Here is a 51,298-nt window from a genome sequence, read left to right on the forward strand (position 1 = left end):
CCGGGTCGCGGCCCGACCGTTCGTCGCTCAGGTACTCGCCGCAGCCGAAGACCGCGCCGAGCGTGGCCATCAACGCGGCCACCACGGCCGATTCCCGGGAGCCGAGGCCGAACGCGAGGGACCCGACGATCCCCGCCGCGAACAAGCGGTTCATCACGTGGGTGGCGCCGAAGTCCTCGCTCCAGCCGTCGGGCACGGGCAGGAACACGGCCACGACGGCGAGCGCCACCACGGCGCCGAGCAGGGCGGCGAACGGCAGCGGGGCGAGCGGCCTCGCGGCGGACCTTCCCGGAGTGTCCGGCTTCGTGCCGCGCGGCGGATCGCGCCGTAACCAGTGCCTCATGTGCCGCCTCCCCGTAGCGCCCCATGTCCCGTTCCGGGGACGCCCGTTGGTGGCCGAAGGGTTCCTTCCGCGGCGGTGCGATCTCCGGCTTGAACATGTTCAAAACCAGCGCTACAGTCATGTCCACAAGGTTTTGAACACGTTCAAGGGAACGGGGAACCATGGACCTCACAGTCGTCGCCTACGTCGTGTACCTGGCCATCAGCATCGGGCTGACCGTCTGGGTCGCCCGCACGCTCGGCCGCAACGGACGGATCTTCCTCAGCGACGTACTGCGGGGGAACGAGAAGCTCGCGGACGCCGTGAACCATCTGCTCGTCGTGGGCTTCTATCTCGTCAATCTCGGGTTCGTCGCGCTCTATCTGAACGCGGACAACCTGATCACCGACGCGCGGGGGATCTTCGAGGCGCTGTCGGTGAAGCTCGGGGTGGTGCTGCTCGTGCTGGGGGTCATGCACCTCGGCAATGTCTGGATCCTGAACAAGATCCGGCGCCGGGGAATCATGGAGCGCGAGCAGGTTCCGCCCGTACCGCCGCAGGGGTTCAGCGGCGACCAGGGTGCGTGGGCGGCACCCACGGGGGCCTGAACGATGGGGACCGTTCAGGGAACGGGGGGCCGGGGCGTTGCTCCGGAGCAGGGGGGCCGGGGCGTTGCCCCGGAGCAGGGGGGCCGGGGCGTTGCCCCGGAGCAGGGGGGCCGGGGCGTGGCGTACGCCCCGGTCCGCCGGCTGACCGTCCTGTACGACGCGGAGTGCCCGCTGTGCAGGCATCTGCGGAACTGGCTGGTGAAGCAGCGGCAGTTGGTGCCGCTCGATCTCGTACCGGCCGGGTCGCAGGAGGCGCGGCGGCGCTTCCCGGGGATCGATCACGGGCGGACGCTGGACGAGATCACCGTCGTGGGGGACGGCGGCCAGGTCTACCTGGGGCCCGCGGCCTGGGTGGTGTGTCTGTGGGCGCTGGCCGAGCACCGGCCGATGGCGCACCGGGTCGCCTCGCATTCGGGGGCCAGGTTCGCGCGTGCGGTGCTGCTCGCCGCGGCCAAGTACCGCGAGGGGCAGCGGCGGCCCGAGGGCTGGCAAGGCGGCGTGTACCGGCGGGCCGACGGGTGGACGTACCACCCTCAGCACGGCTGGTCGTATGCCGGGCCGGAGGCTTGTGACTCGGGACGCTGTCCGACTGGTTAGGCTCGGGGACCGTGCCAGCGTGCCAGCAGGGAAAGCGAGCGTGAACGTGTCGTCGGAGCCGGGGCCCGCGCCCAAGGAGTCGGGGTCAGCGAAGGAGTCGGGGTCCGCGCCCAAGGAGTCGGGGTCAGCGAAGGAGTCGGGGTCCGCGCCCAAGAGTGAGCAGACGCGGACGCTGATTCTGGAGACCGCCATGCGGCTCTTCCAGGAGCGTGGTTACGACAAGACCACGATGCGGGCGATCGCCAAGGAGGCCGGGGTCTCCGTAGGCAACGCGTACTACTACTTCGCCGGCAAGGAGCACCTGATCCAGGGCTTCTACGACCGGATCGCCGCCGAGCACCAGGCCGCCGTACGGCCGGTGCTCGACCGCGAGACGGATCTGGAGGCGCGGCTCTCCGGGGTGCTGCGGGCGTGGCTCGACATCGCGGAGCCGTACCACGAGTTCGCCGCGCAGTTCTTCAAGAACGCCGCCGATCCCGACTCCCCGCTCAGCCCCTTCTCCGCCGATTCGGCACATGCGCGCGAGGCCGCGATCGCCGTGCACCGCGAGCTGCTCGCCGGATCGAAAGCGAAGATCCCGGACGAACTCAAGGACATCCTCCCGGAGATGCTCTGGCTCTCCCAGATGGGCCTCGTCCTGTACTGGGTCTTCGACCGCTCCCCCGGACGCGAGCGCTGCTACCGGCTCGCCGACCGGGGCGCCAAGCTCACCACGCGCGGCGTGGCCCTGGCCCGCTTCCGGGTCCTGCGCCCGCTCGTGCGCGAGGTCCACGAACTGTTCGTCGACTTCCTGCCCGGGATGACGGACGAGGACTCCTCGGACACCGCGCCCGGACCCGGCAAGCCCGGCCTCAGCAAGAGCTGACCCGATCAGCGGGCCGGCTCCGGCCCGACTGAAAGGTCATCTCGACGATGCTCATAGCCGTACTTCTCTTCCTGTTCCTTGTCGCCCTCGCCCTGGTGGCGATCGGCGCGCTCTGTGCCACGCTCGTCCGGATGGCCGGTGCGGGCACCGGCTGGACCATCGCCGTGGCCCTCTTGAGCCCGCCGGTCGCCTTGTCCCTCCTCTTCCTGATCCTGGCTTCGCGATGAGGCGTCCACGAGAACGCTGTCCAGAGGTCAGAGCTGGCTGAGGATCGTCGGGTCGGTGATCTCCTTGTCCTTCGCGAGCAGCATCGCCTTGCTGAGGATCACCGACAGGACCCGGTCGCCCTCGAAGGGCAGATAGCCGGTGCCGGCCGGATCGCCCGCCGAGGCGCCCTTGGGCACGATGCACAGGTACTGGTCGTTCGGGGTCCGCAGGATGTTCCCGGACCCCAGATGGATCTTGTACGTGTGCAACTCGCCCTTGACGTGCAGGAACCGGCCCTCGAGCGTGCACCGGTCCGCGATCGCCAGCCTCGGTATCAGACGGGTCAGGAGCCGGCGGCGGGTCTCGGCGCTCGCGTTGAGCTCGCCGAAGCTGTACGTGCTCCAGTACTCCTGGAAGCGGCCTTCGGGGCCGCCGTCCTGCCAGGTCGGATCATTGCCGACGCTGGCCACGCCGACGAACAGGTCGACGTCGCGCAGGACTTCGCTGAGCGCGAGTGGCGGTATTCCGGTGAGGGGCAGCGGGTCGACGGGGTCACGGCCGTCGCGCAGCCACATGCGGTACTCGCCGCCGTAGCAGTGCGCCGAGTTCTCCGGTGCGTCCAGCGGATAGAAGCGGACCTGGTCGGTGCTCAGCCGGAGGTAGCTGCCCGAGTCGGTGGTGTCCACGCCGTAGTTGTCGCCCACGCCCTCGATCCAGTACTCGGCGCGCAGGCCCCACTGCGGCAGTTCGCGCATGGCCGGCGGGGCCTCGTCGTCGACGCACAGGCGCAGCTTGTTGCGCCAGCCCCGTACGGCCGCGAGCGCGTGGAACTGGTGCTGGCGCAGGATGTGGGCGGCGAAACGGTTGGAGTACGTGCCCGTGTTCCGCTCGGCGTCGGTCAGCAGGTACACCTCGCGGTGGGCCTGCTTGAACGGCTGGGTGATGCCGTGCCGCTCCAGCCAGTCGCGCCAGGCGACGATCTCGGCGGGCTCGTGGTGGATGGGGTGCCACAGCTCGACGTTTCCGCCTGTGGTGACCGGGTCGTCGGTGAGCGTGCGCAGCTCGCCGTCCGCGTACCCGACGGGCCGTCCGTCGACCGTCCACAGGAGGCGGCGGGCGAGGGTGCCGACGAGCGGGTGGTCGAGGTAGTGGGTGCGCCACTTCTCGTACGGCCAGACGCGGCGCGCCAAGAACTGCCGGTCGAGCCGCTCGGTCTGCGCGCCGAGCATCTTGTCGATGTCCTTGACGGCGGCCTTGAGCTCCTTGAGCTCGTCGGGGTGGTCGCGCTTGACCTGGGCGGGCGGGGCCTTGACCGTTTTGCCGGTGACGTTGCGCCACGTGAGGGTGGCTTTGGATCCGGTGACCGTCAACTCTGCGGTGCAGTCCCCCAGTCGGTGTTCGCTTCGGCCGACCTCCGTGAGTCCGTACGCCGGCACGGCGAGCTCCTCGATCTCCTCACGTGTGAGGCCGAGGGCCGTCGCCCGCTGGTCGAGGCCGCTGTTGAGGATCTTCAGGGTGCCCTTGTACGTGACGCGCGTGGCGAGCCGGGCCAGTTCGGCGAGGGCCGCCTCGCCGTCGGAGCGGGTGAGCGCGACGACGCAGGCGTTGGCGACCTTGGGGTTGCGGGGGCCGATGCCCGGGACCTTGCGCAGCGAGGTCTCGGCGACCCGGCCCAGCGCGCGGGCGGTGTCGCGGTCCCCCGGCAGCAGGGAGAGCGTCCAGGCGAGGCCGCGGAGGGCGTCGGCGTTGTACGGGTCGAACTCTTCGTTGTGGGGCCGGTACTGGTCGTCGGTGAAGAGCTGCGTGCGGGGCCGGCCCACGAGAGCGAGCCAGGCGGTGATGCGGGTGCGCACCTCGTCGAGCGGCAACCGCTCCAGCTTCTGCCGGGCGGCCTTCTCCCACTTGACGGAGGGCTGCGCACTGGTTGCACCAGCCGCGTGCCGCACGAGGGCGTGCCAGTGCCCGCCGGCCTCGGCGAGGTCCTCGAGCGCCTGGTCGGACCATGCCTCGCCGGGGTTGAGCACCGGGCCCGTCAACCCGGTGAGCAGCCGCTTCAGTTCCTTGTCGGCGTAGTAGCCCTGCGTGGCCGAGCGGCGCATCGTGGCCACCACGGCGTCGGGGACCGCGCGGCCCGCGTCCAGCTCGGCCCGCACCAGGCATACGAGCTCCGAGCTCGACCAGGTGGAGTGCATCCTGGCGTACTCCTGAAGGCGGTTGATCCGCGCAGGAGTCATCGCCAAGTTCTCGGGGAGGTCCCGGCTGACGACGGCAGCGAGTGTGGCGATGTGGCTCCGCACGATGGGCCCGTCTCCGCCCTGCTCGTAGCGGTGCGCCCAGGACTTGGCAAGGCGCCGTCTGCTCTCCTCGGGGAGCTCCCGCACCAGGTCGAGGAGCTCGGCCGCCTCGCCGTCCCAGCGGTTGTCGCGCGCGCCCGCGAGCCTGACGAGGTGCTCGGAGAGCCCGCCCATGTCGTCGTCGGCGATGAGCTGACGGACCTGCCGCACCTGCTCCCGTACGTACGGCATCATCAGCCGCCCACCAACGGCACAAGCTTCAGGAACGTGACCTCGACCCCGAGCCTGAGCTCGATCTCCTCGTCCAGCTCCTCCACCTGCCGGTCCCCGATCAGGACCAGGAACCCGTTCCGCCCGAACGCCTCCACCGCGCGCTCGAACTGCCGCTCCGGATCGATCCGTCGAGGCGTCTTCAGCGCGTACCCGTTCAGCGTGCGCTCCGTGTCCGTCGGCTGGACGAGGCCGCGGAACACTCCGGGCGACGCGGCGTGGTACTCCGCGACCTCCTGGAACACACGTCGCCGGATCACCTCGCGCAGCGTGAGCCGCTCCTCGGTGATCTCGATCCCCCACGCCTCGGCGCGCTCCCCTGCTGTCGTCTCATCGACGAACGTCAGTCTCCCCATGCCCACGGAGATTAGAGGGCGGCACTGACAACCCCTCCCACCAGGGAAGTTGAGGGCCCCTCACGCCTTCCAGTGCGCCCCGCCGTCCCGCTCCGCCTCCACCATGATCCGCCGCAGCATGTCCGAAAGCTGGGCCAGCTCCCGCTTGGACAGCACTCCGAGCAGCCGGGACTCCTCGTCGCCGAGCATGTCCATCGCGCCCAGCCACGTCGCCCGGCCATCCTCGGTGAGCTCGACGTCGACCCGGCGGCGGTCGCTCTTCGACTGCGTACGGCGGATGAGGCCGCGCTTCTCCAGGCCGTCGAGGCGGCCGGTCACCGAGGCGGGCCTGAGGTCGAGGTCCGCCGCAAGCTCCGAGGGCGTCGCGCGGCCCGAGCGGCCGGCCAGTTTGTGCAGGGTGTCGAACTCCTGCCGGTCCAGGGCGAAGTCGACCAGGGACTGCTCGCGCACCCGCATCAGATGTACGGAGAGCTTCTTCATCCGCGTCACCGCGCCCTCGACATCCGGGTCGAGCTCGGGCAGCACGGGCATCCACCGCGCCACGTGCCCGTCGGTCCAGTCCTGCTCACGCTCCATTTCGGCGCCCTGCTCACGCGTCCTGCCGGCGTCCCGCTCACGCTCCATGCCGCTCAGCGTACGCCGCAATCCTTCGCTGCCAAATATTTCGTTGACGAATAGTTTGGTACCGAAATACATTGCATGTCATGTCGCATCCCCTGCGCACCCTCAACTTCCGCCTGTTCTTCGCGGGTCGCTCCCTCTCCCTCATCGGCGACGCGGTGATCCCCACCGCGCTCGCCCTCGCCGTACTCGAGATCAGCGGCTCCCTCTCCGCGATGGCGATCGTGCTCGCCTGCGCGATGGTGCCCAAGCTGGCGCTGCTGCCGATCGGCGGTGTGGCGGGTGACTGGTTCCACGCCCGGACGGTCGCCCTGATCACCGACGCCGTCAGGGCCGCAAGCCAGCTCTTCGTCGGGTTCGAACTGCTCGCGGGCGATCCGCACTTGTGGCAGATCGCCCTCGCCGAGGCCATCGGCGGCGCGGCCTCCGCCTTCGCCATGCCGACGGTGTCCCCGCTGATCACCGGCACGGTCGAACGGGACCAACTGCACCGCGCCAACGCCCTGTTCGGCATCGTGCACAGCTCAGCCCGGTTCGGCGGTCCGGCGCTCGCCGCGCTGCTCGTGACGCTCGCCGGGCCGGGGCTCGCGTTCGTCCTGGACGGCGTCTCGTTCGCCGTCAGCGCCCTGCTCCTCACCGTCACCCGCGTACGCAACGTCCCGGTCGAGCGCCGCTCGCTGCGCGCCGACCTCGTCGAGGGCTGGCAGGAGGTGCGCCGCCGCGACTGGTACTGGACCAGCCTCATCGGCCACTCCGCCTGGAACGGCGCCGCCGCCGTCCTGATGACCATCGGACCCGGCCTCGCGGTCCGCGAGTTCGGGGGTCCGGCCGCCTGGGTGTGGCTGCTCCAGGTCGGCGCCGGCGGGCTGCTGCTCGGCTCGCTGCTCGCCGCGCGGGCCAGGCCGCGGCGGCCGATCCTCACCGCCAACCTGGGCCTGGCCACGTACGCCCTGCCGCTCATGCTCTTCGCCGCGGGCGCGCCCGCCCCGCTGGTCATCGGTGCGTACGGGATCGCGCAGGCCGGGCTCGGCTTCCTCAACCCGGTCTGGGAGACGGCGGTGCAGCAGGCCATCCCCGAGCAGACACTGGCCCGCGTGGTCTCGTACGACTGGCTGCTCTCACTCGGCGCCATGCCGCTCGGCTACGCGCTCGCCCCGCTCGCCGCCGGTCTGTGGGGACCCGAGGCGCCGCTGTGGATCGCGGGCGCGGTGGTGGCGGTGGCCTGCGCCGGGACGGCCCTGGTCCCCGGCGTACGGGATTTCCGTGCCCGTACACCGGAGGCCAAACCTGTTCCCCAGACGGTCAGTTGACCGCGTCCACCTGCTCCTCCCAGGCCAGCTCCACGTCGTACACCAGAGGATCCTCGCCGATCATGACGTGCCGCGCGCGGGGGGCGAACCCGGTCGCGGTCACGGCGAGGAGGTACGAGCCGGGGCCGGGGGCGGCCAGGATGTACGAGCCGTCGGCGAGCGAGTCGACGCGGTCGAGCTGGCGGCCGCCGCGTGAGACGAGGGTGAGGACCGCGTCCGCGACCGCCTCGCCGTCCGGGGTGCGCAGGAAGCCGTGGACGGCGGAGGCGCCCCCTGTGCGCTGGGCGGGAACCGCGGCGTCCACGGACTCCACGGGAGCCGGCACGTCCTCCTTGGGCTCCACCGCCAAGTGCGGCAGCCGCTTCTCCAGCCAGTCCGGCAGCCACCAGTTGGACCGACCGAGCAGATGCATCGCGGCCGGGACGAGCGCCGTACGCAGGATGAACGCGTCGAGCGCGACCGCCGCCGCGAGCCCGATACCCGCCATCGCTCCCTCCATGTCGCCGCTGAGGACGAACGCGGAGAACACACAGATCATGATCAGGGCGGCGGAGTTGATGACCCGGCTGGTCTCGGCCAGACCGACCCGTACCGCGCGCGCGTTGTCCTTCGTATGCACCCATTCCTCGTGCATCCGGCTGACCAGGAACACCTGGTAGTCCATGGAGAGGCCGAAGAGCAACGAGAGCATGATGACGGGCAGGAAGGCGGTGATGGGGCCTTCCTTGCCGAGGCCGAGCGCCTCCGCGCCCCAGCCCCACTGGAAGATCGCCACCAGGACGCCGAAGGACGCGGCCGCCGCGACGAGGTTCATCACCGCGGCCGTCAGCGGCACCACGAGCGAGCGGAACGCGATCAGTAGGAGCAGGAAGCCGAGGCCGATGATCGCGCCGACGAAGAGCGGGATTCGTTCGCCGGTGACCGCCGCGAAGTCCTTGAACACGGCCGTGACCCCGCCGACATGGGTCTCCGTGCCCGCCGCCGGGATCACGTCGTCGCGCAGCCGGTCGATCAGTTCGTCCGTCTCGACGGACTGCGGCGAGGTGGTCGGGACGACCTGGATCACCGAGACATCCGAGCCGGCCGGCACCGGCAGCTGTACGGCCGCGGCGACGCCCTCGGTGTCCTCGACCCGTTCCAGAAGCCCCGTGTCGCCGCCCTGACTGACCAGCTGAAGCGGCCCGTTGAAGCCCGGGCCGAAACCTTCCGCCAGCAGGTCGTACGCCTGGCGTGTGGTGGTCGACTCCTGATGGTTGCCCTGGTCGGTGGCGCCGAGACGCAGGGACAGGACCGGGATCGCCAGCGCCGCCATGACCACCACGGCCAGGAACGCGATGGACCGCGGCCGCTTCTGCACGAACCCGGACCAGCGCGCGGCCGCTCCGGTCACCTCGTCGGACTCCGGCCCGTTCGCGGCCAGTTTGCGCCGCTGCCGCCTGCTGAGCACCTTCGGACCGAGCACCCCGAGCATCGCGGGAAGCAGCGTGGTCGCGGCGAGGACGCTCATCACCACGGTCAGGGAGGTGCCGATGACCACGCCGTCGAGGAAGCGCATGTTCATCACGAGCATGCCGGCGAGCGCGATGCACACCGTGCCGCCCGCGAACAGCACCGCGCGCCCTGAGGTGTTGAGCGCGGTGACCGCCGACTCCTCGGGGTCGAGGCCGCGCTGGATACCGCGCCGGTGCCGGGTCACGATGAACAGCGCGTAGTCGATCCCGACGCCGAGCCCGATCAACGAGCCGAGCAGCGGCGCGACTTCCGGCACATCGGTGACATGGCTGAGCAGCGAGGTGCCCATCATCCCCATGCCCACGCCGAACACGGCCGTGACAATGGGAAGCAGCATCGCGAACAGCGAGCCGAACGCCAGGAAGAGCACGATCGCGGCCGCCGCGATGCCGACCATCTCCGCGAGCCCGGTCGGCGGTTCCTGGATCCGAGTGATCGCCTGCCCGCCCAGTTCCACCTGCAACCCGTCGCGCTCCGCGTCCTGAGCGGTCTCCACGACGTCCTCGACAAGCGCCTTCGGTACGGCGTTGGCCTGCTCGGCGAAGGTCACCTGCGCGTAGGCGGTGCGCCCGTCGCGGCTGATCTGCGTCGCGCCCTGCTCCGTGTACGGGGAGGAGACCTCCCCCACGCCCGCCATCGCGCCGATCTCCTTCAGCGCGGGCTCGAGCCGCTCCCGTACGGCGTCGTCGCGCACCGAACCCTCGTCGACCTTCCACACCACGGTGTCCGTGTCGCCGGCGGCCTGCGGGAAGGCCTCGGTCATCAGGTCGTACGCGCGCTTGGAGTCCGTGTCCGGGAGGCTGAAGACATTCGCGTAATCCGTGCCGGCCTGCGAACCCGCGGCCCCGACACCGAGCAGAGCTCCCACCCACAGTACGAGGACCACCAGGCGGTGCCGATAGCACCACCGTGCCAATGCAGCCACGATTCCTGCCCCTTCATCGGTCTGTATCGGTACTGGTAGGTCGTCCCCCTGGGCCACGCCTCAGAATTGCGGCCGCCACGCGTGTGTGGTGCGTCGCGGCCATGACTCTCAAGGAACTCCAAGGCTCGGCCCGGTCCCTCGTACAACGAGCCGACGGATACTTGGGTCATGAACGCCGGGGAGGAAGTGGGCAGGGGCGCGGTCGTACTGGTGGTCGAGGACGAACCCTCCATAGCCGACGTCCTCGCCATCGCGCTGCGCTATCACGGGTTCGAGGTGGTCTGGGCGAGCTGTCTGCTCCAGGCACGCGCCCGGATCGAGGAGCGGCGATTCGACGCCGCGCTGCTCGATGTGATGCTGCCGGACGGCGACGGGCGCGCCTTCGGGCGTGAACTGCGGGCCCGGCACCCGGAGACGGCCGTGGTGTTCGTGACGGCGCGCGACGCACCGGCCGAGATCGTGGGCGCGCTCGGCTTCGGCGACGACTACATCACCAAGCCGTTCCACATCGACGAGGTGGTCGCCCGGCTCACCGCCGTCCTGCGCCGCACCCGGCCGGCCGATGTCCTGCCGGCCCACCCTCCCCTGCGATACGGGAACCTCGAACTCGACGAGACCACGTACACCGTGCGCTGCGCCGACCCGACCCGCGGCGAGGTGCAGCTGACGCCCACCGAGTACGCGCTGCTGCGCTTCCTGGTGCGCAACGGCGGCCGGATCGTGCCCAAGGAACAGCTCCTGCGCCACGTATGGCAGTACGAGCATCAGGCCGAGTCGACCGTCGTCGAGACCTACATCAGCTATCTGCGGCGCAAACTCGCCCCGCTGGGCCCGCCGTTGATCACCACCCGGCGCGGCGTGGGCTACGGACTGGCGGACGCGTGAAGCCGGTGCGTCGCGAGCGCAGGCGCCATCACGGCACCAGGACGCTGCGGGCCAAGCTCACCGCGATGAACGTGGTGGTGCTCGCGCTCGGCATCGTGGTGGCCACCGCGGTGAGCATCATGGCGATGCGGCACTATCTGCTCGACCGTATCGACTCCGAACTGGTCTCCTCCCGTACGGCCTTGGAGAACACCGGCTTCACCCGCGAACAGATCGACGCGCTCAGCGCGATCGGCTCGCTGCGCGACGATCTGCTGCTCGCGGACGCGGCCGGGACACTGCCGCGCCCCGAGACGGTGTTCGTCGCGGTGGACGGCGAGTGCCGCCCGGTGACCTTCGCGGGGATCCCGCCGACCGCCAGACAGCGGGAGCTGGCGTCGGCGGTCGACGATCCCCACGGCCTCTCCGCCTCCGACGCCGTACGCGAGGTGCACTTCGGCGGGGACGAGTTCCGTGCGGTGGGCGCGCGGCTCGCGGACGGCACGGTGGTGCTCATGGCCACGTCCATCGAGGCGGTACGGGACGGGGTGACCAAGAGCCTCAAGGTCGATCTGGGCGTCGGTGCCGGGCTGTTGGTGCTGCTCGGGGTGCTCACGCTGATCGGGGCGCGGCACCGGCTGCGCCCCCTGGAGGACATGGTCGAGACGGCGTCCGCCATCGCGGAGGGCGACCTCACCCGGCGCGTACCGGCCCGCAAGGACCCGGTCCTGGAGATCGAACAGCTCCGTCTCGCCCTCAACTCCATGCTGCACCAGGTCGAATCGGCCTTCGAGACCCGTGAACGCAGCGCCTCCCAGCTGCGCCGCTTCGTCGCGGACGCCTCCCATGAACTGCGTACTCCCCTTTCGGCGATACGCGGCTACCTCCAGCTGTACGACAAGGGGATGCTCCGCGAGCCGGCCGAGCGGGAGCGGGCGGGGCAGCGGGTGCGCTCGGAGACCGACCGGATGAGCCGCCTCGTCGACGAACTCCTGACGCTCGCCCGCCTCGACCAGCAGGCCGAACTGGTCTTCCGCGAAGTGGACCTGAGCCGTCTGGTGCGCGAGGCGGCTCAGGACCTGCGGGTGCAGGAGCCGGAGCGTCCGATCGCGGTGTCGGCCGACGGCGCGGTGCTCGTGCACGCCGACGAGACGGGGCTGCGCCAGGTGGTGGGCAACCTGCTGGCCAATGTGCGGACGCATACGCCGGGTTCGGCCGCGGTGCGCGTCTCTGCGGGCCGGTCGAACGGCCGGGTCCACCTCACCGTCGCCGACGAAGGGCCCGGCCTCGCCACCGAGGACGCGGCCCGCATCTTCGACCGCTTCTTCCGAGCGGGAAGCGGCGCCGGAAGCGGACTCGGAATGGCCATCGTGCAGGGCGTGGTGCAGGCACACGGCGGGGAGGTGACGGTGCGTACGGGGCCGGGTGAAGGGCTGGAGGTGACGGTGCAGCTCCCTTCCAGGCAGTGCGCGAAGGAGGTGTGACGGTCGGGGTGGGAGCGCCCATGGCCGGCACACCAGTACCCGCCCGAGTGGTGGGCAGCCGCAGCCGCCCACCACTCCTGGCGTCAGACGCCCACCTCGGTGTCGATCTGTGCCGAGCTCGCCATCGCACCGGACCACAGCCGCAGCTCGGTGATCCTCGCGGGCAGGAAGTGCTTCCACTCGCCCCCGGCGAACGCCTTGCCGACGGCGAAGCCACCGCTGCCCGCCTCGGCCGTGAACGCCTTTGCAACGCCCTGCCGGCTGTAGCCGATGTAGAGACTGATCGTTCCGTCGACGGAGTCGTGCACACCCGTCAGGCGTGCCGCACCGTCCAGGCGTACGACCTGCTCGGATGTCACCGAGGAGAACGTGCCGTCCGTGGTGAGCCGGCCGAAGTGCCACAGGCCGACAGGCACCTGGATCTCCTCCATCGTCTCCTCGTCCAGGACCGTCTCCGTGCCGACGTACTCGAACCACAGCCCCCACGACGAACCGTCCGCGGAGCGCTGCCCCAGGACCTGTCCGATGAAGCCGACGTCCTTGGTCAGCAGTGCCTGCTCGTCGAGCTCCACCCGCGTGGTCACAGTGAAGGAACCGGTGTCGTCCACCAGCGGCCCGGCCGCCGTCGCGGCATCGTCCACGCCGTCCAGGACGATCCGCCCCTCGGCGACCGCGGCTCCGCCCTCCAAGGAGAGGGACTTGCCGTACCCGGAGGTGGTGTCCTCGATCGACGTGCCGTTCGCCCGGGCAGCGGAGAAGTCAGCCACCAGCTCCACGGCCGCATGGGTCCCGTTGACCATGGTGCGGGCCTCGTTCTGGACCTCAGTCGTCGTCAGAGCGCGCCCCCACACGACGGGCTCGTCGATCGAGCCCCGCAGATAGTCCGTGTACTCGCCGCCGTGCAGGGCGCGACCGATCTGCAGCGGACCGTTGGCGTCCCAGCCGGCTCCGGCGGCGGTCGTGCCCTGCAGCACGCCGTTCACGTACAGGCTCACCTGCTGGGTCGACACGTCGTGCACCCCGGCCACATGGGTCCAGACACCGCGCGGTGACGGCCGGGGGGACGTCACCTCGTGGGTGGCGCGATCGTCCGAGACCACCCGCATGCTCCAACGACCGTCGCCCGCCGCGTCGTACGACAGCGAGAACGGGCTGGACTTCTCGGCGGACCGGTTCCCGGTCGCGCTCTGGCTGAGTGCCGTCACCGTGCCGTCCGCCTCCGGATCGATGCGCACCCATGCGGCGACCGTGTACGACGACTGTGTGCTCAGCACCGGACCATCCGTCTGCGCGAAGCCCGAAGTCCCGTCCAGGGAAAGCCCCTTGTCGGTCACCGGCTCCTTGAGCGGCGCTCCGGCGGCATCGCGCGTGATGAGCCCGCGGCGGCCTCGTTCGTCGCGCACAGCACCGCCGTGCAGCGTGGCGTCATCCTGGCCGTCGGCCACGGCGGCGTCCACCGCCACACCACTGCCCTCACCAAAGTGCCAGCGCCCTACGGGGCCTTCACCGGCAGCGAGGCTGGATACACAGCCGCCGGCCACACACGAGGTGGAGGGGCTGCCCAGCTCGATCCGCGGAGGTTCCGCAGCGGCAACCGAACTGCCGGCGCGCTTGTCCATCTGAGTGGCCGCCAGCGCTGCCGGAGACTGGATCAGTGCGGTCGACAGCAAGGCCGCGCATGCGACGCCCGCCACTGCCGAAGCCCTTCGCCAGGACCCACTTCTTCGCTGTACGCGGGCATGACGATGCCCCCGGTTGAACTCCACAGTCCCCACCCCAGAGTTGTTGAACGCTCACAAGTGGCAAGAGTTAACGCCACGCCCGACCGGCCAGTCAACGGAAATGCGTCCCGCCCCGCTCTCGGTGGGAGCGATGCGGTGAAGGGCCGTTACGTCTCCTCGGGCCTCACCGCCGTGGCCACCAGCGCCCACACCGTCTTCCCGTACCGCCCCCGCTGCCACACGCCCCAGGTCTCCGCCACCGAGTCCACCAGGCGTATCCCTCGGCCGTGCTCCGCGAACGGGCCGTCCTGCGTGCGCAGGACCGGTTCTGCGGGGGATTCGTCCGAGACCTCGATCAGGCAGGAGCCGTCCGCGAGGACCGTCACCGCGACCTCGAACTCGCGCTCGAGGACCGGGCCGTGGCGCACCACGTTCGTGGCCAGTTCCGAGACGAGCAGGATCGTGTCGGCCACCGCCCCGTCCTCGCCGCTGTGCCCCCAGGCGGCCAGATGGTCGCGGACCCGCAGCCGGGCGAGGCCCACGGACGCCGGGTGCCGGGGCAACCGGAACGCATGGCGCCGTAACACTTCCTCCACCTCCGGCCACCCTGCACGCACGGGATCCGCACAAGATGCTGCGCTGTGCGGGGCGGGGTTGTCACTGGTCAGCCGCGGTGACGGCCCCTTTTGGCCATCAGGCCTATGCCAAGGAGCCGGGGCAGAGCGGGACGAGCGGCCCAAGTCACCCGTTCAACTCGTATGGTTCCGGCCAAGTGACGCGCAACGACGCCCGGCTTCCTGGCCGAAAACCGCCTGCGTGTTCCGGGCGGCTGCGCGGACGGCTGCGAAGCTCGGGTCCGCCGCGAGGCGGGCGTTGCGGCTCAGGCCTGCTTCGAGGCCAGGGTGACCACAGTGATGTCCGACGGCGCCCCCACACGCACCGGCGGCCCCCATGCCCCGGCACCGCGCGTGACGTACAGCTGGGTGTCGCCGTAGCTCTCCAGACCGGCGAGCGTGGGGTTGGCGAGATCGGCGATGAAGTTGCCGGGCCACATCTGGCCACCGTGCGTATGGCCGGAAAGCTGGAGGTCGACGCCGTGTTCGACGGCGTCATGGATGACCACCGGCTGATGCGCGAGCAGCACCGAGGCCCGTGAGCGGTCGCGGTCGCCGAGCGCCTTCACGAAGTCCGGGCCCTGGCCCTCGCTCTCGCCGGCCACGTCGTTGACGCCCGCGAGATCGAAGCCGTCGATCTCGACCCGGGCGTTCTCCAGCGGGTGCAGACCGAGTTCGCGTACGTGGTCGACCCACTGCTGCGCGCCGGAGAAGTACTCATGGTTGCCGGTGACGAAGAACGAACCGTGGCGCGAGCGCAGTTGGGCAAGGGGCTCGGCGGCCGGGCCGAGATCCTCCACGCTGCCGTCGACGAGATCGCCCACGACGGCGACCAGATCGGCCTGCGTGGAGTTGATGGTGTCGACGATGCGCCGGGTGTGGGCGCGGCCGAGCACCGGCCCGAGGTGGATATCGCTGACGACGGCGATACGGAAGCCGTGCGCGGCGCGCGGCAGTTTGGCCAGCGGCACGGTGAGGTGCTTGAGCTTCGGCCCGCGCAGGACGCCGTACGTCCCGTACCCGACGGTCGCCACCGCGGCGGTCGCCGCGGCTCCGCCGATGATGCGGGAGACGAAGAGGCGGCGGGAAGGGGTCGCGAGCGCCGGCTTCTCAGGCTCGGGCGCACGGTCCGCGACCGGAGCGGCCACCTCACCGCCACTGCCCGAACCGCCGCCTTCTCCCCCGACACCCACTGCTTCCCGTACGACCGAGGTCTCCGCCTCGGGCACCGACACGGGGTCCGCCGCCGCATCCCGCTTCCGCAGCCACCGCAGGAGCAGCGGCCGGACCGCCTCGCCCACCAGAAGCGACAGCGTCAGATAGATGAACAGCGCCATCCACAGATACCCGGGCCAGGCGAACACCTGCTGCAGCCCGAACGGCAGCCCGGCCCGCGCCCCCGCGAACGCCGCGACCATCAGGACCAGCACCGTGACGAGCGCCGCCGTCCCCGCCTTGCGGGCCGTGGACCCGGGCGTGGTCGTGTCGCGCACCAGGCGTCGCCACAGGTAGTAGTGCAGCCCGAGAAGGGCGGAAAAGGCGGCGAGACCCGCCAGCACGAAGAGGACGATCACCGCTGCTGCTCCCTGTCGATTCCCCGCTGCGGGCCGCTATGACGTGCGGCGCAATGCGCGTACGCCACGGAACCCGATGACCCCTACGACCGTCCCCAAGGCAAAGGACACCACGGCGAGCAGCAGATGGACCCAGAAGTAGCCGGTCGGGTCACCCGCGTCGTCGAACGCGAGACCGCTTCCGTCCTTGACCAGGTTCTTGACGAAAGTGACCCAGATGATCCACGACCACACGCCGAAGGCGAGCAGGAACCAGGAGACCGGGCGGCTGAGCTTCATACGCCCAGTATCGCCGTCCTCCCTTCGGGACCGGTGGGCGGGTGGTCCGAGTGATCCCGGCCAGACACAAGGGGCCTCGGTACGCGCTCGTACAGCTACGCCCTGTACGTTCTCGACCGTGCCTGCCATGAAGAAGACCGTACTAACGGTCGTATGCGCCAGCTTGATGACCATGTCTGCCCTCGCACCGGCCGTCGCCGACGACAAGCCCGGCAAGAAGGACGACAAGGCCAAGCCGCCCGCCGACATGTCCATGGTCGGCGGTGCCCAGCTCGGCAAGGCGGGCACCCAGGTCAACCTCGGCCCCGGCGCGCCGGTGCTGCCCAAGGATCTGACGGGGCGTTCGTGGATCGTCGCGGACGCCGAGTCCGGCGAGGTCCTCGCCTCGCACAACGCGCACTGGCGGCTGCCGCCCGCGTCCACGCTGAAGATGCTCTTCGCGGACACGGTGCTGCCGAAGCTCCCCAAGGACCAGGTCTACAAGGTCAAGGACGCCGACCTCGCGGACGTCGGCGCGGGCTCCAGCCTCGTGGGCGTCAAGGAGGACCACACCTATTCGGTGCACGACCTGTGGCTCGGGGTGTTCCTCAGGTCGGGCAACGACGCGGTGCATGTCCTTTCGTCGATGTACGGCGGTGTCGACAAGGCCGTCGCCGACATGCAGACCCACGCCGACGAACTGCAGGCCCTCGACACGCACGTGGTCAGCCCCGACGGTTACGACGCCGCGGGCCAGGTGTCCTCCGCGTACGACCTGACGCTGATCGCGCGCTCCGGGCTGCAGAAGGCGGACTTCCGCGAGTACGCGGCGACCGCGACCGCGGACTTCCCCGGCGAGGGCAAGGGCAAGAAGCGTGAGAGCTTCGAGATCCAGAACACCAACCGCCTGATGACCGGCGACTACGGCCTCAACCCGTACAAGGGCATCGCGGGCGTCAAGAACGGCAATACCACCCACGCCGGCGCCACCTTCACCGGTGTCGCGGAGCGCGGCGACAAGGTGCTGCTCGTGACCGTGATGAACCCCGACTCCGACGAGCAGAACGCCGTCTACCAGGAGACCGCCCGGCTCTTCGACTGGGGCTTCAAGGCCGCGGGCAAGGTGACCCCGGTCGGTGAGCTGGTCCGGCCGCGCAGTGCGGAGGGCTCCGGCAACAAGGGTGCGGCGGCCCCCGAGAAGGGGAAGGCGGAGGGCTCGCTTTCGAGCACCGCGACCGCCGCCGCCGATGAGGGCTCCAGCGGCGTGGGGATCGCGCTCGCGGTCACCGGCGGTGTGCTCGCGCTGATCGGTGCGGGTGTGTTCGTGGTCAACCGCCGCTGGCCGCTGCCCGACCTGGTGCGGCGTCTCCCCCGCCGCTGAGCGGCGTCGGCTCGGGTGCCTTCTTGCTCTGTGTCGCCGTCCAGGCGGCGCAGAACAGGAGCAGTTTCGCGGTGAAGTTGATCCACAGGAGCAGCGCGACCGGAACGCCGAAGGCGCCGTACATGGACTTGGCGGCCACGCCCTTCATATAGCCGCCGATCAGCAGCTTGAGCAGTTCGAAGCCGATCGCTCCGATCAGCGCGGCGACGAAGAGACGGCGCCGGGGCGGCTGCGCCCCGGGCAGCAGCGTCAGCAGGTAGAGCAGGATCAGGAAGTCCGCGAGCACCGCGAACCCGAACACGACCACGAGCAGCAGCCAGCCGATCCAGCTCTGGTCCTCCAGGCCCACCGCCCGTGTCAGCCAGACCGCGGCGGTGGAGCCGACGGCGGAGGCGGCGAGCGAGAGCAGACCGGTCAGGCCGAGGCCGGCCAGGATGCCGGCGTCCTTGAGCTTGGCCATGACGGGGTTCTGATCCTCGTCCTCCTTGCCCCAGACCGCGCGCAGGCAGTCCCTTATCGAGCCGACCCAGCTCACGCCGGTGACCAGGAGCAGTACGCCCGCGATCACGCCGACGGTGCCCGCGTTGGAGACCAGCTCGCCGATGTCCAACTGGTCGGAGATCCCCGGGATCTGATCGCTGATCTTGTCCTGGAGGTCCTGCTGCTGCCGCGTGGAGAGGGTCGCGGCGGCGACCGCCGCGAGGAGCGTGAGCAGCGGGAACAGCGCGAGGAAGCTGTTGAACGTCATCGCGCCCGCGAGCCGCGCCCAGTGCGCCCGGTCGAGGGTCTCGTACGAGCGGTAGGCGTGGGTCGTCATCAGACGCTCCACGAGCGGCCCGACGACGGGCAGTTTCTTCAGCCAGTCCATGTCCTCAGGCCACCTTCTGCGTACGGAACACCAGGGTGCGGGTACCCCAAAAGCGCAGGACAGTCGCCAGGGCCATGCCCACACCGGCGCCGGAGACGGTGTCGGCGCGCTGGGAGGTGAGGCCGAGCCCGTAGTGCGAGACCGCCAGGCAGAGCAGCTGGACCAGGGCGCCCGCGATGTTGACCGCGAAGAAGATCGCGTACTGCCGCATCCGGGAGACACCCGGGGTGCGGCGGCGGTACGTGCCGAGCGCGTTGCCCGCGTACGCCACCGAGCAACCGGCCACGAACGAGAGCGCCTTGGCGGTCAGCGGGTCCCAGCCCAGCGGTCCGCGCAGCCAGATGAACAGGCCGAGGTCGGCGGCGTACGCGCAGATACCGGCGGCGGCGAAGCCGAGCAGCTCGGGGCCCATGGCGCGCAGACGCGTGCGCAGTTCGGGCCCTTTGGTACGCGGCCGGGGCGGCGCCGAGGTGCTCACAGGTCGGCCACCGCGAGCCCGTACATCCCCACCCAGACGAGCGCGATGAGCGCGAGCGGCCTGTCGCGCAGCACCACGTCCTCGGGGGCGCCCGCGGTGCCGCGGTCGGCGAAGACGGCGTAGCGCAGGATGGCGAGGATGAACGCGACCATCGACAGCTGGCGCCAGGGCAGCAGTCCGGTGCCGCCCTCCTCCATGGCCCACAGGCAGTAGGCGAGGACGGCGACGCCGGCCGCGAGCTGCCAGACGAAGCGCAGATAGCCGGTGGTGTACTCGGTGAGCAGGGCGCGGGTGGCGCCCAGTTCGCCCTCGGCGTCCGCCATCCGCACGGACTCCGAGTAACGCTTGGCCGAGACCATGAACAGCGCGCCGAAGCCCGTGGTGATCAGGAACCAGCGCGAGAGCGGGATGTCGAGGGCGACACCGCCGATCATCGCGCGCATCAGGAAGCCGGTGGTGACGACGACCAGGTCGACCACGAGGACGTGCTTCAGGCTGATGCAGTACGCGAGTTGCATGCCGACGTAGCCGGTGAGCAGGGCCGAGGTCATCGGAGTGCAGAGGAAGGCCGCCGCGGCGGGCGCGAGTACGGCGAGGAGGCCGCCGACCGCGTACGCGACCGGGACCGGGACCTGTCCGGCGGCCACCGGGCGGCGGCACTTGTCGGGGTGGGCGCGGTCGGCCTCGGCGTCACGGGCGTCGTTGATCAGGTAGACGGCGGAGGCGGCGGCGGTGAACAGGCAGAAGACCAGGACCAGTTGGATGGCCGTCTGGCGCGTGAAGAGTTCGCCCGCGGCGGCGGGGGCCGCGACGACCAGGACGTTCTTGATCCACTGGCGGGGCCGGGCGGTCTTGAGGAGGCCGAGCGGCAGGCTGATGGGGCCGGGGCGCCGCGGGGGCGCGGTGCGCTGTTGCTGTTCGAGGAGGGTCACTTGCCGGCTCCTTGCGCAGGAGTGGCGGCGCCCTGCATCCAGGACGTGCCCAGGCGCGCGGTGAGCGCGCCGAGTGCGGCGCCGGCGGCCACATCGCTCGGGTAGTGCACGCCGACGACCATCCGCGAGACGCACATCGCGGCGGCCAGCGGCGGTACGAGACGGGCGCCTGCCGGGCGCAGTGCGCCGTAGGCGACTGCCGCGGCGGCGGCCGAGGTGGCGTGCGAACTGGGGAAGGAGTGCCGGCCCGCGGTGCGCACCAGCGGCTCGGCGTCCGGACGCGGCCTGCGCACCAGGCGCTTGACGCCCATGCTGGCCAGGTGCGCGCCCGCGGTCAGCGCGGTGCCGCGCAGCCAGGCGCCGCGCCGCTCCTTGTCGAGCGCGGCGCCCGCGAGGCCGGCGGCCAGCCACAGCGCGCCGTGCTCACCCGCGAAGGACAGGGTGCGGGCGGCGGCCGCGATGTGCGGGTGCTCTCCGGTGCCGCGCAGGGCTGCTAGGAGCCGCTGGTCGTACTCGTGCATGTGGCCTCTTCGTCGCTGAGGGTTTCCGGCCGCCGATCCACCCGAGCGGCCGTATGCCGCAATCGACTCTTCATGCCAACGAGCCAGTAATTACGGCAATGTTGGGCGACACCCCCTGAATCACCCGTTTCGGTGAGGGGTGCGACAGGTTTGGCAAACCAGGCTTCACCGGGCGATAGCGTCGCGGTCATGTCTGCCGACACCGTCTCCGTCACGGGTTGGGGCCGCACCGCCCCGACCACCGCCCGCCTGGTCCGCCCCCGCAGTTACGAGGAGGTGGCGGACGCCGTCCGTGCGTGCGGGGCGCGCGGGGGCATCGCCCGGGGGCTCGGCAGGGCGTACGGCGACGCGGCGCAGAACGCGGGCGGTTCGGTCCTCGACATGACCTCCCTCGACCGGATCCGCGCGATCGACGCCGAAGCGGGCGTGGTGGTGTGCGACGCCGGCGTGAGCCTGCACCGTCTGATGGAAGTGCTGCTGCCGCTCGGCTGGTTCGTGCCGGTCACGCCCGGGACGCGGTACGTCACGGTGGGCGGCGCGATCGGCGCCGACATCCACGGCAAGAACCACCACGTCTCGGGCTCGTTCTCCCGCCATGTCGCCGCGCTCGACCTGCTGACGGCGGACGGCACGGTGCGTACGGTCAGGCGCGGCGAGCCGCTGTTCGACGCCACCGCCGGGGGCATGGGCCTGACCGGCGTGATCCTGTCCGCGACCGTCGAACTGCTCCCCGTACAGACCTCGTTGATGTCCGTGGACACCGAACGGGCCACCGACCTCGACGACTTGATGGCCCGCCTCACCGCCACCGACCACCGCTACCGCTACTCGGTCGCCTGGATCGACCTGCTCGCGCGCGGCGCGGCGATGGGCCGCTCGGTGCTCACGCGCGGAGACCACGCGCCGCTGGACGCCCTGCCCGTACGGGCCCGTCGCGCGCCGCTGACGTTCCGGCCCGGACAGCTGCCCGCCGCGCCCGCGTTCGTGCCCGAAGGGCTGCTCGGCAAGGCGACCGTGGGGCTGTTCAACGAGCTCTGGTACCGCAAGGCGCCCCGTGCACGGCGCGGCGAACTGCAGAAGATCTCCACGTTCTTCCACCCGCTGGACGGCGTACCGCACTGGAACCGGATCTACGGTCGCAGCGGCTTCGTGCAGTACCAATTCGTCCTCGGATACGGCAAGGAGGAGGCGCTGCGCCGGATCGTCGGCCGGATCTCGCAGCGCGGCTGCCCGTCCTTCCTCGCCGTGCTCAAGCGCTTCGGCGACGGCGATCCGGGCTGGCTGTCCTTCCCGATGCCCGGCTGGACACTGGCCCTCGACATCCCGGCCACCATGCCCGGCCTCGGCTCCTTCCTCGACGAGCTCGACGAGGAGGTCGCGGCGGCCGACGGACGGATCTACCTCGCGAAGGACTCGCGGCTGCGGCCCGAGCTGCTCGGCGCGATGTATCCGCGGCTCGGCCAGTTCCGTGCGCTGCGCGAAGAGCTCGATCCGCGTGGGGTGTTCACGTCGGATCTGTCCCGGCGGCTGTCGCTTTGACGTCCGGGCGGATGTCCCGGTGATGTCCCTTTGAGGTCCCGGCCACCGTCGCTTCGACGCCCCGGCTGCCGTCCCTTTTGCCCTGCGTCACCCCCGTATCTCTGGAGCTTTGATGAAGGACGCTTTCGGCACCCCCCAGTCCCTGCTGATCCTGGGCGGCACGTCCGAGATCGCGCTGGCCACCGCGCGCCGCCTGGTCGCGCGCCGCACCCGTACGGTGTGGCTGGCCGGGCGGCCCTCGCCCGCCCTGGAGGCGGCGGCCGAACAGCTGCGGGACCTGGGGGCGGACGCCCGTACGGTCGCCTTCGACGCCCTGGACTCCGAGTCGCACGAGGAGGCGCTCGGGAAGGTGTTCACCGAGGGCGACATCGACATGGTGCTGCTCGCGTTCGGTGTGCTCGGCGACCAGGAGCGCGACGAGGACGAGCCGCTGTCGGCGGTCCGGGTCGCGCAGACCAACTACACGGGCGCGGTCTCATCGGGCCTCGTCTGCGCGAACGCCCTCAAGCGCCAGGGTCACGGCTCGCTGGTCGTGCTGTCCTCGGTGGCCGGCGAGCGGGCCCGGCGGGCCAACTTCATCTACGGGTCGTCCAAGGCCGGGCTCGACGCCTTCGCCCAGGGCCTCGGGGACGCACTGCACGGCACGGGTGTGCACGTCATGGTCGTACGGCCCGGCTTCGTCCGCTCGAAGATGACGGCGGGCATGAAGGAGGCACCGCTGGCCACGACACCGGAGGCGGTGGCCGAGGCGATCGAGGCGGGGCTGCGGAGGCGCTCGGAGACGGTGTGGGTGCCCGGTGCGCTGCGCGTGGTGATGTCGGCGCTGCGGCATGTGCCGCGGCCGGTGTTCCGCAAGCTGCCCGTCTGATACGGGAGTTGGGCCGGGCCCCCCACGGGGCCCGGCCCTCACTGTTACCCGCCGCGCTTCAGGCGTACGACGACAGGCGCGCCGAACGGGTCGCCGGACTGGTTGACCTGGACGTGTCCCGCGCCCAGCCACTCGTCCGTACCGGGGACGCGGTGGATCTCCTCCAGCCACAGGGACTGGTTGGAGTTCTCGCGGGCGCCGGTGTCCACGGGCAGGCGATGGCGCTTGATCTTGACGCAGTCGCCTGCTTCGGTCAGATACCGGTTCCCGTCCAGGAACAGGCCCTTGTCGTCCTGGGCGACCGGCGTGCGCAGCTCGCACTGTCCGGGCGCGGGCGGCTGATCGGCCCACTTGGTGCCGTCCCAGCGCCAGCGGATGTACCCCTCGGGAGGCTCGTTCTCCACCTCGCCGTGGTTGTAGGTGTTCGTTCCGTACGCGCGGACCTCGCCGTCGTCCATGGCGAAGACCTGGCCGAGGCTCGCACTCGCTTCCGGCGGGAGGGGCTCCTCGAAGCGGACCACGGGTGTCTCGACGGCCTTCCAGGACGTGCCGTCCCAGTGCATGGCGGCGGGCTGCCCGTAGGTGCCGTACTCGAGTTCGGTGCCGGGGCCGGTGGAGCGGCGGCCGACCGCCCAGACGTCGTCGGGCCCGGCGATCGTGAGATCGGCCGCGGCGTACGGCAGCCGGTAGGTGTTCCAGCGGGCGCCGTCCCAGTGCAGGGCGCTCTCCTCGCCCGACAGGGCCCAGATGTCGTCCTCGGCGGCGGCCTCCAGCGAGTCGACACCGGCCGGCGGCGGATCCGCGACCCCGGTCCAGGCCGTGCCGTCCCAGGCGGCCCAGCCCTCCCCCGCGTGCGGGGGTTCCTCGCCCGGCGGGAGGTGCGAGGGCGGCGGGCCCTGGGGACGCAGCCAGATACGGGCGTCGCCGATCTCCTCCAGCTTCGGCGGGTGGGAGGACTCCCCGAGCGCCTCGGGCAAAGGTTCGCGCTTCCACTGTTCGCCGTCGTAGTGCAGCAGATGGACGGGGTCGTCCAACGTCCTCCGGTCGGTGGCGACGGCCCAGATGTCGTCCTCGGCGAGGGCGGCGACATCGGAGATCTCACCGCTGAAGTCGGTGACGATGTGCTCGAAGTCCCAGGTGAGGGCGGTCTTTCCGGGAGACTTGGGGGCGCTCTGCGTCTTGGCCGGTGTTCTGGCGTCGTCCGCGCCTGGGCCGCAGGCCGTCACGGTGAGAAGTCCGGCCAGCACGGCTGCCGCCAACGGTGTCCCGGCCATCGGTGTCCCGGCCAACGGTGTCCCGGCCATCGGTGTCCCGGCCATCGGTGTCCCCGACATCCGTATCCGGCGGCCCATGATCCCCCCGTGGTGCGCGTCCTCAGCGAGCAGGCAGCGTATCCCTGTCCGCGGGCGCCCCGGCCTGCGGGGGAACGGAGGGGCCCGCGAAGGGGAACTCGCGCAGCTTGCGCCAGACCCCGTCCTCGCCCTGCTCGTACAGCGCGAATCCGGTGCAGGACCACGCGGCCTCGTACGAGGAGAGCTCCTCGAAGGCGCGGTCCATCGCCTCCTCCGCGATGCCGTGCGCGACGGTCACATGCGGGTGGTACGGGAACTGCAGCTCGCGTGCGACCGGGCCCGACGCGTCGCGGACCTGCTTCTGCAGCCAGGTGCAGGCCTCGGCGCCTTCGACGACCTTGACGAACACGACGGGCGACAGGGGGCGGAACGTTCCGGTGCCGGAAAGCCGCATCGGGAAGGGCCGGCCGCCGGACGCGACTTCGGCGAGATGCGCCTCGATCGCGGGCAGTGCCTCGGCGGCCACCTCGGTGGGCGGCAGCAGCGTGACATGCGTGGGGATACCGTGCGCCGCGGGGTCGCCGAAGCCCGCACGCCGCTCCTGGAGCAGGCTGCCATGGGGCTCCGGGACCGCGATCGAAACGCCGAGCGTTACGGTCCCCACGTCGTGCTCCTTCTCCGGTCCTTCATCGCTCTGCAGTGATGGATGCTGCAGGAGCTTGCCAGTGTGTCCCGCACACCGGCCATCTGGCCAGGGTCCTTGGTCCGTCCCTGGCCAGGGCGGTGTCTTCGCGGCTTGGTGCACGCGGCTCGTTCAGTGCTTGGCGGGCAGGAACCCGATCCGCTCGTACGTGGTGGCGAGGGTCTCCGCGGCGACCGCGCGGGCCTTCTCCGCGCCCTTGGCGAGGATCGAGTCCAGGGTCTCCGGGTCGTCCAGATACTCCTGCGTACGGGTACGGAACGGGGTCACGAACTCGGCCATGACCTCGGCCAGATCCGTCTTCAGCGCACCGTAGCCCTTGCCGGCGTACTTCTGCTCGAGTTCCGGGATACCAGTACCGGTGAGGGTGGAGTAGATGGTGAGCAGGTTGCTGACACCGGGCTTGGCCTCCGCGTCGAAGCGGATCTCCATGTCCGTGTCGGTGACCGCGCTCTTGACCTTCTTGACGCTGATCTTCGGGTCGTCGAGCAGGTTGATCAGGCCCTTGGGGTTGGCCGTGGACTTGCTCATCTTGGCCGTCGGGTCCTGGAGGTCGGCGATCTTCGCCGTCTCCTTGATGATGTACGGCTTCGGCACGGTGAACGTCTGGCCGTAGCGGCCGTTGAAGCGCTCGGCCAGGTCACGGGTCAGCTCGATGTGCTGGCGCTGGTCACCGCCCACCGGGACCTCGTCCGCCTGGTAGAGCAGGATGTCCGCGACCTGCAGGATCGGATACGTGAAGAGGCCGACCGTGGCGCGGTCCGAACCCTGCTTCGCCGACTTGTCCTTGAACTGGGTCATCCGGGAGGCCTCGCCGAAACCGGTGAGGCAGTTCATGACCCAGCCGAGCTGCGCGTGCTCGGGCACATGGCTCTGCACGAACAGGGTGCAGCGCTCGGGGTCCAGACCGGCGGCGAGCAGCTGGGCCACGGCGAGCCGGGTGTTGGCGCGCAGCTCCTTCGGGTCCTGCGGCACGGTGATCGCATGCAGGTCGACGACCATGTAGAAGGCGTCATAGGACTCCTGCAGCGCAACCCACTGGCGCACGGCGCCCAGGTAGTTGCCGAGGTGGAACGAGCCTGCGGTGGGCTGGATTCCGGAGAGCACGCGGGGTCGGTCTGTGGCCATGCCCACCATTCTCTCAGGTGCGCGAAACAGGTCTGCTACGGACTGGAACCGATCCCGCGCCCGCGGTGTATCAAAGGTGTGAGAACGCGGGAGGGGGGCCGCATCGTCGTCGACGAGGGCTCGGTGATCGCCCGGGTGCGCGCCGGCGAGGCGGAGGCGTACGCGGAGCTGGTGCGCGCCCACACACCGGTGGCGTTGCGTGCGGCGGTGGCCTTCGGCGCGGGTGCGGACGCGGAGGACGTGGTGCAGGCGGCCTTCTTCAAGGCCTACCAGTTCCTGGGCCGCTTCCGGGACGACTCCTCGTTCAAGCCCTGGCTGCTGCAGATCGTGGTGAATGAGACGAGGAACACAGTGCGCTCGGCCGGCCGTTTCAGAGCCCTCGCCGGCCGGGAGGCGGCGCTGCTCGAAGCCGAGCCGTTGATACCGGAGTCGGCCGACCCGGCCTTCGCGGCGCTCGCGCAGGAACAGCGGAGTGCACTGCATGCGGCCCTCGACCGGCTGAACCGTGATCAGCGGGCGGTCGTCACCTGCCGCTATCTCCTGGAGATGGACGAGGCGGAGACGGCCCAGACGCTGGGCTGGCCGCGCGGCACCGTGAAGTCACGGCTGAACCGTGCGCTGAAGAAGCTGGGGAGGCTGCTGCCTGCGGACAGGGTGTTCGCCGTGGAGTCGGAAGGAGCCGAGGGAGGTGAGAGGAGTGAGTGAGGACCCGGAGGCCTGGAGGCGCGGGGAGGACGACCCGGAGGCGCGGCGACGGCGGGAGGATCCGGAGGCCCGGCGGCGGCGGGTCGAGGAAGAGCTGCGGCTGCTGAGGAGCCGGATGGCCGTGCCCGATGTCGACGGCCGGACCATGGCCGAGCGCGTCCTGGCTCAGCTGGTCGCCGAGCATGTGCCGACCCCCGTTGCCCAGCCGCCCACCCGCCGTGAGCGGCTGCGCGGCTGGTTCCGGCTGCGGCGCGCCCGGCTCGCGGCGGCGCTGTGCGGGCTGCTGGTCGTCGCTGTGCTCACGCCTCCCGTGCGGGCGGCCGTCGCGGACTGGTTCGACTTCGGCGGAGTCGCCGTGCGCCACGATCCCTCGGCCTCTGTTCCCCCGCCCTCGCCGGTGCCGGGCTGCGGGCAGGCGCTGTCGGTGGAGGAGGCGGCTCGCAAGGCGGGGTTCGAGCCCTTGCTGCCGGACGAGTTGAGCGGACGGCCCGCGGCCTCCGTCTCCGCGGACCGCAGGGTGATCTCGCTGTGCTGGCGTGCCGCGGACGGCTCGGTGATACGGATCGACCAGTTCAACGCGGCGATCGACCCGCTCTTCTGGAAGACGAGCCGCGTGCCGTACGAGCATGTGACGGTGCGGGGCGCGGGCGAGGGGATGTGGTTCCCCGAGCCGCACAGGCTGCGGATCGACCTCCGCGACGAGCGGGGCGAGTCGTACTCGACGACCGTGCGCTCGGCCGGGCCGACCCTGATCTGGGAGAAGACGGGTGCCGCCGCGCGCCTGACCTTGCGGATCGAAGGCATCGATCAGCGGGACCGGGCGATGGAGGTCGCGGCCTCCTCGCGCTGACCTGCGCACCGCGGCGCACAGGTACGGCGAGCGCTGCGGACTCGGCGGACTCGGCGGACTCGGCGAACTCGGCGAACTCGGCGAACTCGGCGAACTCGGCGAACTCGCAGACGGAAAAGGGGAACCCGCGGGCCGCGGGCGGTGTACCAGAAGTGAATCGGCGCGGAGCGGCCGCGCCAGGGACCTCTGGGGGAACGGATGCGTGGCGTACGGAGGTTGGCGACCCTGCTCGGCGCGTTGGTGACGGGGTTCGCGCTGGTACTGCTGGGGGCGCCCGGTGCTTCGGCGGGCGGGCCGACGAGTGTGCTGCTCTCGTCGCCGACGAGTGGTGAGGCGACGGCGCTCAACTACCAGGACAAGGAGTACGACGAGCTGTGGAAGCTGCTCGGGGTCGGCCGTGACGTCGAGAGCGTGGCAGCCCCGCCCATGGACGACACGATGGACGGATCCATGATCAATGCCACGTGGATGATCCATGACGTGGAGCCCTGGCGCGTGGACCAGATCCATGTCATACCCCCGGCCGGGGGCAAGGGTGACAACAAGGTGTTCCTCCACACCTCGGAGGAACAGGGCGCGGACCGCCTGGACAGCTCGCAGGGCAAGTGGCATCGGCCCGCGCAGCCCGGGCAGTTGCTCAAGCTCCTGGACGAACTCGGCCTGCTCGGCACGCCGCGAGCCGCGGGCAGCGACTCCGGCGACTCCGGCGACGGGAACCTGACGGACGGCTCGGGCGCGGACGAGACGGCGACGGCGGGCTCGGGTGCGGACGAGGCGGCGACGGTCGGTTCGGGTGCGGACGAGACCGCGGGGGTGGACCAGGCCGCGGGTGCGGACGCGTCCGACGCTGCGGGCACGCGGAACGAGCCTGCGGCTGCCGGGCCGGCGGTGAGCACCGGCTGGTGGTGGGTGTTCCCCGGGATCGCCGCGGGGGCAGCCCTGGCTCTGGGGATACGGCCGATGGCCCGGCAACTGCCCACGTGGCCCGGAAAGTTGCGGGAGGCACGGGCGGCCGCGCGGGAGGAGGGTCCGCGAGGGGAGCTGATCGACCGGTGAGGTGAGGGCTCCGGACCGGCGCGCGCGTCGATGGTGAAGTGAGGACTCCGGGCCGCCACGCGCTCCGACGGGGGTGGAGCGCGCGGCGGGCCCGGATCGGGGCAGGTGAGGTCAGGTCAGGTCGATGCCCGGGTAGAGCGGGAAGGGGGTCAGGAGGTCCGAGGCGCGGTGGGCGATCTCGTCCGCGGTCTTCGCTTCCAGGACGTGCTTCGCCTTCGAGGGCTCGCCCGACTTGGTCGTGGCCGGCCTGGTGTCCTTGAGCACGGTGTCGATCAGGCCGGCGATCTCGTCCATCTCGGCCGTGCCCAGACCACGCGTGGTCAGGGCGGGGGTGCCGATGCGGATACCGGAGGTGTACCAGGCGCCGTTCGGATCGGCGGGGATGGCGTTGCGGTTGGTGACCACACCGGAGTCGAGCAGGGCGTTCTCGGCCTGGCGGCCGGTCAGGCCGTAGGAGGAGGCGACGTCGATCAGGTTGAGGTGGTTGTCGGTGCCGCCCGTCACCAGCGTGGCACCGCGGCGCATCAACCCCTCGGCCAGAGCACGGGAGTTGTCGACGACGCGCTGCGCGTAGTCGCGGAAGGAGGGCTGACGGGCCTCGGCCAGCGCGACCGCCTTGGCCGCCATCACATGCGGAAGGGGACCGCCGAGGACCATCGGGCAGCCGCGGTCGACCTGGTCCTTGAGCGAGTCGTCGCACAGGACCATGCCGCCGCGTGGACCGCGCAGCGACTTGTGCGTGGTGGTCGTGACGATCTGCGCGTGCGGCACCGGGTCGAAGTCACCGGTGAGCACCTTGCCGGCGACGAGACCGGCGAAGTGCGCCATGTCGACCATGAGCGTGGCACCGACCTCGTCGGCGATCTCGCGCATGATGCGGAAGTTCACGAGACGGGGGTAGGCGGAGTAACCGGCCACGATGATCAGGGGCTTGAAGTCACGGGCCGTCTTGCGCAGGGCCTCGTAATCGACGAGACCGGTCGCGGGGTCGGTGCCGTACGACCGCTGATCGAACATCTTTCCGCTGATATTGGGGCGGAAGCCGTGCGTGAGGTGGCCGCCGGCGTCCAGGGACATGCCGAGCATGCGCTGGTTGCCGAAGGCCTGGCGCAGTTCGGCCCATTCGGCGTCGGAGAGGTCGTTGACCTGGCGGGCGCCGAAGCGCTCCAGGGCGGGGGCCTCCACCCGGTCGGCGAGCACGGACCAGAAGGCGACGAGGTTGGCGTCGATCCCGGAGTGCGGCTGGGCGTAGGCGTGCTGGGCGCCGAAGAGTTCGCGGGCGTGCTCGGCGGCGAGGGACTCGACGGTGTCGACGTTGCGGCAGCCGGCGTAGAAGCGGCGGCCGATGGTGCCCTCGGCGTACTTGTCGCTGAACCAGTTGCCCATGGCGAGCAGAGTGGCCGGGGACGCGTAGTTCTCGGAGGCGATCAGCTTGAGCATCTCGCGCTGGTCGGTGAGCTCCTGGCCGATGGCGTCGGCGACACGGGGCTCGACGCCGCGGATCACTTCGAGGGCGCTGTTGAAGGCGGTGGAGGCGACAGAAGGGTCGGTCATGGTGGTGGACCTCCGGACGAAGACGATGCGTACAGGTTCGTCGTACTCGGTTCGGCCCAGGCGCACGGCACACAGTTCACAGGCCGCTCCCCGATGGTTGATCCCATCTCAGCGCGCCAGTCACGGCCCACCTGTCACCTTACCGGCAGGTGTCCGGGCGAGGTTTCTGCGTCCGGCATGCGAGCGACGATAGGAACGTGGGCAACACCCAGCCCCGGCAGCACGAAGAACGGAGACCCCGTGTCGATGACGGAAACCCGTACGGACGCATTGATCTCTTCCGCCGACGCGCACAGTGCGCACAACTACCATCCGCTGCCCGTCGTCGTCGCCACAGCCGAGGGTGCGTGGATGACGGATGTGGAGGGCCGGCGCTATCTGGACATGCTGGCCGGCTACTCGGCGCTGAACTTCGGCCATGGCAACCGCCGGCTGATCGATGCGGCCAAGGCGCAGCTGGAGCGGGTCACGCTGACCTCGCGGGCGTTCCATCACGACCGGTTCGCCGAGTTCTGCACCCGCCTTGCCGCGCTGTGCGACATGGAGATGGTGCTGCCGATGAACACCGGCGCGGAGGCCGTCGAGACCGCCGTGAAGACCGCCCGCAAGTGGGGCTACAAGGTCAAGGGCGTGCCGGACGGCCAGGCGAAGATCGTGGTCGCGTCCGACAACTTCCACGGCCGCACGACCACCATCGTCAGCTTCTCCACGGACCCCGAGGCACGGGCGGACTTCGGCCCGTACACGCCGGGCTTCGAGATCGTTCCGTACGGGGATCTCGAAGCGCTGGGCCGGGCGGTCACCGACGAGACGGTGGCCGTGCTGCTCGAACCGATCCAGGGCGAGGCCGGTGTGCTCGTTCCGCCGGCCGGCTATCTGGCGGGCGTGCGCGAGCTGACCCGCGAGCGGAACGTGCTGTTCATCGCCGACGAGATCCAGTCGGGGCTCGGGCGCACGGGGAAGACCTTCGCGTGTGAGCACGAGGAGGTCGTGCCGGACATGTACATCCTCGGCAAGGCGCTCGGCGGCGGGGTCGTGCCGGTGTCGGCGGTGGTGTCCTCGGCCGAGGTGCTCGGGGTGTTCCGGCCGGGTGAGCACGGCTCCACGTTCGGCGGGAACCCCCTCGCGTGCGCGGTCGCGCTGGAGGTGATCGCGATGCTGGAGACCGGTGAATACCAGCAGAAGGCCACGGAGTTGGGCGATCACCTCCACCGCGAGCTGGGGCTGCTCGTCGGCGGTGGAGCCGTGCGCGAGGTGCGCGGGCGCGGTCTTTGGGCCGGTGTGGACATCGATCCCTCGTACGGGACCGGCCGGGAGATCTCCGAGAAGCTGATGGACCGTGGCGTCCTGGTCAAGGACACGCACGGTTCGACGATCCGGATCGCGCCGCCGCTGGTGATCAGCAAGGAGGACCTGGACTGGGGGCTCGACCAGCTGCGGGCCGTACTCGCGTAGGTCCCCTGGCTCGCGTAGGTCCCCTGGCCGTATGGGCGCCTGGCTGGTGCGAGCCCCTGGCTGGTGCGAGCCCCTGGCTCGTGTGGCCCCCGGCTCGTGCGGCCCCCGGCTAGAGGATCACGTGCGGCAGGAAGCGGGCGTACTCGTCCGTGACCAGGCCGGACGATTCGCGGATGCCGAGCCCCGCCGCCTCGTTCTCGACCACCCACGCTCCGAGCACCACGTGGTTGCCGTCGAAGGCGGGCAGCGGGGCCAGCTCCTGGTAGCAGCACGGCTCGTCGCGCGGGGCCGGCGGCGCGTCCGCGGTGTGGAGCGTGACGCCCGCGCCTTCCCGGCCGAGCAGCGGCTTGGCCACGTAGGCGGGCAGGTCGCGCGGGCCGTCGAGGTAGGCGGGCAGCAGGTTGGGGTGGCCGGGGTAGAGGTCCCAGACGACGGCGAGCAGGGCCTTGTTGGACAGGAGCATCTTCCAGACCGGTTCGATCCAGAGGGTGCTGCCGGTACCGCCGCCGTTGTCGAGCGTGTCCAGGACGTGGCCCCCGAAGCGGTCCGTGGTCAGCCACTCCCACGGATAGAGCTTGAAGCAGGCGCGGATGAAGCCGAGCCGGTTGTCCACGAAGCGGCCGGAAAGGCGGTCCCAGCCGATGTCCTCGACCGGGATGGAGACCGTTTCCAGGCCCGCCTGTTGGGCGGTCTCCTGGAGGTACGCGACGGTCATCAGGTCCTCGCCGAGTTCGTCGGCGGTGGAATGCGCGAAGTGCACGGGGCTGCCCGGCGGCAGCAGGCGCGCCTGCTTGCGCCAGGCGTCGACCAGGCGTTCGTGCAGGGAGTTCCACTGGTCGGCGCCGGGGAAGCGCTCCTCCATCCAGAACCACTGCGGGCTGGCGGCCTCGACCAGGGAGGTCGGGGTGTCCGCGTTGTATTCGAGGAGTTTGGCGGGACCCGTACCGTCGTGGCGCAGGTCGAACCGGCCGTAGAGGGAAGGGAGTTCGGCGCGGCGGCGCCAGGCCTCACGGATCCGCTCGACCAGGTGCGGATCGGTGATGCCGAGGTCGGCGAACCGGTCCTTCTCGACGATGTGCGCGGCGGCCTCGAGGCACATGCCGTGCAGTTCCTCGACCACCTCTTCGAGCGCCTCGACCTCGGGCAGATCGAAGACGTAGTAGGCGCTCTCGTCCCAGTACGGGCGCAGGGAGCCGTCGGGGTAGCGGGTGAGCGGGTAGATCAGGCCCTGTTCCTCGACGGTCTGCTGCCAGCCGGGGCGGGGCTCTATGGTGCGGCGTTCCATGCGGTTCCTCGGTGTGTCTGCGGTACGCCGGATTCTTCGGTGCGCCGGCCCCTGGGTACGCCGGCTTCTTCGGTGCGCCGGGTCCTGCGGCACGCCGGATTCTTCGGTGCGCCGGCCCTGCGGTACGCCGGTGCGGCTGTCCTGCGCCGGTGTCTCAGCCGCCGCCGGAGCCGGAGTCCGAGCAGCCGAAGCCGCCGCGGTCGACCGCTTCGGAACGGCTGAACGTGCCGTAGTCGGCACGGCCCCGCTCGACCTCCGCGTCGTAGTACCAGGCGCCGTCGACCTTGCCGCCGCTGCCCGTACCGGACTTGCGCTTGCCCTTGGACGAGGAGGAGCTGCCGCAGTACTTGGAGTCGACGACCTTGTAGCCGGTCGCGTAGTCGTAGGTGTCGCGGTCCACGCAGCGCTTGTCCGGGTCGCTGCCGCACGCGGACAGGGCGGTGGCGAGTACGCCCATGCCGCCGAGGATCACCGTGCTCGACCGCATCCGCCGCGGCTTGCCGTCGGTTGCCATGACTTCCAAACTCCCCCTGGTCGACAGTCAACGCGGCAGGCAGCTTAACCAGACCCGCGGAGCGCCTGGGAGGCCCCCTGATTCCTGCGGGCCCCCTAGAGTCGTTTCGTGCTTATTGGGATGATTTGCGCCCTCGCCTCCGCGGTCTGTTTCGGCACCGCCTCCGTACTGCAGGCCGTCGCCACCCGGGCCATCGCGCCCGGCACGGGTTCCGGCGTGGATCCGGGGCTGCTGATGCGCGTACTGAAGCAGTGGCGGTATCTGGCCGGGCTCGCGCTCGACGGGCTCGGATTCCTGCTGCAGATCGTGGCGCTGCGGCACATTCCGATCTACGCGGTGGGGGCGGCGCTGGCCGCCAGCCTCGCGGTGACCGCGCTGATCGCCACACGCATGCTGCACATCCGGCTCAACAGGGCGGAGTGGACGGCGATCGTGGTGGTGTGCGCGGGGCTTGCCATGGTGGGGCTCGCGGCGGGGGCGGAGGGCTCGAAGTCCGGTTCGGACGCGCTGAAGTGGGCGCTGCTCGGGGCCGCCCTCGCCATCCTGCTCCTGGGCGCGGTGGGCGGGCGGCTTCCGGACAAGGCCCGGGCCCTTGTGCTCGGCCTGGGAGCGGGGCTCGGGTTCGGGGTGGTGCAGGTGGCGGTGCGGCTGATCGACGAGGTCGGCCTGAAGGAACTGCTCACCAATCCGGCGGCGTACGCACTGCTGATCGGCGGTGGCGGGGCGTTCCTGCTGCTGACATCGGCGTTGCAGCGGGGCTCGGTGCCCACGGCCACCGCGGGTCTGGTGCTCGGCGAGACGGTCGCGCCCTCGCTGGTCGGGGTGATCTGGCTGGGCGACGAGACACGGGCGGGGCTCGGGTGGCTGGCGGTCCTCGGCTTCGCGGTGGCGGTGGCGGGGGCGTTGGCGCTGGCCCGGTTCGGGGAGGCGCCGGTGGAGGAGGCGGTGGAGGGGGAGGCCGTGGAGGGGGCTCCGTAGCGGGCCGGCTCACCCCGAGGGCCGGTCCGGTCCAGGAGCGCGCCGCCCGACGGTCAGCTCACTGCCGCGCACAACGCCTCCAGCGCCCCCGCCCACGCGTGGTCCGGTGGCGTTCCGTATCCCACCACCAGGCCGTCCCGTGGTGGGACCGTCGCCTCGGCGTGGCGGAAGAAGGAGAGGCCCTGGACGCGGACGCCGTGCCAGGCCGCCGCGCGGAGCAGCGACTGCTCGGTGCCGGGCGGGAGTTCGAGCACCGCGTGCAGACCGGCCGCGATACCGCTGATCTCGATGTGCGGGGCGCGCGCGGCGAGGGCGGTGACCAGTTCGTCGCGGCGGCGGCGGTACTTCAGGCGCATCCCGCGTACGTGGCGGTCGTACGCGCCCGAGGTCAGGAAGTCGGAGAGGGTGAGCTGGTCGAGCGCTCCGCACTGCCAGTCCGAGATGCCCTTGGCCGCCGCGACCTCGGCCGCGAGGTCCGCGGGGAGGACCAGCCAGCCCAGACGGAGCGCGGGCGCGAGGGACTTGCTGGCGGTGCCGCAGTAGACGACCCGGTCCGGATCGAGGCTCTGCAGGGCACCGACGGCCTGGCGGTCGTAGCGGAACTCGCCGTCGTAGTCGTCCTCCAGGATCACCCCGCCGGTGCGGCGGGCCCAGTCGACGGCCTGGGCCCTGCGCGCCGGGGCGAGCGGATCGCCCATCGGGAACTGGTGGGCGGGCGTGACCAGCAGCGCTCCGGCGTCGCCCAACTCGTCGGTGCGGGTGCCGAGTCGGTCCAGGCCGAGGGGCGGGATGGACAGGCCCTCGTCCGTGAGGCACCGCCAGTGGTGGGCGAGTCCGTACGACTCCACGGCCACCGAGTCGGCGCCCCGCGCGCGCAGCACCTGGGCGAGGAGTTTCAGGCCGCCGACGAAGCCCGAGGTGATCACGATCCGGTCCGGCTCGGCATACACACCGCGGGCGCGGGCGAGGTAGTCGGCGAGCGCGGTGCGCAGGGTGAGCAGGCCGCGGGGGTCGCCGTATTCGAAGGCCTCGCTGGGGGCGTCGAGGAGTGCCCTGCGGGCCGCCTTCGCCCATTGCGTACGGGGAAAGGAGCTGACGTCCGGCGAGCCGGGGTGCAGCGAGTACCTGACCTTGGGGGCGCGGCGCGGGGCGGGCCGCGGGGTCTTCGGGGCCGGTACGGTGCGGGCGGCGACGCGGGTGCCGGAGCCCTGGCGGGCGGTGAGCCAGCCCTCGGCGACCAGGTCGGCGTAGGCGTCGGCGACGGTGTTGCGGGCGATGCCGAGGTCGGTGGCGAGCGAGCGGGAGGACGGCAGGCGGGTGCCGGGGGTGAGGCGGCCGGTGCGTACGGCGTCCCTCAGGGCGTCGGTGAGGCCCTTGCGTACGCCGGAGCGGCCGAGGTCGATGTGGAGGTCCACGCCCAGGACGGCGGGGAGGTCCGTGCCCTGTCCCGCTGCCTGACCCGGCTCCCGATTGGCCCAAGAATCCACCATGGAAATGGACCATACCCGGCGGGCCACCCGCGCATACCTTTGTCCCCATGAGCACTGAATACGCCCCCGAGCACACGCCCCGCCTCAACATCGGCCAGCACCTGCCGGAGTTCTACAAGGCGATGATCAAGGTCGACGGTGCCTCCCGTACCGGGCTCGACCCGGTGATCGCGGAGCTCGTGAAGATCCGTTCCTCGCAGCTGAACCACTGCGCGTTCTGCCTCGACATGCACACCAAGGACGCGCTCGCGATGGGTGAGACGCCCGAGCGCATCTTCCAGTTGAGCGCCTGGGAGGAGTCGCGGCACTTCTACACCGAGAAGGAGGCCGCCGCGCTGGAGCTCGCGGAGGCGGTCACGGTTCTGACCGACGGGTTCGTCCCGGACGAGGTGTGGGCGAACGCCGCCAAGCACTTCGAGGAGGCCGAGCTGTCCGCGCTGCTCGCGGTGATCACGGTGATCAACGCGTGGAACCGCATCGCCGTGTCGACCCGTATGGTCCCGGGTCACTACACGCCGGGGTCGACCTCGCACCGGCCGCAGGGCTGAGCTGCGGGTCACGTGCGGGAAGGGGCGGGCGGGGTTTTCCCCTACCCGCCCCTTCCCGGCTGTGACATTTGCGGCTCCGCCGCGTGGGGGCTCTGCCCCCGGACCCCCGCATCCGAACTACGTTCGGATCTGCTCAAGCGCCGCAGGGGCTACTTGGGCAGCCACGCCTTCCACGTCTCCTTGTTCTCCGCGACCCACTTCTTCGCGGCCTCCTCGCCGGACATCTTGTCCTTGGCGATCCACTTCGAGACCTCGTTCTGCTGCTCGGTGGTCCACTTGAAGTTCTTCAGGAACTGGGCGGCGTCCCCGCCGTCCTTCGCGAAGTCCGCGTTCAGGTACTTCTGCAGCGGCGTGTTGGCGTAACCGCACTCGGTCTTCTCCTTGGGCTCGTTGCAGCCCTCGGTGAACTCCGGCAGCTTGACCTCGACGAGCTCGATGTCGGCGTTGAGCCACTGCGGCTCCCACCAGTACGTGATGAACGGCTCCTTGGCCGCGTACTTCTTCTGGATCTCCTTGATCTGGGCGGCCTCGGCGCCCGTCTCCTTGATCTTGAAGTCCAGCTTGTGGTTCTTGATCAGCCACTCGTCGTACGTGGTGTACGAGGGTGCCGCACCCAGGAACTCGCCCTTGCCCTCGGACTCGGAGGACTTGAAGTCCTTCGCGACCTTGTTGAGCGTCTTGATGTCGAGGACCTCGGGGTGGGCGTCCGCGTAGTACTTGGGCACGAACCAGCCGATGTGGCCGGTCACGCCCAGGTCGCCGCCCTTGACCACGGTCTTCTTCTGGTCGATGTAGAGCTTCTGCTTCTCGGGCTGGCCGTCCCAGTCCTCGAGGATCGCGTCGGCCTTGCCGCTGTTGAGGGCGTCCCAGGCGATGGGCTCGTCCATCGTCTGGAGGGTGACCTTCTTGACGTCGAGTTCCTCTTCGAGGATCACCTTGGCGACCTCGGCGTTGGCCTGGGCGCCGACCCACGAGGGCACCGTGATGGTGACCTCGTCCGAGGCGCCGCCGCCTTCCTTGCCGGTCTCGGCGGCGCCACAGGCGCTGAGGCCGAGCATGCCGAGGGCGCCGACGCCGGCGACGAGAGAAGTGCGTATCCGCTTGCTGTGCTTCATGAGGGAAGAATTCCTTTGGTAGGCAGGAGAGTTGAGGCGAGAAGACGGGTCAGCGCAGCCCGCGTTCCTTGACGGCGGCGGCCGGCTGGGAGATCCGGTCGAGCAGCACCCCGAGGCAGACGATCGCGATACCGGCGGTCAGGCCGAGCGCCAGATCGCCCTTGGTGAGGCCCTTGATCACATCGACACCGAGGGCGCCGCCGCCGATCATTCCGGCGATGACGACCATCGACAGGACCAGGACGACGCCCTGGTTGACGGCGAGCAGCAGCGCCGGGCGGGCCAACGGGATCTGGACCTGGCGCAGTTGCTGCCCGGTGGAGGCACCGAGCGAGCGGGCCGCTTCGAGGGCGGAGGGGTCGATCTGCCGGATGCCCTGGGTGGTGATCCGGATGACGGCGGGCAGCGCGTAGAGCACCGAGGCCGCGACGCCGGCGAACCGGCCGCCGGTGAACAGGGCGATCATCGGGATCAGATAGATGAACGCGGGCAGGGTCTGCAGCGTGTCCAGGATCGGCCGGATCACCCGTTCGACCCACGCGACACGGGCGGCGAGCACACCGACCGCGAAGCCGATGAGCAGGGTCAGCGCGAGAGCCGCGATCACCTGCGACAGGGTGTCCATGGAACGGGTCCACAGCCCCATCGCGCCGATCGCACCGAGCGCGAGCACCACGGTCACGGCCGCGCGCAGCCGTCCGACGGCGTACGCGAGGATGCCCGCGACCAGCAGGAGCGCCCACCAGGGGGTGCCGACCAGGGCGCTGCGCAGCGGGTTGAGCACGTAGACGGCGAAGCCGTCGGCCCAGGTCTGGGTGCCGCCGATGAGCGGGATACCGGCGGAGAGTTCGCGTTCGATCCAGCCCGTCACGTCGTTGACGGGGTCGGCGATGGACACCACCCAGCTCTCGGGCCACTCCTGGCGGCCGAGCGCCGAGCCGATCACGGTCGCGGCCGCGATGCCGGCCGCGACGACGCCCCGCAGAATCCAGGCGGTACGAGAGGTGCGTACCCCCTCCTCGGGATCGTCGAGCCGCTCGCCCGCGGCCGCCGTGGTCCGGTCGAGCCAGATGGCGAGCAGCACGATCGCGATACCGGGCGGCAGCGCCTGGCCGACGTCGACGACGGCGAGCGCCTTGTAGATGGGCTCGCCCAGACCACCGGCGCCGATGACCGTGGCGAGCACGACCATCGAAAGGCTCATCATGATCGTCTGGTTGAGGCCGAGCAGCATCTGCTTGCGGGCAAGGGGGAGGCGGGCCGTCCACAGCCGCTGCACCGGGCTCGCGCCCAGCGAGGCCGAGGCTTCGAGCGCGGCCGGGTCCGCGCCGCGCAGACCGAGGGCGGTGAGCCGGGCCATCGGCGGTACGGCGTAGATGACCGTGGCCACGAAGGCCGACGGGACACCGATGTCGAAGATCAGCACGAAGGGCAGCAGATACGAGAAGGCCGGAAGCACCTGCATGGTGTCGAACACCGGCCGCAGCATCCGCTCCGCGCGGTCCGAGAGACCGGCGAGCAGACCGAGCAGCACACCGATGACGGCGGCCACGGCCACGCACACGATCATCAGCGAGAGCGTGTCCATCGCGGGTTCCCACATGCCGAGCACACCGATGACGGCGAAGGTGCCGAACGCGGTGCCCGCGGTGACCAGAGCCCGCCGGCGCAGGCCCGCGCCACCCGCGTACCAGGCGATGAGGACCGCGGCGACGGTGACGCCGATGAAGCCGAGCGACTCCAGGGCGCTGAAGACCCCGTCGACGGCGGATTCGGCGGTGTTGGAGATATGCAGCAGGAAGTACAGGAACAGCGGGTGGGTGGTGCGGTTGTCGACCAGCCACTCGTTGAAGTCCTGCAGCGGGGTGCGGACGTCGACGGTCAGGTCGCCCGGCCACTCACCGCTGCCGGCGACGGCCGCGGAGACCACCGCGACGAGCAGGGCGAGCAGCAGGAGCACGGCCTTGGGGTGGGCCATCAGACGGGCCGCGGGGCCGGGCGGCTGCGGGGCGCCCGGGGCATCGGCCTTGACGGGACGGTCGAGAGTCGGGGCGGTCATGCGGCCGACCCCCTCGTACTGCGGACAGGGCTGGTCATACGGCAGCCACCGCCTTGTCGCTCGGCTCCCCCGCGTCGCCGTCGAGTCCGGCGACCACGGCCAGGAGCCTGGACTCGTCGACGACGCCCAGGCAGGTGCTGCCCTGCATGACGCAGGTGGTCGCGCCGCTGCGGACGACGGTCTCGATCGCCTCGGCGACCACCATGTCCGGGTCGAGTGCGGCGGCGGAGTGCTTCGCGGCGCCGCAGTCGCCGGGGAGCATGGCACTGCGTACGGAGATGACCTGCTCGCGGGCCACGTCGCGGACGAAGTCCCGCACGTAGTCGTCGGCCGGGTTGGCGACGATCTCCTCGGGGGTGCCCAGCTGCACGATGCCGCCGTCGCGCATCAGCATGATGCGGTCGCCCAGGCGCAGCGCCTCGCTGAGGTCGTGGGTGATGAAGACCATGGTGCGGCCCTCTTCGCGGTGCAGGCGGATGACCTCCTCCTGCATATCGCGGCGGATCAGCGGGTCGAGCGCGCTGAACGGCTCGTCGAACAGCAGGACTTCGGGGTCCACGGCGAGCGCGCGGGCGAGGCCGACGCGCTGCTGCTGGCCGCCGGAGAGCTGCACAGGGCGGCGCTGCTCCAGGCCTTCGAGGCCGACCTTCGCGACGACCTCCATGGCCTTCGCGCGCCGTTCGGCCTTGCCCATGCCCTGGATCTCCAGGCCGTACGCGACGTTGTCGAGCACCGTGCGGTGCGGCAGGAGGCCGAAGTTCTGGAAGACCATCGCGGTCTGGTGGCGGCGCAGTTCGCGCAGCCGGTTCTTGTCCATGGCGAGGACGTCCTCGCCGTCGATGGCTATGGAGCCCGAGGTGGGCTCGATGAGGCGGGTCAACGTCCGTACCAGCGTGGACTTTCCGGAGCCGGAAAGGCCCATGACGACGAAGACCTCGCCGCGCTTCACCTCGAAGCTGACGTCGCGTACGGCGGCGGTGCAGCCGGTGCGCTCGCGCAGTTCGGTGGCGCTCAGGCCGGCGTATTCGGCGTTGCCCGGGATCCGGTCCGCCTTCGGCCCGAACACCTTCCACAGGTCGCGTACGGAGAAGACGGGGCCGGTCCTGGACACGTCGCCGCCCTTGGATATGTCGGTGGTCGCGGTCATCAGGCATCACTCCCGGTCAGCAACTCGGCGCATTTCTCGCCCACCATCAGGACCCCGATCATCGGGTTGACCGCGGGCATCGTCGGGAAGACGGACGCATCGGCGATCCGGATGCCGGTCAGGCCACGAACCGTCAAGTCCGGGGACACTACGGCAAGTTCATCAGCTGAGGCACCCATTCGGCAGGTGCCCGCAGGGTGGTAGACGGTGTGCGCGACCTGGCGGGCGTACGCGCTCAGCTCTTCGTCGTCCGTCACATGGGGGCCGGGGGCGACCTCGCTCTTGAGCCAGGACGCGAGCGGTTCGGTCTTCGCTATCTCCCGCGCGATCTTGATTCCGTCGACCAGGGTGCGGCCGTCGTAGTCGTCCTCGTCGGTGAAGTAGCGGAAGTCCAGGGCGGGCTTCTCGGCGGGATCCGCGCTGGTCAGATAGAGGCGGCCACGGCTGCGCGGCTTCGGGATGTTGGGTGTCATCGAGACGCCGTGCGGGGGCCGCTCGTACCCGATCCGCTCCGGGTTGTCCGTGAACGGTATTTGGTAGAAGTGGAACATCAGGTCGGGGCCCTTGGACTCCGGGTCCCTGCGCACGAAGAGCCCGGCGTCCGAGTCCATCGCGGAGTTCTCGGGGATCGGTCCGTGCGTCTCCCAGACGATCACGGACTCGGGGTGGTCGAGCAGGTTCTCGCCGACGCCCGGCAGATCGTGCAGCACGGGTATCCCGAGCGCTTCGAGCTGCTCGCGCGGGCCTATCCCGGAGTGCAGAAGCAGCCGGGGCGTGTCCACGGCGCCGGCGCACACGATGACCTCGCGCGCCGCTTCGACGTACGTCTCCTCGCCGTCCTTCGTACGGACGTGGACGCCGCGTGCGCGGGTGCCTTCGAGTTCGAGCTTGTACGCCCAGGTCTCAAGAAGGATCGTCAGGTTGGGCCGCTCGTCCATCACCGGGTGGAGATACGCGACCGAGGCGCTGGAGCGCTTGTTGTCCTCGGGGTGGTACGCGAGGTCGAAGAAGCCCACGCCCTCGTCGAAGGGCGCCTTGTTGAAGCCCTCGACCCGCGGCACGTCCAGGGCCGTCTGCGCGGCGTCCACGAAGTCGCGGGCGATCGCGTTCCGGTCCTTCTCGTCCACCGGCACGATGTTGTTGAGCAGCTTGTCGAAGTACGGGGACATCGCCTCGGCGCCCCAGCCCTCGGCGCCGTGCTCGGCCCACTCGTCCCAGTCGGACGGCAGCGGCTTGAACGCGATCAGCGTGTTGTGGCTGGAGCAGCCGCCGAGCACGCGGGCGCGGCTGTGCCGGATGTGGGAGTTGCCGCGGGGCTGCTCGGTGGTCGGGTAGTCGTAGTCGAGTTCGCCGCCGAGCAGGCCCATCCAGCGGCGCAGGGTGAGCACGTCGTCGCGCCCCACATCGCTCGGGCCGCCCTCGATCACGGCGACCGTGACCCCTGGGTCCTCGGTCAGCCGGGAGGCGATCACCGAGCCTGCGGTGCCGCCTCCGACGACTACGTAGTCGTATTGAGGCATGTGCGTGTTCCCCTTCGTGGTGCTCAAAAGTGCGTCGCGTAATGGGTGTTGGCGCTTGCTCTGCCGTGCCGGGTGGTCAGCCCGCTCAGCCCGCGAACCAGCGGACGGGCCGCGGGTCGAGGTTCTGGTAGATGTGCTTGGTCTCGCGGTACTCGGCGAGACCCGTCGGGCCGAGCTCGCGCCCGACGCCGGACTTGCCGAAGCCGCCCCATTCCGCCTGCGGCAGATACGGGTGGAAGTCGTTGATCCAGACGGTGCCGTGCCGCATCCGGCGGGCCATCCGCCGCGCCTTGGAACCGTCGGAGGTCCACACGGCGCCCGCGAGCCCGTACTCGGTGTCGTTGGCGAGTGCGAGGGCTTCGTCCTCGGTCGTGAAGGTCTCGACGGTCAGGACGGGACCGAAGACCTCCTCCCGTACGACCCGCATCTCTCGGTGGCACTGATCGAGAACGGTCGGCTCGTAGAAGTACCCCTCGGCGGGCCGCACTTCACTGGGCGCGGGCCGCTTGCCGCCGCAGCGCAGGACCGCGCCTTCCGCCAGCGCGGAGGCCACGTAACCCTCGGTCTTGTCCAACTGCTGCTGCGATACGAGGGGTCCGCACTCGACGCCTTCGGCAGTGCCGCGGCCGAGCTTGATCTGGGAGGCGCGGCGGGCGAGTTCGGCGACGAAGCGCTCGCGGACGGACTCCTCGATGATGAGGCGGCCACCGGCCGAGCAGACCTGGCCGCTATGGATGAACGCGGCGTTCAGGGCCTGGTCGACGGCGGTGTCGAAGGCCTCGTCCGTGGAACAGGCGTCGGCGAAGACCACGTTGGGGTTCTTGCCGCCGAGTTCGAGCGCGACCTTCTTGACGCCGACGGCCGCGGCCTGCGCCACCTTCGTACCGCTGATGAGGCCGCCGGTGAACGAGATGAGGTCCACGTCCGGGTGCTCGGCGAACCGGGCGCCGACGGTGTGCCCGGGACCGGTCACGATATTGGCGACGCCGGCCGGGAGTCCGGCCTCTTCGAGGAGGCGGATCAGCGCGACCGTGGTCAGCGGGGTGATCTCGCTGGGCTTGATGACGAAGGTGTTGCCCGCGGCGAGCGCGGGGGCGATCTTCCAACTGGCCTGGAGCAGCGGGTAGTTCCAGGGCGTGATCATCGCGCAGACACCGACGGGCTCGTGCACGACGGTGCTGTGCACGGTGTCGCTGCCCGCGTCGACGACCCGCCCAGGACCCTCGCCGATCACGAGATCGGCGAAGTAGCGGAAGGCGTCGGCCACACAGTCGACGTCGACCCGGCCCTCCTCGACGGTCTTGCCCGCGTCCCGGCTCTCCAGGAGTCCGAGCTCCTCACGGTCGCGTACGAGAAGGTCCGCGACGCGCCGCAGCAGCGCGGCCCGTTCGGCGACCGGCGTGGTGGGCCAGGGGCCTTCGTCGAAGGCTCGGCGCGCGGCGGCGATGGCCGCGTCGGCGTCGTCCGCGCCGCCCTCCGCGACAACGGTGAACGGACGGGCCTGAGCGGGGTCGAGGATCTCGCGCGTGGAACCGTCGAGGGCGTTTCGCCACTCTCCGTCCACGTGGATGGTCTGTTGTGCCGACACTTCGCGTCTTGCCTTCCGTTCCCGAAACATTCACCGCGCGTAGTCGCGTGTGATCGGAAGCCCCTGCCCTCAGGGCGGGAAACCATGCGCTTCGGTTTACGGAAAGTGCTGCGGGTCACTCGGCACGGCGATCATTCGTCCTGAACCTGCCGATCTGGCCGGTCTGTTCCAGACAGAGAGGGAAGCGATGTCCAGGGCACGACGCGGAACGTTGAGCACTGCGGCGGTCACGCTGTGTGCAGGTCTCCTCATGGGGTCGCTCGCCGCGTGCGGGGACGATTCCGGAGGGTCGGGCGGCGGTTCGGGAGGCAACGGCGACAACGGCGGCGGTTCGGGCGACAAGGAGAGTTCGATCGCCGACAAGAGCGCCAAGGAGATCAGCGACGCCGCGCAGCAGGCGCTGCTCGACGCCAAGTCGCTGCGCATGTCGATGGACAGCGGCGGCTCCTCCTCGGGCGGTGAACCCCAGTCGTTCGACCTCGCGGTGGACCAGCAGGGCAACTGCGCCGGCACCTTCAAGATGCCCGAGGGCAAGGGCAGCTTCGACATCCTCAAGCGCGGCGAGAAGGTGTGGATCAAGGCCGACGCCGCGTTCTGGAAGGCCATGGGCGGTCCGAACGGCGATGCCGCGGCCGAGATGCTCAAGGACAAGCACCTCATGGGTGACACGAAGGACCCGCAGCTCAGCCAGCTCTCGTCCTCCTGCAATCTCAAGGCGCTGCAGAAGGAGATGGGCGGCGAAGGCGACACGGGGAAGCTGAAGAAGGGCGGCACCTCCACCATCGACGGCCAGGAGGCCATCGCCCTGGAGGAGACGGACGCGGGCGAGAAGTCCACGATCCATGTGGCGACCGAGGGCGAGCCCTACCCGTTGAAGATCGTCAGCCAGGAGGACGGCAAGGAGCAGACCGTCTCCTTCTCGGACTACGACGAGCCGGTGCCGAGTGAGACTCCGCCGGCGGATCAGACCGTGGATGTGAAGGAGCTGCAGAAGCAGGGCGCCTGAGCGGTACGCCCCGACGCCGAAGTCCCGGCTCCCTCAAGGGGAACCGGGACTTCGGCGTCGTACTGAGGAAGCCTGGTGACTCAGATCAGGCCGAGGGCGCGAACGGCCTCGCGCTCCTCCTCGAGCTCCTTGACCGAGGCGTCGATGCGCGCACGGGAGAACTCGTTGATGTCCAGGCCCTGGACGATCTCGTACTTGCCGTCCTTGGTGGTGACGGGGAACGAGGAGATGAGGCCCTCGGGGACACCGTAGGAACCGTCCGACGGGATACCCATGGAGACCCAGTCGCCCTCGGCGGTGCCGTTGACCCAGGAGTACACGTGGTCGATCGCGGCGTTGGCGGCGGAGGCGGCCGACGAGGCGCCACGGGCCTCGATGATCGCGGCACCGCGCTTGGCGACGGTCGGGATGAAGTCCTCGGCCAGCCACTTCTCGTCGTTCACGGTCTCGGCGGCGTTCTTGCCGGCGACCGTGGCGTGGAAGATGTCCGGGTACTGGGTGGCCGAGTGGTTGCCCCAGATCGTGAGCTTCTTGATCTCCGAGACCGGGACGCCGGTCTTCTTGGAGAGCTGCGAGAGCGCGCGGTTGTGGTCGAGGCGGGTCATCGCGGTGAAGCGCTCGGCCGGTACGTCCGGGGCGGCGGCCTGGGCGATCAGGGCGTTGGTGTTCGCCGGGTTGCCCACGACGAGGACCTTGACGTCGTCCGCGGCGTGGTCGTTGATGGCCTTGCCCTGCGGCTTGAAGATGCCGCCGTTGGCGGAGAGCAGGTCGCCGCGCTCCATGCCCTTCGTGCGGGGGCGGGCGCCGACGAGCAGACCGACGTTGGCGCCGTCGAAGGCCACGTTCGGGTCGTCGGTGATGTCGATGCCCGCGAGCAGCGGGAACGCGCAGTCGTCGAGCTCCATCGCGGTGCCCTCGGCGGCGCCGAGCGCGGGGGTGATCTCGAGGAGACGCAGCTTGACCGGCACGTCCGGGCCGAGCAGGTGGCCGGAGGCGATACGGAAGAGGAGGGCGTAACCGATCTGGCCGGCCGCGCCGGTGACGGTGACATTCACGGGAGTGCGGGTCATGGCGATCTCCGTTAAGACAGCTGGCGGTGGGGGTCCCTGCCCCGGTGCTGGAGGCCTCCCGGTTGACGCCGCGATGATCGATCTCTTGACGTCAAGGGAGATCCACCGGTCAGGCTATCGCGCCCGGCGCCCCGGTCGACCCCGCCCCTGTGTGGCCCCGCACACACGGCCGTGCGCTGTACGGAGATACGAGAACGGCCGCCGCTCCGGGAGAGGTGAGCGCGGCGGCCGTTCTGCGGGGTGCGTGTGCATCCCGTGGGCCCGGGGCTACGAATAGGAGCCCCGGGACACCTCGGGATACAGCTGCCGACACATCCCGTGGGCCCGGGGCGACGAATAGGAGCCCCGGGACACCTCGGGATACAGCTGCCGACACATCCCGTGGGGGTACTCATCGCGTGCCCCGGCTCGCGCCGGTCATGCACCCGTCCCCCGAATTACTTCGCTGCCCGCTACTTGGTGCAGCCTTCCTTACCGTCCGTCAGGATCGCGCAGGCCTTCGCGTCCTCGACGTTCTTCACCGGGATCATCGGGGTGTACGCGTCGAAGTCGCCGTCGACCTCGGAGGTCTGCGTCTTCTCGCCCTTCACCCGTATCTCCACGGTGTCGCCGGGGCCTGCCGAGGTGATCCGGCCCCAGGCCGCACCGCAGGTCTTGCTGTAGCGGACCTCGACCTTGGCCGCGCCGACCAGGACGTCGACCGGCGGCGATGTGGCGAGCGTGCCGCCGCAGCCCATCTCCTCCGGGTCCTTGCCGGCGCAGGACGCGCCCTTGCATTCGACACCCTCGGGCAGGGACTCGCTGATGCTGGGCGTCGGGGTCGGCGTGCCCTTCGCGTCGTCGCCGCCCTTGTCCTTGCCGAAGTCGGTGAGGAACACCGCCGCCGCGATGACCACGAGAGCGCCGACGACGCCCGCGAGGAACATCGTCAACTTCCGCTTCCTGCGCTGCCCGTCGGGCGAGCCGCCCCGCGCGGGACCCGGCCGCTCCCCACCGCCGGGCCCGGACGGCGGACCGTAGGAACGGGCCCCCGAGGAGGAGGCCGCGGCGGACTGCTGCCTGGCCGGGCTGTACGAGGACGCCGCCTGGGTGGGCGGATGGGCGGCCGCCGGCGCCGCGGCGGCGCGCGGTTTGCCGTTCCTCCCCTTGGCGGGACCCGGGCCGAACTCGCCGAGCGCGGCACGCGCCTGGGAGATCCGGATCGCCTCCATGGTCATGTCGTGGCGCATCTCGGAGCGGCTCCAGGCACGCTCCGCGAGCTCCCACATGGTGGTCAGATGCATCGGGTTGGTGCCGGTGACCTCGGCCAACGCCACGACCGCGCCCTTGGGCGCGAGCAGCCGGCCGTTCAGATAGCGCTCCCACGATGTCTTGCTGTAGCCCGTACGGTCCGCCACCGCGGCGATACTCAGCCCACTGCGGTCGACGAGCCGGCGCAGCTGGCTCGCGAACTCGCGTACCTGCGGGTCGAGTTCCTCCGGTAGCGCCCTCCAACGAGGCATTGCTTCCCCCTTGTCCCCCCGTGTCGTGCCCAGACGTACCCGTGTGCGCGGCCCTGCATGCCCTTGTCCCGGCCCTCAGGGGCCGGGGCGAAGCGCCCCCATGGCTACCCACAGGGATGCCAGAAGCAAGGGTCTCAGTTCCCCCGGCACCGGCGCACGGGAGCATTACGGGTCAGGGTGCGCCCCGTCGCGCGCCCTTGATGGTCAAACTGCAGTGTCCCATCCGCGTCCCACGGCCCGCGTGGGAACCCCAGGTCAGCGTACGGGACGTCCCGGGGGATCCCGCCCCCGTCCTCAGGACTTCTGCGCACCCCCCTCAACCGGACACGCTCATCCCTGTCACAGCACCTACGGGGGGAGCACAGATGTACCTCAGCAAGCGCAACAGGCTCGGTATGGCGGTCGTGTCCGTGGCGGCGGGAGCGGGGCTGGCCCTGGCCGGCCTGGCGCCCACCGCGGCGGCCGGCAGCCAGCATGTGATCGACGGCCGCGGCAACCCGACCAACGACTGGGGCGACGAAGGCAACCTGTCCCGCACCTCTTACTCCCACAGCAACGCGACGCGGCTGTGGCAGACGATCCTGTGGGCGGACGGCGCCAAGTACAAGGGCTCGGACGGCAAGTGGCGCAAGTTCACCAAGGGCGACATCGACGGCCACTTCGGCCCGCGCACCAAGTCGGCCACGAAGTACTGGCAGCAGACCGAGGGTCTCCACATCGACGGCATCGTCGGCAAGCAGACCTTCAGCCTCGCCGATGACTTCCTGGACCACGTCGGCAACAACAAGATCGAGTACACGGGCTACGACCACCAGGCCGGCTTCAAGCGCCTGAACGGGGTGTACTACGTGAAGATCGACGGCCACTGGAAGAAGGCCGCGTACAACTGGGCGAACTGACGCCTTTGCGCAGGGGCCCCACACCTTGTGATGGTGTGGGGCCCCTGCGTGCGGCACTAGACCAGGACGATGAGCAGCCCGGCCAGCAGGATCGCGAGCACGGCGGCCGCGGCGTACGCGAACAGCTTCCAGGGCGGCGCCTTCCCGGGCGCGGGTTCTTCCTGGGGCACCCACCACGGCAGGGTGTCCTCGTCCTCGCCGAGGTCGTCCCAGGAGGGTGTGGCGGGGGCGTCCGGGCGCACACCGTCGGCACGTACGGCATCCGCCCGCGCGGCGTCCGGCCGTACGGCGTCCGCTCGTACGGCATCGGAAAGACCCGGCCGTACCGCATCGGGCCTGGGCCACACCCGCATGGCAAGCTCCCAGCGCGCACCGAAGCGGGCCGCCTCCGCGGCGTCGAGACCCGCGACGCGGCACAGCGCGAGGACCGCCTGGCGGGGCGGTGGCTGCTGGCCGTTCAGATAGCGCTGCCAGGAGGACTTGCTGTACGAGGTGCGCGTGCCGAGCGAGACCAGGCTCAGCCCCGTACGGTCCTTGAGCAGTCTCAAGTGCTCGACGAAATGCACCACTTCGGCCGGAGTCCCGTCCGGCAGCGGCTGCCAGATACCCACCGCCCACCCCCCTGCCGGCGAACTTCACCGGTATGTCCGACTGACGGAGTCAGTGGGGGCGTCGGTTCCCTCGCGCGGGCCGTATGGCGCTCATTCCACGCGGTGGATCTGCCCGGTCTGCGCTCCTTCGATCGACCGTACGTAGGCGGCGGCCGCTCGGCGTACCGGTACGGGGTCGAAGCCGGGGAAGAAGTCGCCGTAGGCGTCCAGGGACTCCTCGAAGACGGTGGGGCTGACGGCGTTGATCCGCTGCCGCCCCGGGAGTTCGATCGCGGCAGCCCGTACGAAGGACTCCACGGCGCCGTTCGCGAGCGAGGCGACGGCGCCGGTGCGGATGGGCTCGCGGGCGAGGATGCCGGTGATCAGGGTGAAGGAGCCGTCCTCGGCCACGGACTCGAGGCCCTGGCGGACGAGTTCGATCTGCCCGACCGCCTTGCCTTCGAGGCCGTCGCGTACGTCCTGCAGGGTGAGCTCGGTGACCGGCTTCCACGGCACGGTGCCCGCCGCGCACGCCACCGCGTCGATCCGGCCGACCTGGCGGTACAGGGCCGCGATGGACTCGGGGTCCGTGATGTCGAGAGCGATGTCGGCGTCCTTGCGGGATGCGGTGATCACCTCATGGCCGCGCTCGCTCAAGGCGGCGTGGACCGCCCGGCCGAGTGTGCCGTGGGCGCCGACGAGGACGATCTTCTGTGGGGTGTTCATGTGGTGAGGATGACCTCGCGCAGACAGTGAAGTCCAGCTACCTCTCCTACCGTTGAGATTAAGCTGAACTCAACAATCGCAAAGGATGGGGCGCATGCTGGACGTGAAGCGCATGGTCATGCTGCGTGACCTGGCCGAACACGGAAAGGTCACCGCCGTCGCCGAGCTGCACGGCGTCACGCCCTCCGCGGTCTCCCAGCAACTGCGCGCTCTGGAAACGGAGGCCGGGGCCGCGCTGCTGCTGCGAGCGGGGCGCGGGGTGCGGCTCACGGCGGCCGGCGCGGCGCTCGCCGCGAGCTGCGAACAGGTCCTGGCCGCCCTCGAGCGCGCCGAGGGTGCGGTGCGCGCGCTCGACGACGACCTCACCGGTGAGCTGCGGATCGGCTGCGCGCCGAGCGCGCTGCGCTCGGTGGCCGCCCCCCTGGTCGCCCGGCTCGCCGAACGGCATCCGCGGATCCGGCCCAGGATCGTGCAGTGCGAACCGCAGGACGCGGTGGTGCGGCTCAAGCGGCACGGACTCGACCTGGCCGTCTCGTACCGCTACCACCTGCTCGGCTCGCCACCGCCCGGCGGCACCACGGCGGTTCCCCTGTTCGACGACCCGCTCGCTCTCGCGGTCCCCGATGACCTCCTTGACTCGGTACGCACCGACGGGCTCGGTGTCCTGTCCGACCGCGCCTGGATCTCCGCGCCACCGCCGAGCACCTGCCGCGACGTCCTGCTGCACGCCTGCCGCAACGCCGGTTTCACACCCCGGATCGAGCACGACTGCGAGGATCTGGGCGCCGCGCTCGCCCTCGTGGCCACCGGCCATGCGGTGACGATCCTGCCCCGGCTGCTCTGCGCCGCGCCGCCGCCAGGCGCTTCGGTGCTCACGCTGCCGGGCGGCGGCCGCACGATCGAGGCGCTGGTGCGTGCGGGAGCGGAGCAACAGCCCGCGATCGGGGCGGCGTTGCGGCTGCTCACGGAGATCGGAGCGGAGCTGGGGGCGGGGCGCTGATGGGGGTCGCGGGGCGCTGAAGGCGGTCGCCGGCGGCGGCCCCGGGGCGCCGACCGCTGCCGCGGCCTGCTCCTGGCCCCGGAGCGAAGCCAGGAGTGCCGCTAACTGCTGATGGTGAAGTGCAGGGTCTCGTCGAGGAACGGGATCTCCAGGACGGGCTTCGGCTGCGCCATCAGCGCGAGCAGCACGATCGCCACACCGAGCACGCCGTACGTGACCATGTCGGTGAACCGCGAACGCACCGCCAGCATCCCGACCGACGGCAGCATCCGGCGCAGCACGGCGCCGATGAGCAGCGCGACACCGATCAGCAGGGTGCCGACGCGCCATACGTCGAAGGCCGTGAGGATCAGCCCGGCCGCGGTCACCCCGAGCACGGTGAGCATCGGCCACTGCCGGGCCGGCGCGGGTGCGTCGCCCGGCGCCGCGCGGCCGCCGCCCTCGGGGCGTGCGGTGTCCTTGGTGAACAGGGGGAAGCGGCGGGACTTCTTGACCGGGGGCTCGCCTCCGGAGACCGCCGACCGCGCTGTCG

Annotated in this window: 48 protein-coding genes, 1 pseudogene and 1 riboswitch; of the genes and pseudogenes, 19 read left to right on the forward strand and 30 right to left on the reverse strand. The window is 70.5% G+C overall.

Annotation, left to right across the window (positions count from 1 at the left end; translation table 11 throughout):
- The coding region (locus tag ABT367_RS18670) for a hypothetical protein (protein ID WP_352254179.1) at positions 1–343 on the reverse strand (343 nt) is incomplete at its 3' end.
- Between the two features lie 161 nt (positions 344–504).
- Between ABT367_RS18670 and ABT367_RS18675 the strand changes: the two genes are divergently transcribed.
- From ABT367_RS18675 to ABT367_RS18690, 4 genes are all read left to right on the forward strand, one after another.
- Positions 505–930, forward strand: coding sequence for a hypothetical protein (locus ABT367_RS18675; RefSeq protein WP_352254180.1), 426 nt, complete (start codon positions 505–507; stop codon positions 928–930).
- A 117-nt stretch (positions 931–1,047) separates the two neighbouring features.
- Positions 1,048–1,527, forward strand: a complete 480-nt coding sequence (locus ABT367_RS18680) for a thiol-disulfide oxidoreductase DCC family protein (RefSeq protein WP_352254181.1) — start codon at positions 1,048–1,050, stop codon at positions 1,525–1,527.
- 40 nt (positions 1,528–1,567) lie between these two features.
- Positions 1,568–2,392: a TetR family transcriptional regulator gene (locus tag ABT367_RS18685; RefSeq protein WP_352254182.1), complete on the forward strand. Its 825-nt coding sequence runs from the start codon at positions 1,568–1,570 to the stop codon at positions 2,390–2,392.
- Between the two features lie 47 nt (positions 2,393–2,439).
- Positions 2,440–2,619, forward strand: a complete 180-nt coding sequence (locus ABT367_RS18690; RefSeq protein WP_352254183.1) for a hypothetical protein — start codon at positions 2,440–2,442, stop codon at positions 2,617–2,619.
- Positions 2,620–2,646: 27 nt separating this feature from the next.
- On the opposite strand, the gene ABT367_RS18695 is transcribed toward ABT367_RS18690, so the two are convergent.
- From ABT367_RS18695 to ABT367_RS18705, 3 genes are read right to left on the reverse strand one after another with little or no spacing between them, the layout of a single operon-like run.
- Positions 2,647–5,127, reverse strand: coding sequence for a DUF4132 domain-containing protein (locus ABT367_RS18695; RefSeq protein ID WP_352254184.1), 2,481 nt, complete (start codon positions 5,125–5,127; stop codon positions 2,647–2,649).
- A complete protein-coding gene (locus ABT367_RS18700) occupies positions 5,127–5,519 on the reverse strand; it encodes a hypothetical protein (RefSeq protein ID WP_352254185.1) in 393 nt (130 codons plus the stop codon). The genes ABT367_RS18695 and ABT367_RS18700 overlap by 1 nt, the downstream gene beginning before the upstream one ends.
- A 60-nt stretch (positions 5,520–5,579) precedes the next feature.
- Positions 5,580–6,143 carry a MarR family winged helix-turn-helix transcriptional regulator gene (locus tag ABT367_RS18705; protein WP_434975490.1) on the reverse strand — a complete coding sequence of 188 codons (564 nt, stop codon included), beginning with the start codon at positions 6,141–6,143 and terminating at the stop codon, positions 5,580–5,582.
- An 80-nt stretch (positions 6,144–6,223) separates the two neighbouring features.
- Here ABT367_RS18705 and ABT367_RS18710 point away from each other — a divergent pair, with 80 nt between their 5' ends.
- Complete coding sequence (locus ABT367_RS18710) at positions 6,224–7,450, forward strand: MFS transporter (protein WP_352254186.1); 1,227 nt, start codon at positions 6,224–6,226, stop codon at positions 7,448–7,450.
- On the opposite strand, the gene ABT367_RS18715 is transcribed toward ABT367_RS18710, so the two are convergent.
- Positions 7,443–9,887: an MMPL family transporter gene (locus ABT367_RS18715; protein ID WP_434975491.1), complete on the reverse strand. Its 2,445-nt coding sequence runs from the start codon at positions 9,885–9,887 to the stop codon at positions 7,443–7,445. The genes ABT367_RS18710 and ABT367_RS18715 overlap by 8 nt on opposite strands.
- 168 nt (positions 9,888–10,055) lie before the next feature.
- Here ABT367_RS18715 and ABT367_RS18720 point away from each other — a divergent pair, with 168 nt between their 5' ends.
- Positions 10,056–10,772 carry a response regulator transcription factor gene (locus tag ABT367_RS18720; protein ID WP_352254187.1) on the forward strand — a complete coding sequence of 239 codons (717 nt, stop codon included), beginning with the start codon at positions 10,056–10,058 and terminating at the stop codon, positions 10,770–10,772.
- A gap of 65 nt (positions 10,773–10,837) precedes the next feature.
- Positions 10,838–12,235, forward strand: a complete 1,398-nt coding sequence (locus ABT367_RS18725; RefSeq protein ID WP_352254223.1) for a sensor histidine kinase — start codon at positions 10,838–10,840, stop codon at positions 12,233–12,235.
- Positions 12,236–12,318: 83 nt separating this feature from the next.
- On the opposite strand, the gene ABT367_RS18730 is transcribed toward ABT367_RS18725, so the two are convergent.
- From ABT367_RS18730 to ABT367_RS18745, 4 genes are all read right to left on the reverse strand, one after another.
- Positions 12,319–13,692: a LamG domain-containing protein gene (locus tag ABT367_RS18730; protein ID WP_352254188.1), complete on the reverse strand. Its 1,374-nt coding sequence runs from the start codon at positions 13,690–13,692 to the stop codon at positions 12,319–12,321.
- Between the two features lie 431 nt (positions 13,693–14,123).
- Positions 14,124–14,543 carry an ATP-binding protein gene (locus ABT367_RS18735; protein WP_165334627.1) on the reverse strand — a complete coding sequence of 140 codons (420 nt, stop codon included), beginning with the start codon at positions 14,541–14,543 and terminating at the stop codon, positions 14,124–14,126.
- A gap of 293 nt (positions 14,544–14,836) precedes the next feature.
- Entirely contained in the window at positions 14,837–16,144 is a 1,308-nt protein-coding gene (locus tag ABT367_RS18740; protein WP_352254189.1) for a metallophosphoesterase, read from the reverse strand.
- 36 nt (positions 16,145–16,180) lie between these two features.
- A complete protein-coding gene (locus ABT367_RS18745) occupies positions 16,181–16,423 on the reverse strand; it encodes an SCO4848 family membrane protein (RefSeq protein WP_233415610.1) in 243 nt (80 codons plus the stop codon).
- 118 nt (positions 16,424–16,541) lie between these two features.
- Here ABT367_RS18745 and ABT367_RS18750 point away from each other — a divergent pair, with 118 nt between their 5' ends.
- Entirely contained in the window at positions 16,542–17,783 is a 1,242-nt protein-coding gene (locus tag ABT367_RS18750) for a D-alanyl-D-alanine carboxypeptidase family protein (RefSeq protein WP_352254190.1), read from the forward strand.
- Here the strand turns inward: ABT367_RS18750 and ABT367_RS18755 are convergent.
- The 4 genes and pseudogenes from ABT367_RS18755 to ABT367_RS18770 form a co-directional block, all read right to left on the reverse strand.
- On the reverse strand, positions 17,731–18,651 hold the full coding sequence (locus tag ABT367_RS18755; protein ID WP_352254191.1) for a YihY/virulence factor BrkB family protein: 921 nt from the start codon (positions 18,649–18,651) through the stop codon (positions 17,731–17,733). The genes ABT367_RS18750 and ABT367_RS18755 overlap by 53 nt on opposite strands.
- Positions 18,639–19,063 (reverse strand): annotated as a pseudogene (locus ABT367_RS18760) (GtrA family protein). Before ABT367_RS18760 ends, ABT367_RS18755 begins: the two are co-directional and overlap by 13 nt.
- A gap of 62 nt (positions 19,064–19,125) precedes the next feature.
- Positions 19,126–20,061, reverse strand: coding sequence for a decaprenyl-phosphate phosphoribosyltransferase (locus tag ABT367_RS18765; protein ID WP_352254192.1), 936 nt, complete (start codon positions 20,059–20,061; stop codon positions 19,126–19,128).
- Positions 20,058–20,582, reverse strand: a complete 525-nt coding sequence (locus tag ABT367_RS18770) for a phosphatase PAP2 family protein (RefSeq protein ID WP_352254193.1) — start codon at positions 20,580–20,582, stop codon at positions 20,058–20,060. The genes ABT367_RS18765 and ABT367_RS18770 overlap by 4 nt, the downstream gene beginning before the upstream one ends.
- A gap of 189 nt (positions 20,583–20,771) precedes the next feature.
- Between ABT367_RS18770 and ABT367_RS18775 the strand changes: the two genes are divergently transcribed.
- Positions 20,772–22,121 (forward strand): FAD-binding oxidoreductase, encoded by a 1,350-nt coding sequence (locus ABT367_RS18775; protein WP_352254194.1) that lies wholly within the window; start codon positions 20,772–20,774, stop codon positions 22,119–22,121.
- A 112-nt stretch (positions 22,122–22,233) separates the two neighbouring features.
- On the forward strand, positions 22,234–22,989 hold the full coding sequence (locus ABT367_RS18780; RefSeq protein ID WP_352254195.1) for a decaprenylphospho-beta-D-erythro-pentofuranosid-2-ulose 2-reductase: 756 nt from the start codon (positions 22,234–22,236) through the stop codon (positions 22,987–22,989).
- 44 nt (positions 22,990–23,033) lie between these two features.
- On the opposite strand, the gene ABT367_RS18785 is transcribed toward ABT367_RS18780, so the two are convergent.
- The 3 genes from ABT367_RS18785 to trpS all read right to left on the reverse strand — a co-directional run bounded on the left by ABT367_RS18785 (position 23,034) and on the right by trpS (position 26,109).
- Complete coding sequence (locus ABT367_RS18785; protein WP_352254196.1) at positions 23,034–24,341, reverse strand: hypothetical protein; 1,308 nt, start codon at positions 24,339–24,341, stop codon at positions 23,034–23,036.
- A gap of 22 nt (positions 24,342–24,363) precedes the next feature.
- Complete coding sequence (locus tag ABT367_RS18790; RefSeq protein ID WP_352254197.1) at positions 24,364–24,945, reverse strand: 2'-5' RNA ligase family protein; 582 nt, start codon at positions 24,943–24,945, stop codon at positions 24,364–24,366.
- Positions 24,946–25,095: 150 nt separating this feature from the next.
- Entirely contained in the window at positions 25,096–26,109 is a 1,014-nt protein-coding gene (gene trpS / locus ABT367_RS18795; RefSeq protein WP_352254198.1) for a tryptophan--tRNA ligase, read from the reverse strand.
- A 78-nt stretch (positions 26,110–26,187) separates the two neighbouring features.
- On the opposite strand from trpS, the gene ABT367_RS18800 reads away from it, so the two are divergent.
- The 3 genes from ABT367_RS18800 to ABT367_RS18810 all read left to right on the forward strand — a co-directional run bounded on the left by ABT367_RS18800 (position 26,188) and on the right by ABT367_RS18810 (position 28,720).
- Positions 26,188–26,814, forward strand: coding sequence for an RNA polymerase sigma factor (locus ABT367_RS18800; protein ID WP_352254199.1), 627 nt, complete (start codon positions 26,188–26,190; stop codon positions 26,812–26,814).
- Complete coding sequence (locus tag ABT367_RS18805; protein ID WP_352254200.1) at positions 26,807–27,664, forward strand: hypothetical protein; 858 nt, start codon at positions 26,807–26,809, stop codon at positions 27,662–27,664. The genes ABT367_RS18800 and ABT367_RS18805 overlap by 8 nt, the downstream gene beginning before the upstream one ends.
- 216 nt (positions 27,665–27,880) lie before the next feature.
- Entirely contained in the window at positions 27,881–28,720 is an 840-nt protein-coding gene (locus ABT367_RS18810; RefSeq protein ID WP_352254201.1) for a hypothetical protein, read from the forward strand.
- 111 nt (positions 28,721–28,831) lie between these two features.
- Here the strand turns inward: ABT367_RS18810 and ABT367_RS18815 are convergent, their stop codons facing one another.
- Positions 28,832–30,274, reverse strand: a complete 1,443-nt coding sequence (locus ABT367_RS18815) for a glycine hydroxymethyltransferase (RefSeq protein ID WP_352254202.1) — start codon at positions 30,272–30,274, stop codon at positions 28,832–28,834.
- Positions 30,275–30,321: 47 nt separating this feature from the next.
- Positions 30,322–30,408, reverse strand: a riboswitch (ZMP/ZTP riboswitch).
- 112 nt (positions 30,409–30,520) lie between these two features.
- Here ABT367_RS18815 and rocD point away from each other — a divergent pair.
- On the forward strand, positions 30,521–31,729 hold the full coding sequence (gene rocD / locus ABT367_RS18820) for an ornithine--oxo-acid transaminase (protein WP_352254224.1): 1,209 nt from the start codon (positions 30,521–30,523) through the stop codon (positions 31,727–31,729).
- A gap of 109 nt (positions 31,730–31,838) precedes the next feature.
- Here the strand turns inward: rocD and ABT367_RS18825 are convergent, their stop codons facing one another.
- Both ABT367_RS18825 and ABT367_RS18830 read right to left on the reverse strand, forming a co-directional pair.
- Entirely contained in the window at positions 31,839–33,014 is a 1,176-nt protein-coding gene (locus ABT367_RS18825) for a glutathionylspermidine synthase family protein (RefSeq protein ID WP_352254203.1), read from the reverse strand.
- Positions 33,015–33,168: 154 nt separating this feature from the next.
- Entirely contained in the window at positions 33,169–33,528 is a 360-nt protein-coding gene (locus tag ABT367_RS18830; RefSeq protein ID WP_352254204.1) for a hypothetical protein, read from the reverse strand.
- Between the two features lie 120 nt (positions 33,529–33,648).
- Between ABT367_RS18830 and ABT367_RS18835 the strand changes: the two genes are divergently transcribed.
- Complete coding sequence (locus tag ABT367_RS18835; protein WP_352254205.1) at positions 33,649–34,506, forward strand: hypothetical protein; 858 nt, start codon at positions 33,649–33,651, stop codon at positions 34,504–34,506.
- A gap of 53 nt (positions 34,507–34,559) precedes the next feature.
- Here the strand turns inward: ABT367_RS18835 and ABT367_RS18840 are convergent, their stop codons facing one another.
- Positions 34,560–35,996, reverse strand: coding sequence for a PLP-dependent aminotransferase family protein (locus ABT367_RS18840; protein ID WP_352254206.1), 1,437 nt, complete (start codon positions 35,994–35,996; stop codon positions 34,560–34,562).
- A gap of 47 nt (positions 35,997–36,043) precedes the next feature.
- On the opposite strand from ABT367_RS18840, the gene ABT367_RS18845 reads away from it, so the two are divergent.
- The gene (locus tag ABT367_RS18845) at positions 36,044–36,544 is read left to right on the forward strand and encodes a carboxymuconolactone decarboxylase family protein (RefSeq protein ID WP_352254207.1); all 501 of its coding nucleotides are present in this window, start codon (positions 36,044–36,046) and stop codon (positions 36,542–36,544) included.
- A gap of 149 nt (positions 36,545–36,693) precedes the next feature.
- On the opposite strand, the gene ABT367_RS18850 is transcribed toward ABT367_RS18845, so the two are convergent.
- From ABT367_RS18850 to ABT367_RS18870, 5 genes are all read right to left on the reverse strand, one after another.
- On the reverse strand, positions 36,694–37,659 hold the full coding sequence (locus ABT367_RS18850; protein ID WP_352254208.1) for a glycine betaine ABC transporter substrate-binding protein: 966 nt from the start codon (positions 37,657–37,659) through the stop codon (positions 36,694–36,696).
- 49 nt (positions 37,660–37,708) lie between these two features.
- Complete coding sequence (locus ABT367_RS18855) at positions 37,709–39,718, reverse strand: ABC transporter permease (protein WP_352254209.1); 2,010 nt, start codon at positions 39,716–39,718, stop codon at positions 37,709–37,711.
- 34 nt (positions 39,719–39,752) lie between these two features.
- A complete protein-coding gene (locus tag ABT367_RS18860) occupies positions 39,753–40,865 on the reverse strand; it encodes a quaternary amine ABC transporter ATP-binding protein (protein WP_352254210.1) in 1,113 nt (370 codons plus the stop codon).
- Positions 40,865–42,385 (reverse strand): GMC family oxidoreductase, encoded by a 1,521-nt coding sequence (locus ABT367_RS18865; protein WP_352254211.1) that lies wholly within the window; start codon positions 42,383–42,385, stop codon positions 40,865–40,867. Before ABT367_RS18865 ends, ABT367_RS18860 begins: the two co-directional genes overlap by 1 nt.
- 85 nt (positions 42,386–42,470) lie before the next feature.
- Complete coding sequence (locus ABT367_RS18870) at positions 42,471–44,003, reverse strand: aldehyde dehydrogenase family protein (protein WP_352254212.1); 1,533 nt, start codon at positions 44,001–44,003, stop codon at positions 42,471–42,473.
- Between the two features lie 220 nt (positions 44,004–44,223).
- On the opposite strand from ABT367_RS18870, the gene ABT367_RS18875 reads away from it, so the two are divergent.
- Positions 44,224–44,979 (forward strand): hypothetical protein, encoded by a 756-nt coding sequence (locus ABT367_RS18875; RefSeq protein ID WP_352254213.1) that lies wholly within the window; start codon positions 44,224–44,226, stop codon positions 44,977–44,979.
- Positions 44,980–45,059: 80 nt separating this feature from the next.
- On the opposite strand, the gene ABT367_RS18880 is transcribed toward ABT367_RS18875, so the two are convergent.
- Entirely contained in the window at positions 45,060–46,049 is a 990-nt protein-coding gene (locus ABT367_RS18880) for a malate dehydrogenase (protein WP_352254214.1), read from the reverse strand.
- Between the two features lie 452 nt (positions 46,050–46,501).
- Positions 46,502–47,551, reverse strand: coding sequence for a helix-turn-helix domain-containing protein (locus ABT367_RS18885; protein WP_352254215.1), 1,050 nt, complete (start codon positions 47,549–47,551; stop codon positions 46,502–46,504).
- A 365-nt stretch (positions 47,552–47,916) separates the two neighbouring features.
- On the opposite strand from ABT367_RS18885, the gene ABT367_RS18890 reads away from it, so the two are divergent.
- Complete coding sequence (locus ABT367_RS18890) at positions 47,917–48,450, forward strand: peptidoglycan-binding domain-containing protein (RefSeq protein ID WP_352254216.1); 534 nt, start codon at positions 47,917–47,919, stop codon at positions 48,448–48,450.
- 56 nt (positions 48,451–48,506) lie between these two features.
- Here ABT367_RS18890 and ABT367_RS18895 read toward each other — a convergent pair whose 3' ends face one another.
- Together ABT367_RS18895 and ABT367_RS18900 are read right to left on the reverse strand one after the other, a co-directional pair.
- Complete coding sequence (locus ABT367_RS18895) at positions 48,507–49,061, reverse strand: helix-turn-helix domain-containing protein (RefSeq protein WP_352254217.1); 555 nt, start codon at positions 49,059–49,061, stop codon at positions 48,507–48,509.
- A 90-nt stretch (positions 49,062–49,151) separates the two neighbouring features.
- Entirely contained in the window at positions 49,152–49,766 is a 615-nt protein-coding gene (locus ABT367_RS18900) for a short chain dehydrogenase (protein WP_352254218.1), read from the reverse strand.
- 94 nt (positions 49,767–49,860) lie between these two features.
- Here ABT367_RS18900 and ABT367_RS18905 point away from each other — a divergent pair, with 94 nt between their 5' ends.
- Entirely contained in the window at positions 49,861–50,766 is a 906-nt protein-coding gene (locus ABT367_RS18905; RefSeq protein WP_352254219.1) for a LysR family transcriptional regulator, read from the forward strand.
- 101 nt (positions 50,767–50,867) lie between these two features.
- Here ABT367_RS18905 and ABT367_RS18910 read toward each other — a convergent pair.
- Positions 50,868–51,298 (reverse strand): DUF3017 domain-containing protein (locus ABT367_RS18910; RefSeq protein WP_352254220.1); only part of this gene is annotated, 431 nt, incomplete at its 5' end.

The sequence above is a fragment of the Streptomyces mesophilus genome (assembly GCF_040300965.1).
Lineage (GTDB): Bacteria > Actinomycetota > Actinomycetes > Streptomycetales > Streptomycetaceae > Streptomyces > Streptomyces mesophilus_A.

What these genes read in the sequence shown, in the direction of transcription:
- ABT367_RS18695 (WP_352254184.1), bottom strand. Translation starts at nt 5,127, where the DNA reads ATGATGCCGTACGTACGGGAGCAGGTGCGGCAGGTCCGTCAGCTCATC.
- ABT367_RS18780 (WP_352254195.1), top strand. Translation starts at nt 22,234, where the DNA reads ATGAAGGACGCTTTCGGCACCCCCCAGTCCCTGCTGATCCTGGGCGGC.
- ABT367_RS18855 (WP_352254209.1), bottom strand. Translation starts at nt 39,718, where the DNA reads ATGACCGCCCCGACTCTCGACCGTCCCGTCAAGGCCGATGCCCCGGGC.
- ABT367_RS18690 (WP_352254183.1), top strand. Translation starts at nt 2,440, where the DNA reads ATGCTCATAGCCGTACTTCTCTTCCTGTTCCTTGTCGCCCTCGCCCTG.
- ABT367_RS18885 (WP_352254215.1), bottom strand. Translation starts at nt 47,551, where the DNA reads ATGCCTCGTTGGAGGGCGCTACCGGAGGAACTCGACCCGCAGGTACGC.
- ABT367_RS18815 (WP_352254202.1), bottom strand. Translation starts at nt 30,274, where the DNA reads ATGACCGACCCTTCTGTCGCCTCCACCGCCTTCAACAGCGCCCTCGAA.
- ABT367_RS18900 (WP_352254218.1), bottom strand. Translation starts at nt 49,766, where the DNA reads ATGAACACCCCACAGAAGATCGTCCTCGTCGGCGCCCACGGCACACTC.
- ABT367_RS18865 (WP_352254211.1), bottom strand. Translation starts at nt 42,385, where the DNA reads ATGCCTCAATACGACTACGTAGTCGTCGGAGGCGGCACCGCAGGCTCG.
- ABT367_RS18890 (WP_352254216.1), top strand. Translation starts at nt 47,917, where the DNA reads ATGTACCTCAGCAAGCGCAACAGGCTCGGTATGGCGGTCGTGTCCGTG.
- ABT367_RS18705 (WP_434975490.1), bottom strand. Translation starts at nt 6,143, where the DNA reads ATGGAGCGTGAGCGGGACGCCGGCAGGACGCGTGAGCAGGGCGCCGAA.
- ABT367_RS18745 (WP_233415610.1), bottom strand. Translation starts at nt 16,423, where the DNA reads ATGAAGCTCAGCCGCCCGGTCTCCTGGTTCCTGCTCGCCTTCGGCGTG.
- ABT367_RS18725 (WP_352254223.1), top strand. Translation starts at nt 10,838, where the DNA reads ATGAACGTGGTGGTGCTCGCGCTCGGCATCGTGGTGGCCACCGCGGTG.
- ABT367_RS18710 (WP_352254186.1), top strand. Translation starts at nt 6,224, where the DNA reads ATGTCGCATCCCCTGCGCACCCTCAACTTCCGCCTGTTCTTCGCGGGT.
- ABT367_RS18860 (WP_352254210.1), bottom strand. Translation starts at nt 40,865, where the DNA reads ATGACCGCGACCACCGACATATCCAAGGGCGGCGACGTGTCCAGGACC.
- ABT367_RS18700 (WP_352254185.1), bottom strand. Translation starts at nt 5,519, where the DNA reads ATGGGGAGACTGACGTTCGTCGATGAGACGACAGCAGGGGAGCGCGCC.
- ABT367_RS18835 (WP_352254205.1), top strand. Translation starts at nt 33,649, where the DNA reads ATGATTTGCGCCCTCGCCTCCGCGGTCTGTTTCGGCACCGCCTCCGTA.
- ABT367_RS18905 (WP_352254219.1), top strand. Translation starts at nt 49,861, where the DNA reads ATGCTGGACGTGAAGCGCATGGTCATGCTGCGTGACCTGGCCGAACAC.
- ABT367_RS18720 (WP_352254187.1), top strand. Translation starts at nt 10,056, where the DNA reads ATGAACGCCGGGGAGGAAGTGGGCAGGGGCGCGGTCGTACTGGTGGTC.
- ABT367_RS18830 (WP_352254204.1), bottom strand. Translation starts at nt 33,528, where the DNA reads ATGGCAACCGACGGCAAGCCGCGGCGGATGCGGTCGAGCACGGTGATC.
- ABT367_RS18675 (WP_352254180.1), top strand. Translation starts at nt 505, where the DNA reads ATGGACCTCACAGTCGTCGCCTACGTCGTGTACCTGGCCATCAGCATC.
- ABT367_RS18770 (WP_352254193.1), bottom strand. Translation starts at nt 20,582, where the DNA reads ATGCACGAGTACGACCAGCGGCTCCTAGCAGCCCTGCGCGGCACCGGA.
- ABT367_RS18825 (WP_352254203.1), bottom strand. Translation starts at nt 33,014, where the DNA reads ATGGAACGCCGCACCATAGAGCCCCGCCCCGGCTGGCAGCAGACCGTC.
- ABT367_RS18755 (WP_352254191.1), bottom strand. Translation starts at nt 18,651, where the DNA reads ATGGACTGGCTGAAGAAACTGCCCGTCGTCGGGCCGCTCGTGGAGCGT.
- ABT367_RS18845 (WP_352254207.1), top strand. Translation starts at nt 36,044, where the DNA reads ATGAGCACTGAATACGCCCCCGAGCACACGCCCCGCCTCAACATCGGC.
- ABT367_RS18775 (WP_352254194.1), top strand. Translation starts at nt 20,772, where the DNA reads ATGTCTGCCGACACCGTCTCCGTCACGGGTTGGGGCCGCACCGCCCCG.
- ABT367_RS18880 (WP_352254214.1), bottom strand. Translation starts at nt 46,049, where the DNA reads ATGACCCGCACTCCCGTGAATGTCACCGTCACCGGCGCGGCCGGCCAG.
- ABT367_RS18785 (WP_352254196.1), bottom strand. Translation starts at nt 24,341, where the DNA reads ATGGGCCGCCGGATACGGATGTCGGGGACACCGATGGCCGGGACACCG.
- ABT367_RS18840 (WP_352254206.1), bottom strand. Translation starts at nt 35,996, where the DNA reads ATGGTGGATTCTTGGGCCAATCGGGAGCCGGGTCAGGCAGCGGGACAG.
- ABT367_RS18875 (WP_352254213.1), top strand. Translation starts at nt 44,224, where the DNA reads ATGGGGTCGCTCGCCGCGTGCGGGGACGATTCCGGAGGGTCGGGCGGC.
- ABT367_RS18870 (WP_352254212.1), bottom strand. Translation starts at nt 44,003, where the DNA reads ATGTTTCGGGAACGGAAGGCAAGACGCGAAGTGTCGGCACAACAGACC.
- trpS (WP_352254198.1), bottom strand. Translation starts at nt 26,109, where the DNA reads ATGGCCACAGACCGACCCCGCGTGCTCTCCGGAATCCAGCCCACCGCA.
- rocD (WP_352254224.1), top strand. Translation starts at nt 30,521, where the DNA reads ATGACGGAAACCCGTACGGACGCATTGATCTCTTCCGCCGACGCGCAC.
- ABT367_RS18850 (WP_352254208.1), bottom strand. Translation starts at nt 37,659, where the DNA reads ATGAAGCACAGCAAGCGGATACGCACTTCTCTCGTCGCCGGCGTCGGC.